The organism is Sinorhizobium fredii (assembly GCF_002944405.1).
Taxonomy (GTDB): Bacteria; Pseudomonadota; Alphaproteobacteria; order Rhizobiales; family Rhizobiaceae; genus Sinorhizobium; species Sinorhizobium fredii_C.
This window is the reverse complement of the sequence record NZ_CP024310.1, coordinates 1,539,145-1,596,815: the sequence shown is the minus strand read 5'-3', so window position 1 is coordinate 1,596,815 and position 57,671 is coordinate 1,539,145. Positions and strand designations below refer to the sequence as shown.

The following is a 57,671-nucleotide window of genomic DNA, read 5'->3' as shown; positions in this document are numbered from 1 at the left end:
GCTCTCCATCGTCGTGAAGGCTTCCGGCTGCGGCACCTGGCCGGCCCAGGCGAGCTCTTCCGGCGGCTCGCTTGCCGCTTCGGCCAGGCCGACATCGCCGGACGGAACCGGGCCGGGCACCGAAACCACAGGCGCGGCAGGCGGAGCGACCGAACTCGTCACTTCCCGCGACGGCCGTGGCGACAAGACCGCTTCCGGACCGGAACTGGAAGCGCAGCCCGAAAGAACAAGGCAGGTGAGGACAATTGCTGGCGCAGCCGACAAACGCATTGGAGACCCGTACGCAGAACATTGTCGACGGCGGGAGCATGGTGCCGTCGCGACTGATCGGAAGTGCTAACGGGAAATTACCAACAAAGATTGAATCCGAACTTAACGGGGCGGTTCAAAGCGCGCCTCTATATTCGGCAGTGAACATCCAACGCTCGATACATGACGTTCACTCCCGCTTCGGGTGGAGAGCCGAAATTCATTGGGATGGCACTGAATGACCGCTGAATGCCACAATGCGGAAGTCGGCGCGGGCACGATCGTGACAACAGAGACGGTGACCCGCGGCCGTTCAGGGTAGCATGCAACAAACGGCGAAAATCGCGATCACCTTTGCGATAGACAACATCGCCCGATCTTATTCGCTGGCTCCGCGTGCGTGTTGGTCACTGGGTGCGGGTAAATCTTGCACCTCGTCCCGATCAGCAACTCGTTCAACCATGTTGGAGGAACGCGATCCTCACCCTCTCGTCGCCGATTCGATGAAAGGACCTGTTGAGTGTAATGCCCATTGGGCTAGTGACAAACTGGGCCAACGCTCGATCCGGCTGGCGATCTGGGGTGCTCCTGTCATCTTCTGCGAGAGCTACTTCGAAGAAGTATGACAGCGGGGCATCGAGAGCATGGGCAATTGCCTGAAGTCGACCTGCGCCGACCTTGCTGCGGCCGTTTTCGTATTCTGTATCTGTTGATATGTCACGCTAACGGCCATCGCGAGCGCGCTCTGTGTCATGCCCGTCAAGAGACGCCGCGCTCGGATTCTTCGGCCAACTTGAAGATCAATCGGGTCTGGTTTTCTGTTCTCCAGTGGACGGCTGAGCAATCAGTTCTCCCTGAAGGTGAATTGGATGCGCTTGCGCACGTCGCCTCAACGAAGCTGGCTTCAGCTCGCCGGGAAACGGAGTTAGGAGTGTAGCCACTCAACGGCGGTCTCTCTTAGAGCAAAAGAATTGGTGGCGCGTCAGACCTTTGACCGCCTCAGCATGCTGCCGGCACCAGACTAAAATCCCTTTGAGGTCAGGTAGGGCAGGGGGAGTTGTGCGATGCTGCGTGGCAGTTGCTCGGTCGGGGCTGCTGCAACGGAAGGACTGGTCGTCCGCCCTACTGAAGACAGGCAGGCGAGGGCGGCAGTGCACGTGGAGCAGATCCAGGTCAACAAGCGCCTTGCATCCGGCGCCAACAGGAGGAGTGCTCGCGACACGAAGCAGAGAGCGAGGCGAGAATTGCGGTCGATACTGGCGCGGCTGTACTTGGACTGATCGCGATCTCGGGCGGCTGGGCGCACGATGAAGCCGCCCGTGCTGCTGATCAGCGGGCGCTTTGCTTGTGTGAATACTCGAGGACCAGCAGAAACGAAACCTGACGATCGCCATTCGGCGCCAACGGCGGAGGCTGCGGTTCCTCGCAGCTCTCGCTTTTCCGTAATTCTTCTGGTGGTAGACATCGCAGCGGCGGAGTGGGCTTCGCCTTGGCGGTTACCGTCGCTTCAGGTCACCTGCAGATTAATTAAGCCAAGAATAATCCGATCATAGTCGCCGCGAAAATAGCGATCACCGCAGTAAGCGCGATTGACAACATGGTCCGCTGGTCAGAACTCATTCCAGTTGCTCCGTGGTCGATGATAGCAAAAGAGCAGTGCGAATCAGTTCGCTGTCATTGCTCCTCTGGCAAAGGGATGATGACTTTTGACTTGCTCTTTGTCGGCTTTTCGCCGGGCACATGCGACATGGTCTTCGTTCTGCTCTGCAATTCGTCATCTTTGACCGTGGTCTTGGTCTGCGACTTGCTGAATGTGCCTTGGTCCATGGCTTGTGCCTTTGCCTTTCCTTGCAATTGGTTTGGGTTCTCCTTTACCGTCGTCCGGCTTTTCGCCTTTCCGTCCGCCGAAGCGGCGCTTCCACCTACGCCGATGGATGAGGTGGTGCCGTTATCGGTATTGCATGTGCCGGCCGTGCCGACCGTACTTGCCGAAGTTCCGCCGGCTGCAGCGCTCCCGCCAGATCCTACGGTCGCAGCCGTGTTGCATTCTTGAGCATGGACCGGCATTGCTGTGGTGACCCCAACAACGACGTAAATTCTAAACAGAGTTCTCCCAAGCATGGCAGCGCCTCTCACTTCTTCGGCTTGATGATTGCGCAGGTCCCGTCCGACCTGCGCGTTACGGTCGTCCCATCCGGGCGAGTAACGCTTGCAGTGGCATAGCTCTCTCCAGTGGACGATCCTGCTGTCACCGACGACCCGGCGCTGCTGGCTGATCCACCACTTGCCGTGCTTCCGCCGACCGTCGTGGATGAAGATACGCTGCCCGATCCGGCAGTAACCGAAGTCGAAACGCCACCGTCTGATGATTTCTGCTCGATAACCGTGCAGGTCGAACCATTGTCCAGCTTGATTTCTTCCGCCATCACGGCACCTGGTGCGATGATGGCCATTACGCCCATTGCTGCGAGTAGGTTGATTGCTGATGAACCGGAGGTCATTGGCCTCCTCCTGTCACAAAAGGCGCTGGCTCGGAAAACTATCCAAGCCAGCAGATTTAAAGTTAGCAGGACGGCCGCTTACCCTTCGAACCATCCTTCTTGGCGAGACCGGGAGGACAATCCTTGTTGCTCTCATTGTCCTGGGCGGAATCCCTGGCACTGTTGTCGTCGCCCGTTACGCTACCTGTCGTTTCGCCCGACGTTGAGCCACCGGTACCCGTCGTCGAATTCGCCCCGCCCGTTCCGGCGGCGGAACCGCCAGTTCCGACCGAGCTGCTGGTGGACCCGCCACCTGCCGAGGAACCGCCAGTACCAAGCGTGGAAGCCGAGCCGGCGTTACCTGAACCTGCCGCGGATCCGGCCGTACCGACAGAACTGCTTGATGTGCCGCCACCCGCCGAAGAACCACCCGTCCCGAGCGTTGATGCGGAGCCGGATTGGCAATTGGTGGTGTTCGGGTCGCAATTGCCGCCCGCAGAGCTACCGCCCGTTCCGACGGTGCTGCTCGAGGTGCCACCGCCCGCGCTGGTGCCGCCCGTTCCGACCGTACTACTCGACTGTGCGTAGGCGCCCAGAGTGGTGCCTGCAAGAAGGCCCGCTGCGAGGGCTGCCCTTATGAAATACCGCATTCGGAGTTCCTTTCCTCACGTTGAGAGACTCGAGGCTGCAACCTGCCCTTCAAACTCGAACGATCACAACCTGTTCCGGCATAGGACTTCGGACCCTGCAGGCACCCCGCCAGAGGTCCGGTCGCCCATCAGTCTTTGGTCTGAAGGAGTGATGGGGAAGCGTGCTGTATTAGCGGCGCGATCGCCCGCAGACGGTCTCGCGGCCCCGGTCGGGATCTTGATCTTTCCGTTCATCCCGGTGGGATAGAAGCCGCCCTTGGAACCTCGCGGCCGCTGCTGGCGGCAAGGAGGAGGGGTGGGCTTGTCTATGTCGGCGGCTGCGCAACCGGCTGGACATGCGCGGAGTCGGCCAAGCTGCGCGAATTGCTCGAGGCAATCCGGACGGATTCGCCGGCGGTGAACCTGAAGAAGAAGAGGGCCGTCTTTGTCGAGCCTGTGCTGGTCGCCAACAGCGTTCATTGCGGCCGTCGCAAAACCGTCTATTCTGCGACGTTGCAAAAGTCAGGCAAACAAGGGTCGCTGCAATCGGGAACTTCGCGACCAAAGAGAACCACAGTATGGAAACGATTATCGAGATTGGGACCATAAAAGATATCGAGTCGTGGGCGGAGCTTCGCGTTGCGCTGTGGCCGCATCACTCGCTCGAAGATCATCGAGCTGAGTTGAGCCGGGCGTTTCTTTCAGAAAGTGGAGAAGCCGTCGCGTTCATCGCTCGAAATGCTGAGAATGAAGCTGTCGGGTTTGCCGAGGCCACTTTGCGACATGATTATGTGAATGGATGCAGCAGCTCGCCCGTTCTATTCCTCGAAGGAATTTATGTTCGGCCCGTTGACAGGCGAAAGGGTATCGCACGATTGCTTTGCAATGCCGTTGCCGATTGGGGAAAGCCGTTTGGGTGTGTCGAGTTTGGCTCTGACGCGCTGCTTGAGAATTCAGCCAGCCATGCGCTCCATGCCGCTTTAGGATTTGAGGAGACAGAGCGCGTCGTGTTCTTCCGAAAGCCACTTTAGGCCGGTGTTGCCCTTCCACAAGGATGGTTCGCCGCACAGATCCTAAATTTCGCGACAAAATCGCGGAGCTGATTTTTCAGTAAAATTCTGCCGCAAGAATACCCTTGCAAACGTTGGAATCTCGCGACGGACTTTTGCGACAGGTTCGATGACCGGAACGTGCCGACTGCCTCCATGTCCCTGAACCGCCATCATAAACTCACGGTTGACTCCTAATTTCAGCTATGGGCTCCAAAGCTCGCTCGCCTCTGGGGAACACGTAGTCTCTCATCTGCTGCTGACGCAACCGTCCGCATTCACAGCCGCTTGGCCATCCAAAGGTGCGGCTGGCCCTCGTCCTCGTAATCGACATCGCTGATCTGCGTATAGCCCTGCTTGGCGTATAGATCGTGCGCGTATTCCTGGGCATGCAACTTCACCAGTTTAGCGCCGGCCTCGCGCGCGGCCTCGTCGCTCGCGGCAATGATCACACTCGCCAAACCCCGGCGGCGAAACGCCGGCATCACGGCTACGCGGCCCAGCAGGTACGTCTCCCCTGCCGTCACGCCCTCATCGAACGTGCATGGGGGCGACTGAGGGCTCTCGGGCGCGAGTGCGCGCTGAACTAGCTCGGGAAACAGGCGTGAGCACCCGGCCAGCTCGCCATGGATATAAAGCGTCACGTGCACGCAGGAAGGGTGGTCGTCGATGCCGTCGAACTCATTCTCATAGCCCTGCTCTTCTATGAAGACAGTGCGCCGCACCGCAAAGGCGTCGTCACGCGCGTTGGTCTTGATCTGCGGAGACATGGAGGCCCTTCATCCGTCGGTTCGCTTGCGCGCCATCATATCGGCAGGCAAACCATGTCACCCATATTTCCTGATTGTATCGTTTCGGCGCGCCCTAGTCAGTTCGTGGTTCGTCCGCTGTTGGCGCATCTGGGCCGCTGAACGCGACACCTGGAAGATGCCTAGGGCTCGTCCTCGTCCCCTGGCGTAAGGGTCGATTTTACGTGTTGCCTTTGGATGTCCTACAGTCTGTGATGCCGAACGAGCTCGTTCGGCCGCATAAGGTCTTGGTCGCTTCAACGACATTCCTATGGCATTGTGTATAGGCTATGGTTCCCGGCATGGTGGAGCCGCTGTATGCCTTCGGTGACTTCGTGCTTGATCCCGGCCGCTCTCTGCTGCAGCGGAACGGCAAGGCCGTCGTTGTTGGTCACCGCGGCCTTGCGCTCCTTCAGGCGCTGCTGGAGGCCCGAGGAAAGGTCCTGTCGAAGGCCGACCTGATAGAGCGATGCTGGCCGAATACGGTCGTCGAAGAAAGCAATCTTACCGTTCAGATCGCGGCCTTGCGCAAGGTGCTCGGCACGGCTCCTGATGGCCGGGAATGGATCGCGACCATACCGCGCACTGGCTATCGCTTTGCGATCGCATCCGCGGGCGAAGGAGGCATGGCAGTGATGCCGGTAAGGCCAACACTCGCGGTTCTACCCTTCACCAATCTCGAGGGTAGTCCTGACCAGGGTTACTTCGCAGACGGCGTGGTGAACGACCTCATTACGGCGTTGAGCCGCTTCAAGAGCTTCGCAGTGGTCGCCCGACATTGCTCGTTCGGATACAATGGAAGTCTCCCGGACGTGCGCTTGGTCGCGAAAGAACTCGGGGTGGGCTATTTGCTCGAAGGCAGCGTAAGACGGTCGGGAGATCGATTGAGGATTGCGACGCAACTCGTCGACGGCGGCAGTGGGATACACCTCTGGGCGCAGAGTTTCGACGGCCTGGTCGGCGACCTTTTTGATTTCCAGGACCGGATCACCGAAAGCGTCGCGACGTTGATCGAACCGCATATCCAGACGGCAGAGATCGAGCGGTCGCGTCTGGCTCGGTCGGGAAGCATCGCGACCTACGACATCTATTTGCGAGCTCTGGCAAAGATCTCGACAGAGTGCGAAACCGACAACGCCGAGGCGTACGCGCTCCTCATGAAAGGCCTGGAGGCGGAGCCTGACAATGCCCTTTTGCTCGCGCATGCGGCCTGGGCCCTCGAACATCGTCACACGATGGGCTGGGCACCGCTCGGCAGGGACGACGTGGGAGATTGTGCGGCGCTCGCGCGCCGCGGCCTCGAACATGCAGCGGGAGACGCGATGGTGATGGCGCATTGCGGTGTCGCGTTGCTCCAGACAGCAAAGGACTACGACTGGGCTGTGGCGGTTCTGCAATCCGCGGCAGAAGCCAACCCAAAAAATCTGATGGTCCTGGTCAGGGCCGGCCTTGCGCATCTTCATTGTGGGAGCCTTGATGAGGCGCTCGCCCACTTCCATCGGGCCAACCGTTTGAGTCCCGGCGATCGGGGCGCCCATTTTTCGCTTTGCGGGATCGCGGACGTGCACCTGATCCGCGGCGAATACGCCGAAGCTAAATCCTGGGCTGCTCGCGCACTCGCAAGCAATCCCAACTTTGACCCGACCCTATGGGTGCTGATCGCTGCCAATGCCCATCTCGGCCGCATAGAGGAAGCGCATAGCTATCTGCGTGCGCTCAAGCGCATTACTCCGGCAGTTACAATCGCCCGCATCGAGGCCGGACAGCCTGCCAAGGACCCGACGAGGATGGCTGCCTTGCTCGAAGGGCTGCGGAAGGCGGGCCTCGAGGAAGGCTGACGATTTAGAAGATTTCGGAATTTTTCGAAGGGAGATTTAGGACAGAAAGAGCCTTGTTGATCGAGCCTGCTCTCACACCGCACAGAGGACGGAGCAGATGCTTACCACTTTCACGATCCTTTCCCGAGACCAAGGCAACATCCATATCCCGTCTCGCGACCAGCATCGCGAGCAAGCTGAACCGTTAAATGAAGGCGTCGTGGAACCGACCAACGGCCGATGGAAGCTTCGGAATATCGCCAGGACTATCGTGAGCCTTCCCAGCCGACTTCTACTCGGCGGCTCCTCACGTGCGTGTCCCTAAAAGTCTCGGCCCAGAACGCGTGACAGGCTTGGCCGAAAATCGTGGCGACAGAGGTCACCTCTCGAGCTCTTCTGATGCTCCTGCGCACCACCGTGCAGTTGGTAGGCGCTCAGGTCATCGGGTGTCGCCGGATCTGGTGATCGCTTGAGAAACCCGGCGACATTCTTGATCGCCCGAATATGGGCTTGCTGGGCTTTGTCGCCCAGTCCACGGATGCGTATGTCTTCGATCATCCGCTCGCGTAGCGGGGAGGTCCTATCCTCCGTCATGCAACCTCCTGTCTGAAGATTGAGAACACCCCAATCGTCAGCCAGGACCGCAAAACCCGCAAACGCACGGCGTTCAGTTCATTGCTGCACCCTCACCACAGGCGCCAGTGCCGCGCGAGCGGCTTCGTCCTTAGCTCGAATTTGGACTTCCGCGTAGCAAGATGGCGGCGCTTCTCTTTGAAGCGCCGCCATTAAGTACTACAGCTCGACCTGCTCAGAGATGGCCATGTGCGCCGCCTTCGTCCGTCTCATCGAGTGCGTGCCGTAGCGCTTCGGATCAAGTCCGATGCTCAACACCCAACTTTCGACGACCCTGCTATATTGCCGCGTCGACAGATGCGGCAGTGCGCAGGCCCAAATCTCGGTAAAGAAACTCACTCCCGAAGGGCCACCGACTTCATTGATTTTCCCGCGGTGACCGAAGACGTCGGCGGTGGCTGGTCAACCAACGCGCTTTGTGTCTGACATCCGTTGCCTTTTCGGAGTATCGTCTTCCAATTGAGGGATCCGCATGCCGGAATCAACCGTCTCAGTTTTCCGGTTCGGCAGCTTTACGCTGGACCTGGCCCAAGGCACGCTGCGGCGGGGCGCCGACCCTGTCTTCCTGCGGCCCAAAGCCTATACGATCCTTGCCCATCTTGCGGAAAATTCAGGACGCGTGGTTCCGAAATCCGAGCTAATGGACGCAGCCTGGCCGGGGATCTATGTTACGGAGGATTCGCTGACCCAGTCGATCAGGGAAATCCGCAAGACGCTCGGGGAAAGCATGATCCGGACAGTGTCGAAACGCGGCTACATGCTCGCGGTCGGCACGGAGGAGATGCCGGACCTGTCACGCCAGCCGATCGTCGCCGTACTACGCTTTCGAAATGACAGCGGAAATCCGACGGACGACGCGCTCGTCGATGGTTTTGCGGAGGACATCATATACGGTCTCGCACGCTTCGGTACCTTCACGGTGCTGGCGCGCAATTCGAGTTTTTCCTTTGCTTCCTACGTCGCTCCGGAATGGCAGCAGATCCGCGCGCGCATTGGCGCTGATTATGTGGTCGAGGGCTCGGTCAATCGACATGGCGACCGCATCGCCGCCGCTGTCAGTCTCGCCGATGCGTCCAACGGAACCCAGCTCTGGGGCGAACGCTACGTGACCGAAGGGACCGGCCTCTTTATTGCCGAAAGCGATATCGTCGAAGCGATCGTCGGCCGCTTGGTGGCGCGCGTCGACAATGCCGGGCTGCAGCAGGCCATTCGGAAGCCCGTCACGAGCCTTGCCGCCTATGAACTGGTGCTTCGTGGCTTTGCCTTGCTGCGCGATCCGGCTCAGAGCGATTTCCAGGGGGCGGAAACCCTTTTCCTCGCAGCCTTGGAAAAGGACCCGAATTACGGCCTCGGCCTTGCCTACCTGGCGCTGTCGCGGATCGTCATCGCCGAGTTCGGGCGCGCCAGCCCGGTAGTGCTGGCAGAGGCGCATGATCTCGTCGAGCGCGCCGTGGCGCTCGCGCCGGATCAGTCCCCCTGCCGACGCGTGCAATCCCTGGTGAGACTCTACATGCGGGAACACGAGGCGGCGGAGCGCCACCTCAGGATCGGCTTGACGCTCAATCCCTACGACGCCGACTCGATCGAGCAGATGGGCTATGTGCTGACAATGCGAGGACGTCACGTCGACGCGCTTGGTTGGCTCGACCGGGCGATCCGCATCGATCCGCTGCAGCCGCACTGGTGCCAGTACGACCGCTCGCTCGCGCTCTATCTGATCGGCGAGTATCGGGCGGCAGCGGAGGCGCTCGAAATGGCGACGCGGCCGGCGCCGTGGATATCGACGCGGCTGGCGGCCTGCTATGCCCAGCTCGGCCGGATCGAGGACGCAAGGCGTCAGCTTGCCAGCGCCAGGGAACGCGACCCTTCTTTCTCCCCGCTCGACTACACCAGGAGCGGCATACCCTTCGAGCATCGCGGCGATGCCGAGCATCTGACAGACGGGGTTCTGCTGGCTCTCGGCAGCACCTGAAGCCAGCATAGTCCCGGTAGGTCCGTCGAGCGCCACCGCCGCGTGAGCCAAATCAATCGATCACGACCACCACATAACCTCTCCGGTAGGGTTGATAAAAGGCGCTGCCGCACCGCCAGACAGGGGTGCCGTTGACATATGTGAGGGCGCAGCCGGTGGGGAGTGCCGCAACGGTGACGGCCGTGCGGCGGATCACGCGGCGCGTGGTGCGGCGGGTGACGCCGGCAACGCTTACCGGCGTCAAGGGGCGCCCAATGCGGGCCTGGGCGCTGCCGACGAAGGAAAAGGCGGGCGGGAGCCCCGTCAGATCGGTCAACGCGACCGTAAGGGCGATCGCGATCCCAAACGCGCGGGAGGCGTGAAATTTTGCTCCAGTCATTGAAGGTTCCTTATCCGGGTTGGTCGGGTTGCTTCCGGAAAATGAATTCGCAGGGTTGAGCGCGGATGAGCGAGCGGCCACCTCCCAGCGAACGGCATTGAACGCGGCGAGATGGGCGAGGACGAAGAAGCCGTGCAGGCCGGCAGTCATGTAGCCTGCTGCAAGCGTTCCGGTCAGAATGAAAAACTGCCAGAACAGGAGATTGGCGGTGCCGAGCAGCAGGTGCACCGCTGCCCCGACGACGTGCAAACTGCTCCCCGCTCGCCACAGCATCACCCCTAGTATGAAGGCAAGACCATGGGCGTCGATGAAACCTATTGCGGCACCGGGCACCCCGTTCAGGAGCAGCGCTTCCGGCCCTCTTGCAAGAAAGGAGCCCGCAATGTCGACCATCATGCCGCCGGTCGAAGCAATGAGCAGGAAGGCTGCGTCAAAGCGTAGGAGAAAATTTCTGTAGGCAAGCATGTTGATGTTCCTTCGGAGTGCGTTTCACTCAATAGGCCGAGATCGGCATGGGCTGGGCCGGCGGCTTGATGGCCAGTTCATGCAATTTTTGCGAGCTTGGCTCTGGCGCCTTGATCCGGAACCAAGCGACATAAAGCGTCGGCAGGAAGACTAGCGTGAGCAGCGTCGCCACCACCAAGCCGCCCATGACCGCGTAGGCCATCGGACCCCAGAACACCGTCGGCGCAATTGGGATCATGCCGAGAATCGCCGCGGCGGCAGTCAGCAGGATGGGCCGCAGGCGGTGTTCCGTGGCGCTGATCACCGCCGACCAAGGCTCCTCACCGTCGGCGATGTGCTGGTCGATCTGGGCGATCAGGATCACGGAGTTGCGGATCACCATGCCGATCAAGCTCATTACGCCAAGGATCGCGACGAACCCCATCGGAGCCCCGGAGAGAAGCAGCGCCGCGGCAACGCCGATGAGGGCGAGTGGTGCCGTCATGAACACGAGGATGAGGCGCTGGAAGCTCTTGAGCTGAACTATCAGCACCGTAGTCATCAGCAGCAGCATCATCGGGAAGACCACGTAGATGCTGGTCTGCGCCCTGGCGCTGTCCTCCATGACGCCGCCGAGCGCAATGTGGTAGCCGTGCGGCAACCGCCCTTCGAAGGCCTTGATATCGGAGTCGAGTGCCTTGACGATGGCAGTCGGGTCACTGCCGGGCGTGACGTCGGCCTGGACCGTGACCGTGGGCACGCGGCCGCGGCGCCAGATCAGTGGCGGCTCCGTCGCATAGGCGAGGGTGGCCACATGGGCGAGCGGGATGCGCCGCCCACCGGAGGCGGTGACGGTCAGGTTGCGGAGCGTGTCGAGCTTCGCCCGTTCCTCCGGCACGGCTCGCGCGACAATATCGATCAGGTGGGCGCTGTCGCGCATTTGCGTGATCGTTGATCCGCTCAGCACCGTGTTGATCGCTTCCGAGAGCTGCTGCGAGCTGATGCCGAGAGCCCGCGCGCGATCCTGGTCGACCCTGACCTTGATCACCTTGGCCGGCTCGTTCCAGTCGTAGTTGATGTTGCGGACATGCGGGTTGGCGCCGATCACCTGGGCAAACTCGTGCGCGTAGCTGCGCGTCGCGTTCATGTCGGGCCCGGATACGCGGAACTTCAGCGGCCAGCCGACGGGCGGGCCCATTTCGAGCGGCGTCACGCGAGACATGACATCGTCGAAATCTTCCGAAAGCGCCGCCTCCAGCCGAGCGATCACGCCCTGGCGGACTCCGGGCCCCTTAGTCACGACCACGGCCTGGGCGAAGAAGTCGTTCGCAAGTTGGGCGTCGAGAGGCAGATAGAACCGCACCGCGCCCTGACCGACATAGAACGTCCAATGTTCGATGTCTGGATCCTTTTTCAGGATCTCTTCCACACGGCCGACGACCTGGCGCGTCGCATCGATGGAGGCGGTGCGGGGCAGGGTAAGGTCGACCATGACTTCGGGCCTGTCGGACTTTGGGAAGAATTCCTGCGGCACGAAGTTCATCGCCACCACTGCAAGTCCGAAGAGGCCGGCAGTGGCACCGAGCACGGTCCACTTCGCCCGCATGGACTGCTCCAGCACGCGACGGAACCAGCGGAGCATGGGTGAGCTTTCGTGCGCGCCATGTGTCGCGATGCGCTCCGGCAGGATGGCGACGCCGGTAAGCGGCGTAAAGAGCACGGCGACAACCCATGAGACAATCAGCGCGATGCCCACCACGGCGAAGAGCGAGAAGCAGTACTCGCCGGCGCCGCTCTTGGCGAAACCCACCGGAACGAAGCCGGCAATCGTCACCAGAGTGCCTGTCAGCATCGGAAATGCCGTGGATGAATAGGCGTAAGTGGCAGCGGAGACCCGATCGTACCCCTCCTCCATCTTGGAGATCATCATCTCGACAGCGATCATCGCGTCGTCGACGAGAAGACCCAATGCGATGATCAGGGCGCCGAGCGAAATGCGCTGCAGCGAAATGCCAAAGTAACCCATCAGCACGAAGGTGATCGCCAACACCAGGGGAATGGCCACCGCCACGACGATGCCCGGTCGCCAGCCAAGGGCGAGGAAGGAAACCGCAAGCACGATCGCCACCGCCTCGGCGAGGCTCTTGGTGAACTCGCCGACAGATTCCTCGACGATGCGCGACTGGTCGGCGGTCAGCGAAAGTTCGACACCGATCGGCAGGTCGCGCCTCAATTCCTCGACCTTTTCCTTCAGGTGTTCGCCGAGCGCGAGCGCGTCGCCACCTGATGTCATCGAGATGGCGATGCCGATCGCCGGCTGTCCGTTGAAGCGGAATAGCGGCTGCGGCGGGTCGGAATAGGTGCGCTTGACTTCGGCGACGTCTCCGAGACGGAAGTACTTGCCGTCGGTATAGAGATTGATCGCCTTCAGGCTTTCTTCGGAGGTGAACTCGCCGGAGACGCGGATAGCGATGCGTTCGGGTCCGGCGTCGACGGTTCCGCTAGGCTGAAGTGCATTCTGCGCCTGCAGAGCCTGCGAGATAGTGCCTACGTCGAGTCCGAGCGCCGCCACCTTCTCCGTCGAGAACTCCAGATAGATCTTCTCGTCCTGCTGGCCGATCAGATCGACCTTGGCGACGTCCGGAACCTGCAGAAAATCGGCCCTGAGGCTGAGCGCCAGGTCTTTCTGCTCACGATGCGACAAGCCGTCCGCGGTCAGTGCATAAATTAGTGAATAAGTGTCGCCGAACTCGTCATTGTAGTTGGGACCCATCGCGCCGGAGGGCAACGTGGACTTTATGTCGTCCATCTTCTTGCGGACTTGGTACCAGAGAGGCTGCACCTCGGCCGCCGGTACCGTGTCCTTGAGGTTGACGAAGACGACGGATTCGCCAGGCTTGGTGTAGCTCTTCACGTAGTCGAGGTTCGGGAGTTCCTCCAGCTTCTTCTCAATGCGATCGGTGATTTGGTTGACGGTGTCGACGGCGGTGGCACCCGGCCACAGCGTCTTCACCACCATCGTCTTGATGGTAAAGGCCGGGTCTTCTTCCCGCCCCAGGGTCGAATAGGCCCAGAGACCGGCAAGCGCGGCCACCACCATCATGTAGACGACGATGCTTTTGTGGCGCAGTGCCCAGTCGGAAAGGTTGCAACTCGTCATGATATTCCTCCCACGATAAACCACCGGCGCTAGATCGCAGCGAGCGAGCACAAGCGCTCGATCGTCGACGGTTCGACGTGCCTCGGTTTGATTGCATAGGTCTCGATGAAGCGCTCGAAGGCAGTTGCGTCCTGCTTCGCGACGATCGCGATATGGCCGTCCGGCCGCACGAGATAGGCCGTGTTCCTGACTATTCCGACCCGGCATGCCGCGGTGCTCCAGTCGAAACGGTGAAGCGGGATGCCGGCGAGCGAAATCGCTGCGCCGAACGCCGGCTCGACCTCACCATAGACATGGACCTGCCAGTCGAGGGTGGTGAGACATGCATGGTTATCGCCTTGTCCAAATGGCACCCATGGCAGCCGGTCGCCGCCCTGGACAGCACCGGAGCGGCCGGAGCTGAGGGCGCTGTTTCGATAGGTGATGCCGGTCTGAGAGATGAGCGCGAAGAAGGCGCGGGAGCCGATCTTCGTGCGGGTGATCGCCGAGATCACCTTTGCCATTGCGTAGCGCCGCCACAGCCCGAGGAGCCAGGAGCGACCCGATACGAGCTTGAAGGCCTGGTCTGTGCTCTTGATCAGCACGCGGGCGAAGGCGAGGCGCTCGGTCTCGTAGGTGTCGAGCAGTGAAGCGGCGGCGCGACCTTGCAGCACGGCTGCGAGTTTCCATGCGAGGTTGACGGCGTCGCCAATGCCGGTGTTCATCCCTTGGCCGCCGGCAGGGCTATGGATATGTCCAGCATCTCCGAGCAGAAAGGCACGGCCGACGCGGAACCGCTCCGCGACGCGATGGTGCACGCGATAGGTCGAGAACCAGTTGAGCGCCTTGATTGCAATGCCGGTGTGGCACTCGATTTCCGGACGAATGGCTTCAAAGGTGATGACAGGGTCTCTTTGATGCGCCTCCGGAACCACGCCGATCAACCTGATGCTGCCAGTCTGCCGCACCGGCATGACCAGGGCGAAGCCGTAGCTGCCAAGGCAGACGTCCATGCCGTTCCGCGTCACTTCCCCTTCGCCGTCGACATCGGCGACATAGAAGGACTGGTCGTAGGTGCCGCCGGGAAAGCCGATTCCGAGGGCATGGCGAACGGTGCTGCGCGCGCCGTCGCAGCCGCAGATGTAGCGGGTCTTGAAGGTCCTCTCGACGCCCTCGCGAATAGTCGTGACGGTCACGCCGTCATTCTTTTCCTCGAACGCCACAAATTCGGTCTGCCGTTCGATGTGGACACCGGCCTCCTCGAGGTGAGCCATAAGCACGCGCTCATGGATGTCCTGCGGCAGCGCGAAGGCATAGGAATAGCGGCTGACGCCTTCGCCGAACCTGCTCAAGGGGATGATGGCGCTTACTTTCCGCGGCGTGCGGGCGGTCAATTGCTCGAGGCGGATGCCGGCCTCAAGCACGTCATCGACGACGCCGATCTGCCGGTGGAATTCGAGCGTCCGAGCCTGCACGGCAAGGGCGCGCGACGTTTCGCCGGGCCCGGCCGACTTGTCGATGACGCGGATGTCGACGCCCAGGCGAGCGAGCCAGAGGGCAAGGGTCAGGCCCGTCGGGCCGGCGCCGACGATCAGGACTTCAGTATCGAGAGCGTTCATTTGCCGTCTCCTTCGATGCGGACTTTCTGCCGGTCACGCAGCCGGCTAACGCCGGCCGTAACGACAATGTCTCCCTTGGTCAGACCGTCGCTCACAACGACACGGTCGGGCTCGTAATGGGCAACGACTATCGGCTTCAGCGCGACCGTGTCGTCTGCGCCCACAACCCAAACCGCGGGCTCGCCACGCAGATCGAACAGGGCACTTCCGGGAATGGTGACAACCGGATCGCCGGGCCGCTCCACCCGGCCGGCCACGCTGGCGCCGAAGCGCATTGCCTCGGGCGCATTTTGCAGCGCCACTTTGACCTGATAGGTGCGCGTCGCCGCATCCGCCATCGGCGCGACCTCGCGCACGAAACCGAGGACGGCAACGGAAGGATCACTGAGGAGCGAGATTGTGATCCGAGCGCCTGCCCTCTCGGCCGGGTGGGCCGCGAACATCGCCTCGGCGATCGAGAAAACGGCGTCCTTGTTGGCCGGATTGGCAATACGCGCGACCATCTGCCCGACATTGACGACCTGGCCTTCCTCAGCGCCCACGGCGGTGATGATGCCGTCGAAATCGGCCCGGAGTTCGGTATAGGCGAGCTGATCCTTGGCCATGTCGAAGGCGGCAGTCATCGCCTCGAGCTTGGCGACGGTCGAACGCAAGTTCTTTAAGGCAGCATCGTGATTGGCGCGCGTCGTATATCCGTGCTCCAGCAATCTTCTGATGCGAACCTCGCTCGCCCGCGCCTCGAAGACGGCGGCCTCGGCCGCCTGCTGATCGGCTTTGGCGCTTCTCAGGCGATTGCGATATTCCTGATCATCGAGCCGTGCGAGCACATCGCCTTTCCTGACTTTCGCCCCGACTTCGACAGTTCGCGACACGAGCTTGCCGGAGAGCCGGAAAGCAAAATCGCTCTCGCGCTGCGGACGGATTTCCCCGACGGCGCTGTTGCGGACGGGCATCGCCCTGGGCTCTACCGTCAGCGTCCTGACGATCCGGACCTCGCGCCCGTCCGAATTGCCCGTCGTGACGACGTTGCCGTCGCTGCTGTTTGCGTTAGACCAACCAACGAAACCGGCCGAGGCAAGGCAAAGCGCAAGGGTAGAGAGGACCAATGAACGGCGGCTTTTGATGCGGCTATTCGGCATATAACCCCCAAGAGAGGCTGTCGCCGGTCATTGCTGTCCGGCGTTACACCCCAAACGATCTGGAAAACTGAGGCGCGCTGCGCACCTCGCGTCATCAGTTATCGCCGGAGGGTAGGACCGAAATCCCGATCGGAATCTGAAAAAAATCTGATGTCTTCATGAATGGCATCAGGAGGGACGGGAATGCCAATAAGCGCGCTGGCAGTGGAGGCAGCGGTTTCGGCAGTTGAACGCATTTAGGTCCGCCACAAGGTGCAGAACGGACGATTGCCAAAAGATAGTTGATCGACCGCAACGGGTCGATCGGTCCGGTTCAGGGTCACGTCGCAGTCGGGTGGACAGCGGAAGTCGGACGACGGGAGCTGAATGGGCATGATGCGCCAAGTTCTGGCCTTGAAGCCGCCCCTGCACGTGACACGGGGAGGCTTTGGGCGTCCGACGGCTGATTAGGGTAAGGTGACCGCGGCCAACAAATAGCCTTGGCTGTGGAGGTACTCGAAGAACTCGGAAACCGGCACGAGCGCCACAATGAAGAGTGCGTCGCGCACGGTCACTCGTAGCGCTCTGGGCGAAAAGCTCCGTTCCGGGCCCCATTGGAAACCTGAAAAGTCCGGCCAAAACAGCGGCGTGCCACGGGCGTAGTCGTCGAATTCCTTACCAAAGACGCGCGACAGATATGCCGCCTCTCGGTTCGCGGTATACAAGAAAATGAAATACGCCAGAATGGTAAAAAATGCCGCTACCATAATTGAACCGAACACCAGACCAACTCCGAAGATCGCCATCAGAGAAAAGAAGTAAAGGGGGTTGCGGGTGATCGAGTAAGGGCCTTGGGTCACGAGCTCGGCGTTCTTTCTTCCGCCCACGTAGAGGATCGACCAGATCCGGCCGATCACCCCAACGATGACTAACAAGGTACCGGCCTGCTCAAGAATACTTTCGAGCAGGCTATAGCCTGGGCGAACGGGGCGACTGATGAGATTGAGGATCACGAAGGCCGTCGCGAGCGCCCAGAGCAGCAGAATTCTCACCTTCTGTCTGAATGGCCGTTCCGGCCGTGTTGCAGAGTGGGTCATTGATCTACTTCCGTGTAAGATTTGAATTTTTTGAGAGGAATTGAGCAGGTAAACGGTCCTTCCTCTAGTCTTCCTTGGAAGATCCGCTTGAGAAGCAGCAGGAAGTCGTCGACGAGGGTGAAGATGATGGGGATGACGATGAGGCTGAGTACCGTGGAGGTCATGAGGCCGCCGATGACGACGATCGCCATCGGTTGACGGAAACTCGCATCGCCCCCGCTAAGGCTCACGGCCACCGGAAACATGCCGCCGCTCATGGCGATCGTCGTCATCACGATTGGGCGGGCTCGCTTATGGCAGGCATCGACGAGGGCGTCGAACCGAGACATGCCGCCGCGCCGCCCCATAATCGCGTATTCGACGAGCAGGATCGAATTCTTCGTCACGACGCCCATCAGCATGAGTAGGCCGATCACCACCGGCATCGAAAAGCTCGTGCCGGTCAGCACCAGAGGCAGCAAGGCACCCCCAGCGACAGCGGAAGCGCCGTCAGGATCGTCAACGGCTGGAAGAAGTCATGGAACAGCAGAACCAGCACGGCATAGATGCAGAACACGCCGATCGACATTGCGATAGCGAAGTTGTCGAAGAGTTCGGAGCTTCGCTGCAGTTCCCCCTGTTCGACAAGCTTGACACCGTCCGGAAGGTTCTGCAGGGCGGGCAATGCCTGCGCCTCGCGAAAGACCTCACCGAGGATGCGGCCGTTGAGTTCGACCGACAGCGTGACGTTTCGCAAGCGGTCGATGCGGCTGATCTGCGACGGGCTCCCGTCGACGCGGATGTCGGCGACCGAGCCGAGATCGACGCTGCCCCTGACGCCGGCCACATGCAGATTGGCGATGTCGTCGAGTGCCGTCCGGTTTCTGGGATCGAATCGGACGCGGATCGGAAGCTGGCGCTGTGGCAAGTTGAGCTTGGCGAGCGCGGAAGAATAATCTCCGTTCGTTGCCACGCGGACCGCCTCTGAAATCGCTTCTGCCGTGACGCCGAGGGCGGCGGCGCTGTCGAGATCCGGGACGATCTGGATTTCCGGGGCCTGGAGGGAGGCACTGGAGGACACCGCGCCGATGCCCTGGAGGGTGCGCAGTTGCTCTTCGAGCGTTGTGGCCGCCCGGTCGAGTGCATTGGAATCGTCGCTCGCGAGCGTGATGTCCAGCGTCGTGCCATTGCCGCCCGTGCCCACCTCGATCCTGGCGCCTGGAACAACGGCAAGCGCCTGCCGGATGTCGTTTTCGATCTCGGCCTGCTTGCGGCTGCGTTGGCCGATCTTCTTTAGGTCGACGACGAGTGCGGCGGTCGCCGTGTCGATTGTCGCCGAGGAAGCGATAAGGTCGCCTGACGAGGCGCTACCGACCGCGGAGAACACGCGTGTGACGTCCGGCAGATCGGAAACGATATCCGCCGCTCGCCGTGTGGTCGCGTCCGTTTGTTGGATCGTACTGCCGGGTTGCAGTGTCAGGGTGACTTGCGTCTGCGCGTCGTCCGACGGAGGCAGGAAACCGGTGCTGAGCATGGGAATCATCGAGAGGGAGAGCCCGAGAAACAAGCAAACGCCGAGAATGGTCAGCTTGCGATGATGCAGGCAGGTTTTGACGACGGTCATGTAGGCACGCATGATCCGGCCATCCTTTGCCTCGACGGGGTGCGCCTTCATGATGTATGCGGCCATCATCGGCGTGAGCAGGCGCGCGACGACCAGTGAGGCGAGAACCGCCACGGCTGCCGTCACGCCGAACTGGCGGAAGATCAGGCCTGGAATGCCGCTCATGAAGGCGGTCGGCAGGAAGACCGCGACGAGCGTCAAGGTCGTGGCGATGACGGCAAGGCCGATTTCATCGGCAGCTTCGAGCGCAGCCTCCTTCGGCGGCTTTCCCATTTGCAGATGGCGCGCGATGTTCTCGATCTCGACGATGGCATCGTCGATGAGGATGCCGACCACGAGCGAGAGCGCCAGCAGCGTGACCGTATTGAGGCTGAAATCCGCCAGATACATTACAAGGAAGGTCGGAATGACCGATAGCGGCAGCGCCACCGCCGAGAGAAAAGTCGCCCGCCAGTCGCGCAGGAAGAGCCAGACCACCACGACCGCGAGAATCGCGCCCTCGTAGAGCATGTGCATCGAGCCAGCATAATTTTCGACAATCGGCCCGACCGTGCTATAAGCCTCGACGATCTCGACATCGGGATTGGAGGCAGCAAAATCCTGCATGGCCGCGTCGATGGCGGCCGCAACCCCCGTGTCCGAAAAGCCGTTCGATCGTTTGACCTCGACAGCGATCACGGGTTCGCCATCGAGATAGGCTATCGACGACCGGTCGGCAAAACTGTCCGTCACTGCGCCGATCTCGTCCAGCCTCACCAACACGCCGCTCGGAAGCGGGATCGCGAGCGCCTTCAGTTCCTCGATCGAGGAAACCGCGCCGAGCGTGCGTATCCCCTGCTTGCCGCCGCCGATCTCGGCCCGGCCGCTCGATGTGTCCGACTGCACGGACTTGAGCTGTGTGGAAACTGTCGCCGCGCTGAGGCGGAGCGCGCTCATGATCGGGGGGTCGAGGTCGATGTGCACTTCACGGTCGATGCCGCCGATCCGGCTGACCTCGCCGACGCCGGGTACGGAAAGCAGGGCTTTCGTCATGTCGTTGTCGACGAACCAGGAGAGTTCCGTCTCGTTGAGGCGCGTGGAGCGCACAGCATAGGTGAGGAGAGCGGAGCCCTGCACCGTCGCCTTGGTCACGCCCGGTGCCTGCATCTCGGAAGGCAGGTCGCCGCTCGCGCTGTCGACGGCATCGCGCACCTCGCTCAATGCTTCCTCGCTGCTCTTTCCGAGCTGAAACGAGACATTGATGGTGACGCTCCCGTCCGAGACCTTCGTCGTGATGTGGTCGAGGAGGCTCAGTGAGGCGAGCCTGTCTTCGATCTTGCGCGCGACGTCCGTTTCGAGCTGGGCCGGTGCGGCACCTTCAAGCGTGGCACTGACCTGAATCGTCGGCAGGTCCATGTCGGGAAAATTCTGCACCGCGAGCCGGTCAAAGGCGAGCAGGCCGCCGACGGTCAGCAGGATGAACAGCAGGATGGCGGGAACCGGATTGCGGATCGACGAGGCGGAAAAGTTCATCGGGCTTCTCCCTCTTCGAGCTGAACGAGCGCGTCACCGACCACGCGGACGAAGGCCTTGTCTGAAAGGAAAGCGCCGCCCGCCATCACGACCTCGGCCGAGCGGTCGAGGCCCGAGAGGATCTCCACTTCGCTACCATTGCGGCGGCCGGTTTCCACACGAACGCGGGAAGCGCGCTTATCTGCGTCCACGGTGAAGACGTAAGAGATGCCGTCACGCAGGATCAGCGCCGTCTCGGGCACGGTTAGCGCCGCCGTGGTGTCAAGTTCGATCTGACCGGTGACGTAAAGGCCGATGGGAGGGCGCGCCTCCTGCGGCAGCGCCACATAGAGGAGTGCCCGTCCGGTATCGGTGCTGACGGTCGGGCCGACGAGCCGAACTGTCCCTTTGACGCGTCGGTCACCGGGACCGACGAACGTAGCGGCCAGGCCTTCCTTGATGCGCGGCAAATAGCGTGCAGACACTTCCGGCTGCCATTCGACGCGCTGTTGGCGGATCATGCGGAACAGTTCCGTGCCGGAGGAGACGACCGCGCCAAGCTGGGCCGAGCGGGATGTGATCAGCCCATCGTCCGCGGCCAGGATGGTTGTCTTGGCAAGCTTGATCTTTTGGCTTTCCAGCGAGGCCTCGGCGGATTCGACACCGGCGATCGCCGTCTGCTCGGCGATCAGGTATTCGTTGATCTTCTCATCCGAAAGCGCGCCGCTTCCCTCCACCTTGCGTGCCCGGCCGGCATTCGCCCTCGCCTTGGCGAGGTCGGCCCTGGCGCTTGCCAGCGCCGCCTCCTGGTAATGCAGTTCAGCGCGCACCGATTCGTCGGCAAGTCGGCCGAGGGGCTGACCTCGAGAGACGACCGATCCGACATCGACAAGGACATCGGTCACACGCAGGCCATCGATCTCCGCAGCGATGACCGCCTCGTGCCATGGTTTCAGCCAGCCGCTGGCCGGTATCGTCTCAGGCCACTGGCGTTCTGCAGGCTTTGCTACGGCGACGGTAAGCGCTGCTGCCTCGTTCTGTTGCGCGAGCACAGGCGCCGCGGCCGAAACGAGCTTCACACCGAGGAAAAGGGCAACAACAAGGGGTTTCGCTCGCATCAGAGCTGATTTCCTTTTGATTTTTTCTGGAGAGTTCCGGAGGCCGCGGCGCTCGTATTCCAGCCGCCGCCGAGTGCTTTGTAGAGTGCGATCCAGTAGCGTACCGAGTCGCGGCGGATCTCGATGAGCGAGAGTTCTGCCGACTGCGCCGACCGCCGGGCGGTCTCACGGTCGAGAAGGCTCGCGCCGCCCGCTTTCCAGTTTGAATCCACGGCGTTGAAATAGGCGCGGTAGTTGCGCGCCGCGACCGTCGCGTCGCCGATGCGCCGTCGCGTGCTGTTGATCCGCACGAGCGCGGCTTCGACTTCGGCGACTGCATCCAGCACGCCTGATTTGTAGGCGGCCACTGCCAGATCGTAGGCGGCTACCGCGCTTGCCACCGCCGCGCGGCGCGAACCGCCGTTGAAGAGCGGGATTGAAAGGGCCGGGCCGAAGGACCAGGGCGCCGAAGTTCCCGTCAGCGAAGAACTGCCGATCGTCACGGAGCCGCCGAGGCTGAGGCTCGGATAGAGGTCTGCTTTTGCCGCTCCGACCTCGGCGAGTGAAGCGGCGACCTCGAGTTCCAGCGCGTTGATGTCAGGGCGTTGCCGCAGGGCATCGGCTGGCACGGCCGTGACGCTGAAGGTCTTCGGCGTCGGAATGTCCGACCAGCCTTTCGCCAGAAGATTGCGCACACGAGGCTCGTCGCCGCTGGTAAGGCGGGTGAGTAACTTGATAAGAAGTTCGCACTCGGCGCGCTGCGCAGTGAGTGTCGAGGCTGAGGCCGCAGCGCTCGCCCGGGCCAGTGCAAGGTCGCTGCTCGACGTGAAGCCAGAGGCCGCCGCCGTCTCGGTTGCCCGGATCGTCTCGCGCTGCGAGGCTACTTCGGCAGTATAGGTACGCTCTAGCTGCCGACAGGCACGGTATTGCACATAATAGTCCGCCACCTCGGCGGCGAGCGATACGCGCGCGCCGTGCCAATCGGCGATCCTTTCGTCAACCCTCAACCGTGCTGCCTCGCTTTTCTGCCGCACTTTGCCGAACAGGTCGAGCTCCCAGGCGGCGTCGAGGCTGCCGCTCGTCATCGTGGAGGCCGCAGCTTCGCTGGCACCGTTGCCGCCAGCGCCCGAGCGCGCGAGCGAAGCCGAGCCGCTGAGCCCCGGAAAGAGGTTCGATTGTGTGGACGCCAGCGTGGCACGGGCGCTCTCGATCTCAGCTGCTACGGCTTCCAGGCCGGGGCTTTTGGCTTGTGCCATTGCGACGAGCGTTGTCAGCGACGGATCGCTGAAGGTCGACCACCAGGACACAAGATCACTGGTCCGGCCGCCATGCGGGAAAGTCGCATGCCAGACATTTGCGATCTCAACGTCGGGTTTCCTGAGATCGGCTACGACCGTGCAGCCTGAGACGACTAGGCAGGCCGCAATGCTGCCGATGTCGACGATTCTACGATGGGCCGCCTTCATTTACTGCACTCACAATCCCTTACTTTCTGCACGGGATGTAGCGGATCGAATGTGAGGCGGGGTCGAAGATCGATTAAGATAGATTAAGTTTGATGTCGGGCGGTACCGGGCAGAAAGGCACTCCGGGCTCCAGAGTTACTCGTGCAATCGTATTATCCGCCGTTGCTCCTGCGGATGCGGCTTAACAACTCTTAACAAGAGGAAACCCAAGCCAACGACAGAATCGATTAGTTCCGCCAGAGATATCTCGAAGAAATCTGGCTGTGAACTATGAAGGTTTGCTACTGCGGTCACCAAGTCGGGCGAACAGGCTTCGAAGCGGAAGCGGCATTCACGGCGGCTGGTGGACGGCTGGCGGACGCTTTGATGTCTCGTCGGAATTGCAGGTAGAGGCTACAGATATGCCTCGACTGCTGGCTATCCTCCTGTTGGCGTTTCTTGCTGGTTGTATGGCGCCGGGCCGTATTCCTTACGGGCCAAAAGCCGCATCGGCAGCCAGTGTCGAGGGGTTTGGCGATATCCGCATTTACGCGGATTCGCGTGGAAGTTTGCCCCAGGGACGTGCTTGGCTTCCTATCCTGAGACACAAGGAAATCAACTACCTCGTATTGTCGGGCGGAGGGGCCGGGGGCGCGTTCAGTGTCGGAGCGCTGAAGGCCTGGTCGGACAAGGGACAACGGCCCGAATTCGACATGGTCAGCGGCGTCAGCACGGGTGCGTTGATTGCACCTTATGCCTTTCTCGGGCCGGCCTACGACAAGGCGCTGGTCGATCTTTATACAAGCGGCGTCGCCCAGGAGTTGGTCGACGTGAGATTTCTGCCCAGGGGGCTGCTGGGCGCAAGTCTCCTCAACCAGGAACCGCTTCGGAAAATGGTCGAACGGTATCTGACGCACGACACACTGGCGAGAATCGCCGTGGAGCATCGCAAAGGACGGCGCTTGCTCGTTTTGACCTCGAACCTCGATTCCCAAAGAGCGGTGATCTGGAACATGGGTGCCATCGCCGACAGCAACCGGCCCGACGCGTTGCAACTCTTCCGGGACATCATCATCGCATCGGCCAGCATCCCGGGCCTCTATCCCGCTGTGCTCATCAAGGCCCAAGCCGGTGGGCGAATGTTTGAGGAGATGCACTCCGACGGAGGCGCAGCCTCCCAGATCCTGACCATCCCGGAGGGGTGGATTGCCAATGCAGAAGAGGACGAATGGCCCAAAGGGCCTAAGTTCAACATGTACATTCTCGTCAACAACGCCCTCATGCCGGAATTCGCCATGACCACAAACAATACGTTGATCGTCATGGCGAGGGCGAGTTCACTCCTCATCAAGGCACAGACACGCAGCGCGCTGCTGGCTACCTACGCCTATGCCCAAAAGACCGGCATTCGGTTTCGGATGGCTTCGATCGATGCGCAGGTTTCCTACGACATGACCGACCCATTCAATACGAATTACATGCGCTCGGTCTACAACTTGGGGTACGCAAGAATGGCAAGCGACAGCCTGTGGAAAGACAGGCCCTCGTTCACCGACACGCCGGCAGCCACACAGATGGCGCAGTGGCGATAGCCGCACCCGTCTTCCCTCACTTAGCAGGGGGCGCTTCCCCGCATTGCCCTGATAAGTATTCAACCGTGTTATGGAAAGGAAAGAGAATATCGATCTCGTTGTTCACGCGACCATCACCCGCATCGTGCCGGCCAATGCCACGGTCGCCGGTCTGTCGACTGCGGCTCGCAGCCTCGTTCGTGGTTCCGGTGCTCGTCCGGAGACTGCCGCACGGCTAGCGGTCTTTCTGTGGAGGCCGAAGGCAGGGACGCCAGGCACGCTGGTCGCCGAACGCGACGATCTGGGTCGCGCTGTGCCGGCCACAGAAATTCCGCCGATCCCGATGCAGGGAGACCAGCGGAATTGCTGTTGTCTGCTGGTCTCCTAGAACTTGTAACCGACGACCAACATCGCTGACGGCTGCACATCGTCCTGAACGATCGGGCTGTCCTTCGCGTCGCCGGTCAGGAAGCCGACACCTGCTTGGCCTCGGATCAGCCAGTTTTCCGTCGCCATGTAGGTCACGGAGGCTTCGAGGTCGACGCGCTTGAGACCCGCGCCTGCATCGTATTGCCGCAAGCCTGACCGTGCGGACTGGGCAGCCGTTACCCCAAAGTAGCTCTCCATATGGTTGTCGTCGGCGAATGTCGCGGAAGCGCCCGCGGAAAGGATAAAGCGATCATGGTGATGGGAGACATTCGCTCCGACTTCACCGAGCAGACCGTCGCTGCCGCCAATCGTTTTGTCGACAGACGCATAAAGTTCCATGGGCCCCAGTTCATACGAGATCTGCGTTCCAACGACAGCGCCGGCGTCGATGTCACCGAGGCCCTTAAGGTGAGGGGAATCGTCTTCATCGCGCCCCCCTCCCATGTCGTAGCCGCCCTTCACCGTGAACTTGAAACCGTTGGACTTGAACACGTCGACGGCCACCCCGCCAGGATCGACGGTGACGCGATCACCGAAGGTTGCGGAGATCATAGGAATGGGGACGAGTTCAAACTCGTCGGATCCTTCGAATTTTGGCGCATAGATGGCTCCGGCGCCGACCATAACGTCCCAGTCCGAAAGCTTCTGGCGTATCCCACCGAAGCGTCCGTTGTCGAAGCTCCCTGACGGTGGAATGGCGGCCGCCTCGCTCTCGTAAAGGTCGGCAGCGCGTGCCTGCAACAGGGGGCAAGCAAACACCGCGAAACCCGCAGCTATGGCGACACGCGGCCGGATTAAAAAGGACTTGGTCAATGACATTCGAACTCGCTCCTGGGGGCTGATCGAGAGAGTGTTCAACGCGGAATGCGTCATACCTCTCGCGGCCGCACTATCCCGGACGACGTCGTTAACTTGGGTTTTCTGATGTTAAGAAATGTTGGCGTGGCGATGCCGCTGGCCCCGCGGGTCCTGCCTAACAGAGCGAAACGCAGATAATGAGTGCAGAACGACACTCATTCGCAACAGTCCGCACAGCTTCCGCGTGAGTGTGCAGACCAGTTGTCTGCACCCGAACAATTCAAGGCCAGCCATCCGTTCAGACAAGCTCGGTCCAATACTCGTCATGGTGTGGCCAGCCGGTGATTTCGGTATCGATGATCGTCGCGCGGCCGACGGAGTGGTGGCGCCTCGCTACGGTCCAGCTTTAGCTTAACATATCAAAATATCTTCACCCGTGACTTTGGGTGTGTTTTGGCGACAATGAAACATCGTGCCTCAACCCAGCTTTCGATCACACCCTTGAAGAGCAACCACATGACAGCTCAACATCTCATCGCGCCAGAGACAGTGCCTCGCATTCTTCTTGTCGAGGACGACGACGAGATCGCTGCGATGGTCATCGAAATGTTGACGGAGAATGGTTTCGAAGCTGCTGCGGTTGGCTCAGCCGCTAACATGGATGCAATCCTGAAGAAGCAGTCCTTCGATCTGGTTGTGCTCGATGGCATGCTGCCGGGAGAAGACGGGTTCAGCATATGCCGGCGGCTGCGGGCCTCGTCGACCATTCCGATCGTGATGCTCACAGCACTTGGCGATGAAATTAATCGCATTGTAGGCATCGAGCTTGGAGCTGACGACTACATTACCAAGCCGTTTCATCCGCGGGAATTGATGGCGCGAATAAAAGGGCTGTTGCGGCGCGCCTCATACGGAGCGATCTCCCCCCCGCAGCAGACAGCCATGCAGTTCGCCGGTTGGCAGATCGATCCGATCCTGCGGCAACTCGTGAATCCGGAGGGCGTGCACGTTTCGATGACGACGGCCGAGTTCGATATTCTCCTCGCATTCTGCCAGAATCCCGGTCGCGTCATGACGCGTGAGCAGCTTCTCCGGCTGACCCATGCCGGTGCTGCAGGTCCGGTCGAACGCAGTATAGATGTTCACATCAGCCGAGTTCGCCAGAAAATCGAATTCAATGTTCGGGAGCCGACCCTGATCAAGACGGTCCGGCTCGGCGGCTACGTGTTCACGCCCAAAGTCGAGGCGTACTGATGTTTGCACGCTTTCAAGCTGGGTCGATCCGCCGACAGATTGCGGCCCTGGCTGTCGGCCCCGTCATCTGCCTCGTCATGCTGGGTGTAATTTCCGAATTGCTCTTGCGTGACGATCTGGAGAGTGTTTCGTATGCCAGAACGACGGCCTTGAAGATCGAGACGGTCGTCGATCAGGTTCGAGCGTCCACGTCCGCAGAGCAACGAGCGGCGATTCTAGACGCCACGTCCGGGACAGGGCTTCGGGTCGAACAGGTTTCGGCAGCGGAGCTTTTGAAGCAGGCAGATACGGACATCTCCTTTGAGGATGTCCGCCATCTTGTGCAGAACAATCTGCCAGCCAGCTTCGCAACGGCTTTCCGGGCGAAGACTTCCGCTGGAAAACTACACGATGTGCTGGTCGTCGGGGTCGGTGATGACCGGGCTCTGGCGTTCCTCCCTGCGCCACCGCCTCCGGATGCATGGATCAGCGATCAGCAAGTCAGCATCGTCCTGCAACTGATGGGTCTTGTCCTGCCCGTGGTTCTTCTGTCGCTCTATGCGGCACGGGTGATTGCGGCTCCCCTTCTTAAATTTGCGCAGGCCGCAGAAACCTTGAAGCCCGATGACGGGCCCGACAGGCCTTTCAACGAAGGCGGAGTGGCCGAAATCCGAACCCTAGCGAAATCATTGAATGACATGCGCAGCCGCGTTCGCAGCATGATCGATGACCGCACGCGCATGCTGCGCGCAATAAGCCACGACCTCCGTACACCACTGACGCGACTGCGGCTGCGGGCGGAGCGCTCGACGCAGCCGGAGCTGAAAGCAGCGTTGCTGAACGATATCTCAGCTCTCAGCGACATGGTCAACGATACGCTCAGCTATCTCAGCAAGGAGATGGCGGCCGAGAAACCGGTCAATGCCGACCTGCCCAGTCTGTTGACGACTGTTTGTTCCGATTTCTCCGACGTCGGCTTCAATGTGCGATATGTGGGACCGGAGCGCTTTGCCTATCGCTGCAAGCCGAGATCACTGGCACGTGCGATCACCAACCTCGTCGAAAACAGCACCAAGTTCGCTCACGAAATATCGGTGGAGCTTTCGATCCTTGGAAATGGGAGCCTGAGAATATGCGTCATCGATGACGGCCCGGGCCTTCCCGTCAGTTTGCGTACCCGGGTGCTCGAACCTTTCTTCAAGGCCGATACGGCGCGAACATCGACCGACCGCGGGGGGTTCGGTCTCGGGCTCTCGATCGTCGACGACATCGTGCGGGCACATGGCGGCACGATCGAACTCCTGAACAGAGCGCCGCAAGGTCTCGCGGCACAGATGGATTTTCCTACCGAAGGGCATGCGGCGAGCGGCGCCGCGCCTAAGCGAACGACTGGCCACGTTGGCTGCGCTGTGTGATCCCACAAGCCCCTATACCCGATCGCGTCAACGAGGCGCGCGAGAGCGACCGGGTGCTTCCGGAGCGGTTCGGGGTGGCAAATCATCGAGCCCGCTAAGTCGCCAGGTCCCGTCCTTTGGGACGAGTGGGCGAGGCCCGCAACAAAATCACACAAAACCAAACACACTCTTGCACAGGCAAAGGCTAAATTCTTCGTCTCCGTATGAGGAACTCGCCATCTTTGGAAGCCATTCGTCCCAACAAAATCCTTGTGTTTCTGCCCAAGGCGGCGGCCAATATGATCGCCACGAAACTGGCGGAGCGTGGGCATGAGTCGATCGCAGTGTCGACGGTGCCGGAAGTCTTTGAAGCACTCCGTTCTGATAATTGCTCCTTGGCCGTAACGACGCGACCGGAGATTGATCTTCTGCGCAGCATGCGTCCGATACCTGTAGTCAATCTTGAGATTTTCTTCCACGCAGCGCCTTCCGGCGACGGGCCATTGACAATGTCCAAAAGGTTCGACGGAAGCGCATTTATGAAACGGATCGAGTTCCTTGCTCAGCCTACGGGTAGAAGAGTTGTGCCCGGACTGGTTGCCTATGATCAAGGCAGGGTCGCTGTTGCGGACCTCGGTGAAGGCTAAGGCGAGATCATGGCCGAGGCGCACACCGAGATGGCGGCCGCTAGCGGGGACGCCGAACAAGCCAGAGCGGTTGAGCCGGCTGCCCGCCGACTGGCGACGAAAGCATCGGCTCCGCGCCGAAGATCAAAATAAATAACCGGTTGGCCACGTCGCCGGCAGCATCCAAATTGCTGGCGGGGAACGGGAGGACTTGCGCGGCTTTACTAGCCCGCCATGACTAGCCCCTCTGTGCAGGCTCTGTCGCCGTTTTGATTGGAACCATCCGCCACCATGAGGGGTCTAATATAAGTCCAATGCGGAGTATACGAAGCCTGGCTCGAGGGAGCCACGCGCGGTGCCGTTCCGACGACGAGCTTTACGCTTTCTGTCCAGAAGCGAAGCTGAGACTTTCCAACCAGGACGCTTGTCCGCGCCTCGCTGCTGGCCTTGACGGACCTGGATCTCAACGAAGGCAACGCGCTCTGCACGATCTACGAGGAAGACATCGGTCGCCTTTTAGTCGGTACTCGCCGCAACGGACCGGTAACATCGGTTGTGCGAGCGGATTTGGTTCCGCTTCGTTTTCTACCTTTCTTCGCGGGTCGCCACTGCTTCCAAGGCAATCGCGACGATGCTGTCGGCGAAGCCCGTGTCGAGTGAACGATGCCCGACAAGCAGCCGGTAGAAGACGGGTCCGTAATTCATGTCGAGCAGTACCTCGAGGTCGTGCTGCAACATAATCTCTCCTCGCGCGGCACCTGGGGCAACAAGGCGCGACCGGCCTCGCGGCTCGAGAGGATGACCTGGTTGCGGAAGGTTTTGGTGAATTCGCTTTGGAGTCGGCGGGCACGAGCGTCGTGGCGATTTGGCGCCCCTCTGGTGGTCTTAAAGGCCTGGTTCAGCGATCGCATCTGCCCCGCGAGCGCCGCTCGCAGGCTTGTCCCGACTCCTGAGAAGATGCCCGGATCTCCGGACATCAAGGCGGCCATAGCGAGTTCGGAGGCGTTCGCCAATGGCTGTAGATCGTTGGCTTGCCTAACGCGGCCCGCTGCTAAAAGTCGATCCGCATCACACGTCCGGGCGTCGAGCAGCTATGCTATTTTTCAGAGCGAACATAGGATCACAATCACTTGGTCCTTCGCCATCGGGTATCGTCGACTAATGGCCCAGGCCCTCGTACATCGCAATAACCGGGATGGGTCGGCTCTTTCCTCAGTCGAATGAGCGGAGAGCCAAGCCGACAGGCGTGCAGCCGAAAATGCGTACACCAACCATAGCGCAGCTAAAAACGGATCACGGCGCCGAATATCGGGCCATGCTCGATCACGTCGAATTCAAATCCGTCGCTGCTCCATCTTCGATAGGCACATCCCCCGGGTTGAGCGAGCGTCTGTGGCTTGAGCGCGACTGCCAAAGGTGTTGAGCCGTGCCAATGCTCATTGTTCTCCTGGCGGGTGACGCGCCCGCGCGCGATGCATACATGTCGAGGAGAGCTGTGGCGACTTCTGGGGTGACGCCCGCCTCGGTCAAAGCCGCAAGGCGGCACGCGGTGACTGCGCCTCAAAAAAGATTGGCCAACCGGTCCTCAGCTGACCCATAGAGCAGCTGCCCGGCGCCGACTGCGGACAGAAGAAAGCACTCGGCGAGGGACTAAGCTCACAAGGGATTGACGCAAAGCCCGTTACAGAAGATTGCATAACGTCTCAACGGGAACTCACGACCTCTTCGTAGTGATCAGGTGCAAGGCGGAATTGCCCCCTGTGACCGCCGCTGCTGATAGCTTGCGATCGAATGTCGCCAGCTTGCCCCCACGCGCCTTGGCGAGGGCAAGTAGGTAGGTGTCAGTTACCTGCCCCGAAGTCAGGATCTTCGCGGGAGCGATATCACCTGACCCGACAAGGCTCACATCATCCGGCCAAAAGCTATGACCGGGGAGCGACCGCAATTTTCCGACTACCTCCATCACGAGTGACGGCGAACCGGGAGAATTGGGATATTTGGGGTTTCCGACGATCCGGATGACACCATTTTCGGTAGTGGGGCAAGTGGCCCACGCGGTCTGTCCATTGGACGCGAACCACTCGTGCGCGTCATCATGCGCTACGTGACCCGGATCGATTAGGGCGATCACCACATTGACGTCGAGCAGGAAAGTCACGGCAGTTCGTCACGCAAGGCGTTGACGATTTCGAGCGTCACCGGTGGCGCATTCGGCCGGGGTGACAGGAGAGGAATTCCATTGCGCTCGCCGCCACCGCGCGGCCGGCGCAGAGAACGCCGCGCCAGCTCGGAAATGACCTCGCCGACGCTTCGACGCTGCTGGGCTGCCATCGCCTTCGCTGCGATCAAAACATCATCGTCGATCGCCAGGGTCGTTCTCATATCCGCTCCACTTACGCATCAATCATCACGCATCATATAGAGCAACAGGGCGGGCTTCTCAAGGTTGATGGCGAACGAAGATGCAGTCATCGCTCCAATCTGTCCGCCGGCGCAGAGGGTTGAAATCACAATCTCAATTCATCCACGGTCGCCGGTCCGAATCCGTTCTCGGCGAAGGATAGAAGTCGACATCCCGCTTTTGGCATGTTGCCGGCTTTCGATTGTCTCAGTCGGGTGGGGAGCCGAAATTCGAGCGAACGAGCGAATCGGCCGCTAAGCGGGGACCTTTCAGCCATTCGTGTCGGCCGTACTAGGACGAATTTTAACTGCCGCCCTGTTGCTTGCGTCGAAGCTCTTCCCGGCAAGCTGATGGCGGTAGTGATCGTCCAGGCATGAAGCTGGTACTCCTGACGGGATGGTACAACTCGGCAAAAAAGACCGCCGACCGGCTTGCGCGTCGCCTGATGATGCTCATCCAGTCGGTCGGATGGAGCTCGCAGTTTACCTGGCGCGGTCATGGTGCTGTGGGGGAGGAGCGCCGATCTAGGCCATTCTCGCGGCGGGGCGTGGCCGACGCGCGGGCACATCCATGCAGTCGTCATCACCGCCGTATGGCAACGACTAGGCAAGGATTTGCTGCGCCAGCACCACGAAGCACACGCCCAAGGGGGCGGCCACCACCAACCCTTAGGGACAAGAGTTGCTCGACATCCTACTCAAAGGCTCAACGAAACATGAACTTCCGAGTCTGAACGCTTGAGAGGAAAGAGGATTCCAATTGACTGTTCGGGAGTTAACGTGTCGCGTCCCCTCGACCTGGCTCCCTCGCATGTGCCGCCAACTGCTTCAATTGCTAAACTTACCCGCACGGCAATGCTGTTGGATGAAGTCCGACAGGAAGGTTGAAGCGTGAACGCACCTCCGATGCACAGCGATCGCCTGAGGCACCTTCGAGAATGTCCCATCAACAATGCGGAAACCTGGATTCTCTTCGCAGAAGCGTGACAGAGACTCGGTCAAGCCCGCAGCCGCATTGCACCGGAAGGATACAAGCATGTCCAGGGCGGAGGCGGGATTTTCGGCATGGAGGACAATTGCATTTCTAACCTGTCGCTCAAGCTGCTTTGTATACGCAGCGGTTCTGGCGGCGGCAATGCGTACTCCTTTGACGTCGACATGCTCGACGCTGCCTAGCGGGCTACTGTCTGACACCAGAAAACTGGCGGTCACCGTGGTATAGGGGGGCGAGAAGGAGAACCTGTCGGCACGTGACGGATCGGAAGCAATGAATGCAACGTCCCACTCATTGTCTTCGGCAGCCGCAAGAATGTCAGCTGCCGATCCGTATCGGACCAGCGACAAACTGCAGTCGAGTTCTGCCGCAAGTGCGATCGCGATCTGCGCGCTCGGCCCTGTTAAAACGCCTGTCACTGGATCGAGTTGGACAAGTGCGGCATTCGACATGTTGACCGCCGCTCTGATGACTCCTGTCGGTGCGATTTCAGTAAGGATTTCATCACGTTGCGACATCGTGGGACGCTCCCTGAGATGCAAATCGTGCGGCGAGTGCTTCCGATCCCCTTGCTAGAACAGCGACATCGACACCAACGGCAGTAAATAGTGTTCCGAGCGAGATGCACCGTGCCGCGAACTTTTCATCCGGGGTAAGAATGCCTGCAGGCTTGCCCAACGCTTTCAGGCGTTCAATCGCGTCGACAATTGCATCGACCACCTCCGGGTGGCTCGGTTGGCCCCTGTGTCCGAAACTCGCTGCCAGGTCTGCCGGTCCTACGAATACGCCGTCCACTCCCTCTACCGACGCAATCGACTCGAGGTTGCCAAGCGCTTCCCGCGTCTCAACTTGCAGCAACAGGCAAATTTCCCGTTCCGCATTTTGCGCATAGTTCGCAACTCGGCCGAAACGAGTGGCGCGCGTCAAGGCAGAAACACCACGGATACCATCCGGAGGATATCGCACGGCCGCGACTGCGGCTTTCGCCTCTTCCGCGTTCTGAACGTAGGGAATGAGCAGTGTCTGAACGCCAATATCCAGGAAACGCTTGATGAGAACGGGGTCGTTGATGGCCGGGCGGACGACTGGGGAAACGTCGTATGGTGCGACCGCTTGCAATTGCGGCAGCACGGTCAGAACGTCAGCCGGAGAATGTTCCGTGTCGAACAGGAGCCAATCGAAACCTGAAGGCGCGACGATTTCTGCGGCGTAGCTTCCCGGCAAGCCACACCACAGGCCGATCTGACTTTGACCAGCAAGGAGCTTCCGCTTGAACCGATTGACAGGATGTTCCATCTAGCACCTCACACGAATGACACGCCGATGGAGCCAACAGGGCCATAGTCGGCCTGAATGACATCACCTTTTGCGATATCGACAGGACGCGTGAAGGAGCCGGCCAGGACTATTTGTCCCTTCTTCAGGCCACCGCCCACAGCATGAAGTTTGTTGACCAGCCAAGCGATGCCAGCTGCCGGATGTCCCATGATCGCCGCCGACACGCCCGACTCCTCGATGATGCCGTTCTTGGAAAGAGTCGCTCCGACCCAGCGGATATCAATGTCCATCGGTCGAATTATACGACCGCCAACGACGATGGCGCCGAAAGCCGCGTTGTCCGCAATGGTGTCGGTGATCGCTCGGGGGACTTCGGTCCGGTAGTCGATAATCTCGAGTGCCGGGACAACGAACTCGGTCGCACGCAGGACGTCATAGATCCTGGTGCCGGGCCCGACGAGATCCTCACCCATAACAAAGGCCAGCTCGACCTCCAGGCGCGGCTTGATAAACAAGTCAGCCTTGATCTGCGCTCCGTCATTATAAAGCGCATCGTCAAGAATGCAGCCGTAGTCCGGCTCCGTCATTTTCGAGGCCATCTGCATGGCGCGTGACGTCAGGCCGATCTTATGCCCGACGATCCGTGCGCCCTTGGCCACCCTCGCCTCCGCCCACAAAGCCTGAATCCGGTAGGCGTCCTCGAGTTCGAGGTTCGGGTAGGTCTCGCTAGGCTGTATGATCGGCTTGCGCTCGATTTCAGCTTTGAGCAGCGCGTCTGCCGCGGCCAGGCGTTCTTCTTCGGTGATCATATCGTTTGCTCTGCTGATTGTGATTTATTTGATCGGGGGACGCGGCAAAACGGCTTCGCCGGGCTCCATGACATAGGTGTAGTCGAGCGAGAACCACGGACCAGGAATATCCGTTTCGGTCGGATGAGGCTCCTCATGACGAGTGAAGTCGCCGGTCAGCGCTGCCGTGACACCGAACTGAACATCGGAGTCGATGTTCGGGTCGCTGGGGTCGAAGACTTGGGAAATCAGCGTCTTGTATCCGTGCTTGAAGATCAGTGCGTGCAGGTGCGCTGGTCGGTATGGATGGCGTCCCTGAGCTTTGAGCAGGCGTCCGACCACGCCATCGACCGGTATCGGATAGCCAACCATCTTGACGGTCCTGAACCAGAACCGGCCTTGCTCGTCGGTCATGAATTTGCCGCGCAAGTTCATCTCGGCCTGGTCCGGGTCCTGGTTTTCATAAAGACCGACGGGAGATGCATGCCACACATCCACTTCGGCGCCGGCAATTGGCTTACCGTCGCGGTCAACGACCTTGGCATGCACGAACAAGGGAGTGCCCGGCGTTTCGGATCGGATAATCGTCCCGCCATTTTCGACTCGCGGAGAGTTGAGGCGCCAGAATGGGCCGAGCAGCGACTGGGAGGTCTCAGTCTGTCCTCTGTCGCCATTGTTCAGCAGACAGACAAGTGAAGACACGCCAAGAGAACCCGCCATCAGCACAAACTCGTTGTGGTGATCAGTATGCAGCTTCCCGATCTCATTCAGCATGGCTGTAGCCTCCCGAAACTCGACCTCCGTCAGTCGAACCTCGCGCACGAAGGCATGAAGATGCTTGACGATCGCCACAAGGATTTCTCGCAGGCGGGGGTCTTCAGTGCGATGCATCACAGCAAGGACGGCTGGCGTCAGATCGCTCTCAGTTTTGATCACCATGTGGGCTACCTCCCGATTTCCCCGACTATCCGAATAATCGATTATCTGTCAAGCGCTCCGTACATTATCGCGGCGCCAATAAGCCGAGAGAAGAAGCGCAGCGGCACGCGATGCGTTGATATTATTACGTATTATCTGCATCAGGGAAGATAGGCTTGGCTTTTTTGCAGATTTCAGTGCACTCAGATTGACACGAATAATCGTTTATTATATCGATCATCGACAATTAGTTCAGGAGCTTTGGGAGGAACAATGATACCGGATGACGACGGCGCATTTGCTCCGACGGCAGAAGATGCTCCATCGTCTTCTGGCTTTCTCGATGACGGCAAAAACACAATTGGGAGCCAGCTTGCATCCCGTCTGCGTGAAGCGATCATCTCCGGCGAGCTTCAGGCCGGCAGCAAGATCAATCTCGACAAGGCGCGCAAGACGTTCAACGTAAGCCTCAGTCCGCTGCGTGAAGGGTTGGCGCGGCTGATATCGGACGGTCTAGTGGAGTTCGAGGACAATCGCGGCTACCGCGTTTCATCAATTTCCTTGGCCAATCTGGAAGAGATCACCACCCTGCGCGAAGAGTTTGAAGTCTTTGCGCTTCGCGAGTCCATGCGGCTCGGCGATGTGGAGTGGGAAGGCAACGTCATGCGCGCGCTGCATCGCCTTAACCGCACCGAGCGTGACGCGGCTCGGCCAGAGACACTGGAGCGCTGGGAAGAGCTCCACCGCGAATTTCATCTGACACTCATATCTGGCTGCGGGAAGCCGATCCTGCTCCATTTCTGCAAATTGCTTCTTAATCTCAACGACCGTTATCGCCGGGTGTTTCTGACCCGCACGTCGGGTGACCGCAACGTCAGCCAGGAGCACAGCGAGATCGCTCAGGGAGCCGTCGCGCGGGATCTGGACTATTCGTGCGATATGTTGCGTCAACATATTCACCGCACGGGAACCAATCTGCGCAATCACCTCGCGACAAAGGGGATCTTGTGATGACCGTCGCGAAGCCAAGACCGGGCCTTGAACTGGGCGTGGCGCATTTTTCATCCATCGCGCTGCCGCCCAAAGAATTCGCCGTGATAGCTGCTCGGGCGGGTTTTGCGTCGATAGGTCTGCGTCTGCACCCCGCCTTTCCCGGAGCCCCTTTCTACGAGTTGCCGGTGGGCAGCCAAAGTGCCCAGGAGTTCAAGGCAATTGCCGATGGCGAAGGCATCAAGGTGTTTGATATCGAGTTCTTCGTGATCGATGAGAGCTTCGTTGCGGCCTCCCATGAGGCGACCGTGGCAGCCGCTGCGAACATAGGAGCGCGCCGGCTGAGTGTTTGCGGCGATGATCGAGACGGCGACCGTCTTGCCACAAACCTTTCTGAGTTTTGCGCCCTCGCGGCGCGATATGGAATGTCAGTCGACATCGAAAACATGGGCTGGCGGACGGTAAGAACCTTTGGCGACAGTGTTGCGGTCGTGAATTCCTGTGGAGCAGAGAACGCCGGTGCCCTCGTTGATGGGATTCACTTCTTCCGAAACGGCGCTTCGATCGACGAGCTTCGCGGAAATGCAGGGAAGGTAAAACACGTCCAGCTTTGCGACGTCCGCGGGCCTGCTCCCAAAACAACGGACGCAATGATCGCCGAGGCGAGAAGCGGTAGGCTCGCTCCTGGAGAAGGCGAATTGCCATTGAAGGACCTCTGGGCGGCAACCGAATACGGCGCTGCTATCTCGGTTGAAGTGCCACTCGTCGGGCCGGTGGACCCGGAGGCACATCTAAAACATCTGCATGACAGCGCACTGGGAATTTTGAAACCGGATCATTGATCCGGCGCCGACGCGGCGTAAGCCGGTCGGAGGGAGGAAGTCTTACATGACTTATACGTTTGATTTCGGTGCGGTCCTCGACCGCGCCCCGGAATTGCTATGGGCCTCGCTTGGAACGCTTGGCCTTGCGTTGGCTGGGATGGTCCTCGCACTCGTCATAGGACTCCTGGGCGTTGTTGCAAGGTCTTCCAAGAGCAAGATGACACGCACTCCCGTGATCCTCTTCGTCGAGGTCGTGCGTAATACGCCATTCCTGGTGCAGATCTTCTTCATATATTTTGCCCTTCCTCTCATGGGCATACGCCTCAATCCGACCGTCACTGCGATCATTGCCCTCGGCATCAATGGCGGGGCGTACGCAATCGAGATCATCCGAGGCGGGGTCGAGAGCGTGTCGCGCGGCCAGATCGAGGCAGGTTTCGCACTTGGTCTGCACAAGGCGGACGTTTTCCGGCTCATCGTGCTCAAGCCGGCGCTGCGGGCGATTTATCCCTCGCTCACAAGCCAGTTCATCATGCTGACACTGACAACGTCTGTCTGCACGTCAATCGCCGCCTACGAACTGACCTCGGCCGCTCAGCGCATTGAATCTGACACCTTCCGCAGCTTCGAAGTCTATTTCACGGTGACCGCAATCTACCTGGTTATTTCGACGCTGATGATGGGCCTCTTTGCCCTCATTTCTCGCCACTACTTCAACTACCCGACGCGATAGGAGGCAGCCATGGGTCCCATCGGCGAAAATGAATTCTTCTTTTTGATGCAGGGTTTGAAGTGGACCGTGTTGCTCGCGATCGTGGGCTTCATCGGTGGGGGTATATTCGGAATCCTGATAGCGCTGCTGCGCACCTCGAAGAAGAAGGTCTTCCGGACGATCACCGCAGGGTATATCGGCATCTTCCAGGGCACGCCCCTTCTGATGCAGCTCTTCGTTGTCTATTACGGCGTTGCTCTGTTGGGCATCGAGGTCAACGCGTGGATCGCGGTCGCAATCGCCTTCACGCTCCATGCCAGTGCTTTCCTGGGAGAGATCTGGCGCGGCTCCATCGAGGCTGTGCCGAAGGGCCAGACGGAAGCCGCCAACGCCCTCGGTCTGCATTATGTCTCGCGGATGAAAGACGTCATCCTGCCGCAGGCCCTGAAAATCTCGATGCCGGCCACGATCGGCTTCCTTGTCCAGCTCATCAAGGGCACGTCGCTAGCAGCAATCGTCGGCTTCATTGAACTGACTCGCGCCGGCCAGATCATTTCAAACCAGACCTATCGTCCGCTGCTCGTCTTCGGGATCGTCGCCGCAATCTACTTCATCATTTGCTGGCCCCTCTCCCATGCCGGAAGTGGCCTCGAAAAACGGATGGCGAAAGCCGCCCGCTAACCGCTTCGCTGGAAGCAAAACCCTGGAGGAGGAGCATACTTATGCATACCAATCGTCGGAATTTTCTCGGACTTGCACTGGCAACTGTTGCCTTCACAACCGTCGGCGCTGCCGCCGCCTCTGCGGCAACTGTAGAAGAAATCAAGGCAAAGGGCACGCTGGTCGTCGGCATCCAGGGCGACAACGCGCCTTGGGGTTTCGTCAATACGAGCGGCCAGCAGGACGGCTTCGACGCTGACGTCGCCAACCTTTTTGCAAAGGAGTTGGGCGTTAAGGTTCAATTCCAGCCGCTCGCCGTTGCCAACCGCATTCCCGCGCTAACGACCGGCAAAGTCGACATCCTGTTCGCAACGATGGCAATGACGGAAGAGCGAGCGAAATCAATTCAATACAGCAAGCCCTACGCCGCCAACACGATTTCGCTTTATGCCGCGAAATCCGACACGGTTACGAAGCCTGAAGACGTTGCGGGATGGGAGATCGGCGTTCCGAAGTCCAGTTCGCAGGATAAGGCAGTAACGGACGCCGTCGGATCCACCGCAACGGTTCGCCGGTTTGATGATGACGCCGCAACCATCCAGGCTTTGATCTCCGGACAGGTAAAGGCGGTTGGCGGCAACCAGTTCTATGGTCAGCGGCTGGATGCGGCGAGTGCCGGCACCTTTGAGCGCAAGATTAACTTTCTGACGACCTACAACGGAGTCGGGACCCGTCTCGGCGAGAAGGACTGGAACGAAGCCGTCAACGCCTTCATCGAGAAGATCAAGGCCAATGGTGAGCTTGCCGCCATCACCAAGAAGTGGATGGCGATCGATCTGCCGCAGTTCCCTGAATCCATTCCGAACATCCCGTTCACCGTCAATTAAAGCCCAAATGGAGGGTTCCGTGCTCAATTCCGCAAACGATCAACCGACGCTGATTTCCCTTGAGGATGTGCAGAAGTGGTACGGCGCTTTCCATGCCTTGAAATCCATCAGTCTGTCGGTCCGCAAAGGCGAAAAAATCGTCCTCTGTGGGCCGTCAGGCTCCGGAAAATCGACGTTAATCCGCTGCATCAATGCCCTCGAAACGATCGAGGACGGCAAGATTGTCGTCGAGGGTCAGGTACTGGACGGAAGCACCAAATCCGTCGATGCGATACGGCGCGAAGTGGGAATGGTCTTCCAGAGCTTCAATCTCTTCCCGCACATGACCGTACTTCAGAACTGTACACTCGCCCCGATGCGTGTTCGAGGCACAAGCCACGCTGACGCAGAGCGACTGGCTCGAAAATATCTCGAACGCGTTCGAATCCTTGACCAGGCTGAAAAGTATCCTGCGCAGCTATCCGGCGGGCAACAACAACGCGTTGCCATCGCTCGCGCGCTCTGCATGGAGCCGAAGGTCATGCTCTTCGACGAACCGACCTCTGCCCTCGATCCCGAAATGGTGAAGGAGGTGCTCGACACCATGATCGGCCTCGCCCGTGACGGCATGACGATGATCTGTGTCACTCATGAAATGGGCTTTGCCCGTCAGGTCGCTGACCGCGTCATCTTCATGGCCTCCGGAGAAATCGTCGAAGAGGCCGAACCGGAGGTCTTCTTCAAGTCTCCCAAGCACGAACGCACAAAAACCTTCCTCGGCGAAATCCTTGCCCACCACTGACGTCCGAAGGCGATACCAATGCGCGACAAGAAATTCCTCGTGGGACTGATCGGGGCCGACATTCAAATGTCGAAGTCCCCGGCTCTCCACGAAACGGAAGCTCGACATCAGGGCCTCGATTACCGCTACGAGCTTCTCGACCTGGCCGAGCGAGGCCTTCCTGCCTCGGCGCTGCCGGACCTCCTAGACGAGGAGGAGCGGCGCGGTTTTGCCGGGAGCAACATTACACATCCGTGCAAGCAGTCGGTGATCGCCCACCTCAATCGCCTTTCCGAGGATGCAGAGATGCTCGGTGCGGTCAACACCGTGGTGTTTCGTGACGGCGAGAGGATCGGCCACAACACTGATTGGTACGGTTTCTACGAGAATTTCCGGCGCGGCCTTCCGGACGTCGCGAAGTCGCATGCCGTCCTGCTTGGCGCCGGCGGCGCCGGTGTCGCCGTGGCGCATGCCGCAATGAAGCTCGGTATTGAGAGACTATCGATCTTCGACCAGGATCCGACACGGGCAGAAAACTTGGCTGGGCAGTTGAATGATCGGTTCTCAAGGGGTTGTGCGCGCGCCACGACGGATGTCGGCAGCGCCCTGGGCTCCGCGGACGGCCTTATCCACGCGACGCCCACGGGTATGAAGAGCCATCCTGGCTTGCCGATCGACCCAAAATGGCTTCTGCCACGGCATTGGGTCGCCGACATCGTCTATATGCCGCTCGTCACAGAGCTCCTTGCTCTCTCCGAAAGAAAAGGCTGCCGGACCCTTCGTGGCGGCGGCATGACCGTCTACCAGGCAGCAGCGGCTTTCGAATTGTTCACCGGGATAGCACCCGACGCAGAGCGCATGTCCCGTCACTTCATGGACTTGTGCCGCCTGTCGGCTTAATGGAGAGATCCCAATGCCGCATATCATCATCGATTATAGTCGGGGCGCAGGCGAGCACGTAGCCATGGACCGGCTCACGCTGACCGTGCATCGCTGCGTTCGCGACGGCGGCCTAGTGAAACCTTCCGCCGTGCGCACGCTTGCGCGGGAGGCGACACACTCCTGCGTGGGCGATGAGCATGTCGATAGTCATTTCATCCAAATCATCGTGCGGATGGCACCGGGTCGTACTGCAGAGACCAAGCAGAAGCTCCTCACTGCCGTTCTCGACGCCGCGCGGACGATCGCCGCGCCTGCTCTCGAAGCGGGAAGGCTCGGCTTGCGCGCAGATCTCTACGAGTCGGACCCTGATTTTGCTGTTCAAGCAATCACGTTCGTCTGACCAGGACGACGTGCTCGAGAAGGACACTATGCTATGAGCCTGATCTACGTTCTCAATGGACCAAACCTCAACCTGCTTGGCAAACGCCAGCCGCACATCTACGGGCATGAAACGCTCGCAGACGTAGAGGCGGACTGCCGCAAACTGGCAGCCGAACTCGGTCATGAAATCCGCTTTCATCAGAGCAACCGGGAATACGAGATCATCGATTGGATTCATGAGGCGCGCGAGGACGGTGCGGGCATCGTCATCAATCCGGCAGCCTTTACCCATACCTCACTCGCCATCCTCGACGCTCTGAACACATTTGAAGGACCTGTGATCGAGATCCACATCTCCAATGTGCACAAGCGCGAAAGCTTCCGACACCATTCGTTCGTTTCGCACCGCGCGGACGGCGTGATCTGCGGCCTTGGAACAGAAGGATACCAGCTTGGCATCCGGCGCGCCGCGACAATGATCAAGGCGGCGAGCAAGAGCTGAGTTGACCATGACCCAACGGGTTAAGCTGGCCGTACTTGGCGCAGGCCTCATCGGTAAGCGCCATATTCAACACGTCCTGGCCGAGCCCTTGGCGCAACTCATTGCGGTGGTCGATCCCACGCCGGTTGGCGAGACTATTGCCAAGGAAGCCGGCGTGAAGTGGTTTACGAGCTTCGCGGACATGATTGCCGCAGACCGACCTGACGGGATAATCGTGGCTACGCCCAACCAGGCTCACGTCCAGAACGGGTTGGAAGCCGTTGAAGCCGGCGTTCCCGCACTCATCGAGAAACCTATCGCCGACGACATTATATCCGGGGAAAAGCTGATCGCAGCGGCTGAGGAAAAAGGTGTTCCTCTATTGACCGGCCATCATCGCCGACACAATCCGGTGACGCAGAAGGCAAAGGAAATCATCGAAAGCGGGAAGCTCGGCCGCGTTCTTGTTGTCAATGCGATGTTTTGGCTATTCAAGCCCGACGAGTACTTCGACATCTCGTGGCGTCGTGAGCGCGGTGCGGGGCCGGTTTTCCTCAATCTCATCCACGACGTCGATAATCTGCGCTACCTTTTCGGCGATGTGGCTGCGGTTCAGGCACGCGAGTCCAACGCGGTGCGCGGCAACGCAGTTGAGGAAACGGCTGTGATCCTGATCGAGTTCAAGAATGGAGTTTTGGGAACTGCGACAGTCTCGGACGCGGTGGTCGCACCGTGGAGCTGGGAGATGACAACCGGAGAGAATCCGGCTTACCCCAAAACCGAGCAATCCTGTTACATGATCGGAGGAACGCACGGGTCGTTGGCTGTTCCGTCGCTCGAGGTCTGGCGCAATCCTGGTAAACGGAGTTGGTGGCAGCCATTTGACCAAACGCGTATCGAGGTAGACGACGAGGACCCGCTCGTTCTGCAGATCAGGCAATTCTGCAAGGTGATCCGCGGAGACGAACCGCCGCTTGTCAGCGGGCGTGAGGGGCTCGAAACCTTGAGGGTAGTCGATGCGGTAAAACGCGCTGCGGCAACGGGTGAACGTATCGAGTTGAACTGACGCCTGAGTAATGTGACCTCCTGCTCGCCCTTCGCGTCTCCTTGCATCCGATGCGATGAGAGCGCCGGCTCAACACCGACGTTAGGCATCGCGCTTCTGGCGGAGGGAATCGTCGCCGCCGCTCTGTCTTCGCCCGCCATCGAATGGCAACGACGCAACGCTTCATCGAATTTCGGGGTGACTGCTTGAAGCCGACTTAGGGCAGAAATCAAAGTCCGGCTTGACGTGCCTTTTTTGTCTTTCGGTACTTGGGCCGGATTAGCGCAACGGGTCGACCATCCCCGTTCCCCCTCGTCGCAGTAGGGTCCTGGTCGCGTCGGATCAGTGCGGGGCGGGGACCCGCCGCGGCTTTAGGCTTTGCCGTCATGCCGTCGCAGTAGCAGCAGAAATGGCGGAGTTCGACCAGGCGATCGACCTCGATCCCAATCTGTTCTAAGCATATTACTTCTATGCCCGCGCTTGCTTTACCCAAGGGAAACTGGACGAAGCGGCCAGGCATTTCCAACGCGCCGCAGAGATCAAACCTGACGACTACCAGTCCTTGCTCGTGCTGGTAAACGTTCTCCGATCGCTCAAGCAGGAGAAGGAAATGAAAGTGGCGGCGCGGGAAGGTGTCGCGCGCGCCGAGCGTGAATTCATGCTGCGCCCGGAAAACTCGAGAGCCGCGTATCTAGGCGCGGTGGGTCTCGCGGCGCTTGGCGAGCTTGATCGTGCCAAAGAATGGGCAGCCCGCGCTTGGCCATCGATCGGGACGACTGTCTGGCCAAATACAACGTCGCTTGCTTTTATTCCCTTGAGGGTGAAGCTGATCGAGCGGTCGACCTGCTGCTTGAGCTCCTCCCGAGCGCCATCCATGAAACAATGAGGTGGGTTGAATACGACTCGGATCTCGTTGGATTCGTAGCATCCACGCTTCCCGCAGGTGCTCGAACTACTCGGGTAAGAGAGACGAAGCTCGCGACGGGGCGGGCGGCGGGCAGCGGGCGCTTATGCACTGCAACTAGGACGCTTTTCAGAGCGCCCCTCATGGTTGCCTCGCTCTGTGTCCTTGCACAAGGCAGCCTGTCCAAGTCGTAGTGCGGTGACGGACGCCTGACGATGCGTTGCGGTGATGGAGGAAACTTGGTTGCACAAACATGTTGATTTAAGCATTCAGATGGATGACGTGTTTCGCCGGCAATGTGGCCGGCAGCATGATAAGCGGATTGTTTGAACGAGGGCCCCTCCTGAAAAAGTTGCCTCCATGAGAAACGCAAACCCGGTTGTCCGGCCTCTCCCGATGAGGTTGAGGCTTGAAGCCGCGATGGTGCTCAGACAGTATAATAAGGCGCATTGCCGTGCCGACCGACTTCGGCAGCAGAAGCACGAACTCGACAGGCGAGGACGAGCCATACTGCAGCAATGGGTTGATCTTAAGGCGCAGAAGGTGCCGGCCGTAGAGCTGGACGCACTACTATCCCAATCTCGGATAATAGCCGAACAACGCTGCACGCTCATACAGCAATTGATCGAGGCTGAATGCGCCCTTGTGGCCGCCTTTGAACGTGCACAAGTGGTCCTGCGGAAACTGGGTTTCGGCCGAGAAACATACGCCGGGTGAATCGCACGCTCTGCAGCGTCGTCATCTTCGGTCGGCAAGCCCTTGGCCGTTGTGCGAAGGGCAAGGGGCCTCGATGGCGGCGCCTCTGATGCAAGGGCGCCTCTGCCAGACGCCACGTGCTGGGCGCCCGTCCGATTTCTGCGTCTTGCGGATAAGATCCTCGCAACATGTACAGCCGAAAGCATGGTCCGTAACGGATTTTGAAGCTTCTGTCATGCTTGTTCTATATGGGAGCCGACTCTGCTGGTCGTTGCGTACTCAACCAAAGACTCCTCGGTCAAGATCGATCGCTATGATTGACCCGGCTAACGTCGAATTGCTCTTCGGTCGCTCATCGCAACCTTATCGCGTTACAATTGAGGACTGCACCGCAAATATCCGACTCAACGATAGAAGATACAGACGTGCAGCAAAGCGAAACGATCGTTCACGCAAGCGGGGACTCTGAGATCCTCAACGTCATTCCGGCGTCGGCTGGGCCGCGACTGGCAACGGCCAGAGGCGGGGCGATCCATGCTATCCGGCCTCCCGGATCGCAGACGCTGGTAGCCGAGAATCACTTTGCCGCCGTGATGCTCGCGCCGGCGCAACGGATCCGAGCCGCTCTTGGCAGCGACCGGATGCAGGAATACGACGCTCCCGTGGGTGCTATCGTCATCCAGCCGCCGCATGTTGAGGTGAGGGCGGAATGGACGAGCACGCGAGAAGAGCTGATTGTTGCCTTCAGGTCGGAAAGCCTTCTTGATCTCGCCATGCGTGAACTGGAGCTTGGCGAGGTAGCACTTCAGCCGCCGGCATTCGGGACCGTCGACTTGAAAGCTCTGCGGTTTGCCGAACTGTTGAAAATGGAACTGATACAGCAGGAGCCGCCAAGCGAAATCTATGTGGACTCGCTCGTCACCCTCTTCGGCATTCATCTGCTGAGAGGCTACTCGGCGGCGCGCAAGCAACCTGCGGACGTGAAGGGCGGTCTTTCCGCTGCAGGCGCTCGCAGAATCCGGGAATTCCTGCATGAGAACTTCACCCGTAAAATGACAGTGGCGGAGCTTGCTGCGATAGCCGGGCTGTCGCCATACTATTTCATTCGAGCCTTCACCAAGACATTCGGGCAGCCGCCGCACCAATATGTGCTGGCGCTACGGCTGTCGTTTGCGGAAAAATTGCTGGGCGACAACAATTTGACGATCGCCGAAGTCGCCTATCTCAGCGGCTTCTCGAGCCAAAGCCACCTTACTGCCGTTATGCGGAAACACCGGGACATTACCCCGACGGAAATACGGATGAGACTCTAGCTCCTGCTACGACCAAAACATTACTGATAAAGCAACTTCTAAAGAAAATCCCCCATAAAATCAGTGTGATAAAAAGGTGACGAGTTTTCATTGAAGGCGTCTTTCCAGCAATCTTCTGATATGCGGAGCAATTTCCTGAAATACCGCCGGCCCGGCGTGTGACACGCATGAAGCGCCGAACTGTCGATGTTTGAGCGGCTGGATGCAACGACAGACGGTGCTGCGTGAGGGGTGCCACATGGCAGCAGAGGTTATTTCGCGAGGCTTGCGTCCGGGTGGGGCTGGATGACGATGGAGAACTGGAGTGCCGGGGGATGGGGAACGATACCGCGAGGCTGGACGCGGGTCTTCAGCCGCAGGGCGGCATTCGACGTCCTGGCTAGGAGGCTTCGGGGATGAGCGGCGAAGCGGCCCCCAACATGTGGCAAACACTTGCCGAAGCCGTTGACCAATCGGTGCGGCGAGCACTGCAGACGCTCGAAGAGCGTTACGGAAGCGCGCTATCCGAAGCCAAACGGGACCTGCTGCTTGCCCATTACGTCTACGGTCTTGCAGCAGTGCTCCTTGCGGGCGAGGCTGGTGCCCGACAACTCGAGGCGATCCAATCCCATCTCAAAGAAGTAATCCCGGCTGAGCGAGCCGCGAGGGCTCTGCAAGCGGTGCCGGAGGAGGGCGATGCTTGGCTGACGAGTACGCTGGATAGCATCGAAGCAATCGGTGGCAAGCATGGTCATGCGCTTCTAGCGCATGGTGCCGCTGCCAGCCACCTCAAACCATTCTTGAACAGAAACACATCGGTGGCGGGGCCGGCGGAGCCTGCCGCGATCGAGAGCAGAGCGGTAGAGGAGATACTCACCCGATGATAGCCATGCGAGGAACTGCTGCCCGGCGCGATCTCACCTGCTTTGCAGGAAATTGGATTCTTGGTGCGGAAAAGAGCGACCGTTCGCTTCGCCGTCGCCTCATGGCCGTCCTGCGCATGGCACATCTCGCGCTTGGCGTGAAGCGTAATCGGATCGGCCTTGGTGCGCTCGGGTTTGGAAACGCATCTTGTGCCGCAGGATCGTCAGGAACGCCCGTTGCTCCGGCGGGCAAGTGCGCGGGTGTGGCGCTGCTAATCCTATCGGCGCTTCACGCCGTTCCCGCGCATGCACAATATGCCGCTGGCGGCGGTTCGGCGACGGCTCCCAACTCCATCGCCATCGGCAACGCGTCGGCATCCGGATCAGGCTCGATTGCCGAGGGCGTCAACGCCAATGCCAGCGCCACCAACGCCATCGGGATCGGCGTCGGGGCGATCGCATCGGAGGTCAACTCGATCTATCTCGGCGCGCGCACGGTGCCCGGCACGGGCGCCACGGGCGGCGGAGCTATCGCAATCGGCACGGACGTAGAAGCAAGCGACTCATGGGCCATCGCGATCGGGCTTCAGAGCGCAGCCTCAGGGCCGGGCGCTGTAGCACTGGGCCGCCTCAGCATAGCGTCAGACAGTGCCGCCACCGCCGTTGGCAACCGCGCCCAGGCGACGGGGAACAGCGCGACCGCACTCGGTGCGCAGGCCTTGGCCATTGGTGCAAGCACCGTTGCTGTGGGCCAGGGTGCCGGCGCCGGATCTACCACGGGCAATGCCAGCTCCGTTGCGGTTGGCATTGCTGCCGGCACGCTCGTTCAAGGCGCGCAGAATACAGCCATGGGCGGTGGCATCGCCAGCGTGATGCGAGGCGCCGGTTCCGGCGTGACGGGCGCGCGCAACGTCGCCATGGGAACCGGCGATGGCACCGTTGCCTACGATGCTAGCCTGTCGGCCTCCGCAGGCAGCCTGGTTACGGGCAGCGACAATGTCGCGATCGGAACCAATGCCGGCATTGGCGTCGCCGCCAACGGGACGACATCGATCGGCCACAATGCCAAAGCCAGCCAGACCAACGGCACTGCCATTGGCTTTGGAGCAACCGCCACCGGAGTGAACGCCATCTATCTGGGCGGGCGCACCGGCGCCGGAACGGGTGCTCTCGCTCAGAGCGCGATCGCCATCGGCACGGACGTGACGGCAAACGTGGCCGACGCCACCGCGATCGGACGCCAAAGCGTGGCGGCTGGCCAGTTCGCTGCTGCGATCGGGACGAGTTCCAGTGCCACCGGGACAAGCTCGGCAGCGTTCGGAGCGAATGCCGCCGCGTCGGCCAACTTCGCACTGGCGCTGGGCAATGCGGCCACAGCCAGCGGAATCAGCTCGATCGCGGCCGGTTCTGGTGCGCAATCCGCGGGCCTCACCGCCACGGCTATCGGCAACAACGCCAATGCCTCGGCGGCGAACGCCGTCGCGATGGGCACCAGCGCCGTCGCCGATAGCGAAGATGCCGTGGCTATCGGCAATGGCTCGACCGCCACCGGCGGCAAGGCAGTCTCCATCGGCTCGGGCAACGTCGCCAACGGCAACGGCGCGGTGGCGATCGGCGACCCCAACACCGCCACCGGCGACGGCGCCGTGGCGCAGGGCATGGACAACAGCGCCACCGGCAACGGCTCGGTGGCCATGGGCAATACCAACATGGTCGGCGGCGGCGGACAGGCGGTAAGTACGCCGGGCGTCGCGGCGCAGGGTGCGGTCGGCATCGGTTATCAGAACACCGTGACCGGCCAGGGCGCCGTGGCCATCGGCGACCGCAACATCGCCAATGGCGCAAGCGCCATCGCCATGGGCAGCCAGGCCAATGCCGCTGCCGCCAACGCGATCGCGCTTGGCGCCGGTGCAACCGCCACAAATGCCGGAGCCGTGGCTCTCGGTTCCGGCAGCGTCACGGCCGCTGCGGTCGCCACGCCGAACACCTCCATCAATGGAACAACCTACAACTTCGCCGGCACGGCCCCGGCCTCGACAGTCAGCGTCGGCGCTGCCGGCGCCGAGCGCACCATCACCAATGTGGCGGCGGGCCGGATCTCCTCGACTTCGACCGACGCGGTCAACGGTTCGCAGCTCTTCGCGACGAACCAGGCGATCACGACAGTCGGGACCGATCTCGACACGTTTGGGACCAGCGTGTCGACGGCGATCGGCGGCACCTCTGCCTACAATCCGACCACCAACCAGGTGACGGCGGGACTTGCGATTGGCGGCACGACCTACAACAGCGTGCAGTCCGCCCTGTCAGCGCTGAACAGCACGGCCTCGGCCGGCTGGAACCTGCAGGCCAACGGGGGTGCCGCAACGAATGTCGCTCCGGGCGGGACGGTGCAGTTCCTCAACGGGCAGAACATCTCCGTCACGCGCAGCGGCACGGATATCACGATCGCCACGACGCCGGCCCTCACCGCCGACAGCCTGACGCTGTCGAGCGGGCAAGTGTTCGACGCCGCGGGCCTCTTCATGAACGGCACCGGCATCAGCGGGCTTCTGGACGGGACGGTCTCCTCGACCTCGACCGAAGCGATCAATGGCTCGCAGCTCTACGGCACGTCGCTGAGCATCGCCAACATTCTCGGCGGCGGCGCCATCGTCAACCCGGACGGCACCGTCAGCAGCCCGACCTACACGATCGCGGGAAGCACCTACACGACGGTGGGCGGCGCCTTGACGGCCATCGACAACAGCCTGACCGGCTTCGATGACGCCATCAACGGCGGCGGGATCAAATATTTCCACGCCAATTCGACGCTTGCAGATTCAAGCGCCGTGGGAACCGATTCGGTCGCCATCGGCCCGCAGAGCGTTGCCACAGGCAACAACAGCTTCGCGGCGGGTCCAAACGCCCTGGCAAGCGCCGGCGCCTCGCTCGCCATCGGCCAGAACTCCCAGTCGACGGTGCTCGGCGCCGTGGCGCTCGGCTCGGGCTCAGTCGCCGACCGGGCGATTGCGCCGGCGTCCGGCAGCATCATCTCCGGCACCGACATCATTCCGTACAACACAACGGACAAGACCCTGCTCGGCGCGGTCTCGGTGGGCAACTCGACGTCCTATCGGCAGATCACCAACGTCGCCGACGGCACGGAGGACCAGGATGCAGTCACCATACGCCAGCTCAAGGGGGCCCTGGCCTCGTTCGCGGTGTCGGGCACCCAATACTTCCACGCCAATTCGACGGCCTCGGATTCACTTGCGGTCGGCCTAGATTCCGTTGCGATCGGGCCGCGCACGACCGTCAACGGCGACAACGGCATCGGCATGGGCAACGGCGCCGTGGTCCAGATGACGGCGCCGGGCGGCATCGCCATCGGCCAAAACTCGACTGTCAACTTGGCCGACGGCGTCGCGCTCGGCACAAATTCGACTGCGAACGGCATCCAGGCGATGGCGCTCGGCGCCGGCGCTACCGCCAATGAACCGGGCAGCGTCGCACTCGGCGCAGGCTCGACAACCGCGGCCGCAGTGGCAACCACCGGCACCACTATCAACGGCGTCGCCTACACCTTCGCGGGCACGAGCCCGACGAGCACGGTGAGCGTTGGCGGCGTCGGCAGCGAACGCACAATCACCAATGTGGCTGCAGGACGAATCAGCGCCACATCCACCGACGCCATCAACGGCAGCCAGCTTTATGCGACCAATCAGGCGGTCGAATCCCTGCAGTCGGGAATTGGCGATCTTGAGGAGACCGCGGTCAAATATGACCAAAACCCGGACGGCACGAGAGCGAACTCGTTGACACTGGTGGGCGGCGATCCGAGCGCGCCTGTCATCATCCGCAATGTCGGGGCCGGCGTGGCCGACACGGATGCGGTGAACGTGGGGCAGATGAAAACCATCTTGACCGAATCGAAGTCCTATTCGGACGAACGGGCGACCTGGGCGGTCGGCCAGGCACGCGACTATACCGACGAGGTGGCGGAAACGACTCTTAGCTCGGCCAACGCCTACACGGACTCCAGGCTCAGCCAGCTCAATACCGACATAGGCGACATCCGGAGCGAGGCTCGGCAGGCGGCGGCGATCGGTCTGGCGGCGGCTTCGCTGCGCTATGACGATAGGCCCGGTAAGCTCAGCGTCGCGGCAGGCGGCGGCTATTGGCGCAACGAGGGAGCTTTTGCATTCGGAGCCGGCTACACCAGCGAGGACGGGCGTGTTCGCGCCAATCTTTCCGGCACGACCGCGGGCGGTGCGTGGGGCGTCGGGGCAGGCCTCAGCGTAACCCTGAATTGAGGATCACGAGGAGATGGCAAACGACAATCCCATGGAAGTTCCGTCGCATGGACGTTGATTGCCTTCCACTGCGCGGTCGCGACGGGTGTTCGTCGCGGTCTCCAAACCCTGCGGATCCCGTCATGAAGTTCTTTTTCGTCAATGTTCCGTTCACCTGCTGAGCCCATGCGCATGCGACACCAAGCTGGTGCAGGGCGGCTCGTCCTCCTCGCAGCGGGTTGCCTGCTCCTGGCTGCCGGCTCGCCCGTCGCTGGCCAGGAAACTGCACCCTACCGGATAAAACCGTCGGAGGTGGTGCCGCCGCAAGGCGTTCCCTTGGGCAGCTATCGCCGGATCATCCAACCTTTCGAGAATTGGGATCTCGTCTGCGATGAGAACCTCAAGGCCAAGCACAAGGTGTGCAACATCAGCCAATCCTTCATTGACCACAATCAGGCAGTTATTTTCAGCTGGTCTCTGGCCGCCGATGAGAAAGGCAAGCCCTTCATGATCCTGCGAGCGCCCGCTGAGCTCGGTAAGGGGAGCAAGATTTCGCTCGGGATCGCAGGACGGGAAAAGCCCGTCGACGTACAACTGAGCGCCTGCGACAGCAAGGTTTGCGTCGGCTACGTGCCCGTCGGCCCGATTCTTCGGCAGCAAATCGGCAAAGAGGCCACCATCAACGTTTCCTATATCCCACCTTCAGGACCGGCGGTCAGCCTCGATGCCCCTTTCAAGGGGGTTAACTCTGCACTGTCAGCCATCAACTAACGAGAGACGACATGACCCGCCAATCCATCCAGGACAGAATTTTGACCGGCACTCAGACGCTTGCACCCCCCGAGCCGCCGGCAAGTCCACCATCGGCACGTCGGTCGGTGTGGCGGGTGTTGCGAAACGCCGCGCTGGCCGGCATGTTCGCCGTCGTGGTCGCTGCGGCTGTGGTTCTCTCGTTCTATTTCTATCCGCCCCTCGGAAGATTTATCGCGGAGACCGCCTCGGCTCAGTCGCAAGCGCCGGCCGAAAGCAAGGCGGCAGAAAATAAACCCGCAGAGAATAAGCCGGCGGCAGGAAGCACGGCAGCCTCTGAAACGCCGTTTGAAAAGCATGCGAACCAGGCAGGCGTCCGCACTTGCGCCAAGGTCTTCGCCGCGCTCGGGCAGGCCCTGACCTTGGGCACGATATATACCGAGCAAACGCAATGGAACACGTCGTCCCCCGATACCCATCCAGTGCAGGCCATTGCCGGGATGACCTATGACCTTCCCGATTACAAGGCACAGGCGGCGGGTGTCGTGTTCGCTTCGCCCATCGGTGAGGGTTGCGAGGGAAGCTTCGTACGGGTGGCGCCATTCCAGAGGACATGCCAGGAAATCGTGCAGACCCTCCCGAAGGGCAGCGTCCTGGCGGACAACCTTTCGAACACGATGCTTTTCAATCTCGGCAACGATGGCGGTCAGGCTCTTCTGGTTCCCACCGGAAATGCCTGCGTGGTCGTTTCCGTCGCGAGAATGGCGGGGTGACGGTCGGCGCTTGGGAATTAATGCCTGATCAACTCAGCTCGGGAGCACAAACATGCCGTTCAGCCGTCGCTTTTGGCCCATACTGATTGCCGCCATCATTGGCATTTCGTCCAGCAATGCTGCCGATCTGGTGACGCAGCAGCCTGAGCCCGGGCACGAGGAGAAGGGCATCTGGGGCGCGATCGCATTCTCGCCCGTGGATGGCCGGCATGGCTTCTTCTGGGGCGCCGACAAGAGGACCGAAGCGGAAGATGCCGCGCTCGAACATTGCAAGAATGCGGACGGCGCGGCTTGTAAGGTGGTCGAAGTGTTTCGCAACCACCGCCATTGGGATGACGACGACGGCACGGGTTTTCCGTATGAGCATTGTGCAGCTCTGTCGCTAGGTGAGACCTCCCGTGCTGGAACCCCGTCCTGGGGTTCCGCTTCGGCGACGACCCGTCGCGAAGCGGAACGAAAGGCCTTGAGCCTCTGTGGCGGTCAGGAGAACCAGTGCGGAATCCGCGAATGGGTCTGCACGTAACTCTGGACGTCAATGCAGCGAGGGAACGAGCCACGGGACGTTTTCCCCTCTGTCGCTTTGCCGCTTAACGCGACAAGGCAGCAACCCGCTTACCTAAGGGCAAGAGGCGGCGCGTATGAGGGCAACCAACACTCGATGGTCTAGCCCCAACTGCATTTGTGTGGTGGAGTTATACGCGGGAGTGCAAAAGCAGCGAGAGCCGGTTATAGGCGGCTGCGCCCCGTTCAGCGCTAGCCGAATGTCGATCGTGCGACACCCAAGAAAGCTAATGCTCACGAGCCATTGAAGCAGTGCCTCGGGTTATTGCGTGCACGCATCCGGGCCAGCAACGGCTGCGATCTGTCGCCGCCCGAACCGAGCTCACTCTCTTGCCCTGTGGCCTTCCTCTTCTATCTCCCCACAAATGGTGATTGAAACCGCTTGCGGGTCCTTCTATGGCGATCCAGTTGTCTATCGGAAACCCATAAATTAGGAGTCCCGAATGGACGGAGAGGGGGACGGGCTTGTATCTGGGACAGGCATCAACGCCGGGAACAGAACAAGCTCGAGTTGGGGGTCCAATGACAGGGTTTGTGTTTGCAGGTCCTCCTGCGGAGGAAGGCGCCGTCGATCTATTAACCGCATGCGGGCGCCAGCTGCAGCCTGTTATCCAGGCGATTGTCCAATCTGCGGTGGCAGCCGGATGGTGTGAGGAAGACGTACTGCTTTCTTTGGTGGATGTTACGTGGGACATGTATGAACAACGGCGCGGCGATGATGAACCGGCTTCATAAATCCGCCCGCCCCGAGCAGCTGGTAACTTAGCAAAGCCGCTTGGGTTTGACGAAGGACAACCCCATCTCGGTCGTCAGGGTCCTGAACGGGTCGATTTTTCCCGTTCAGATCCGTCTTGGAAGGGTCGGCTCCGCAGTTCGGTCGCCTAGTCATTCCGGTCTGTTCGCACCGATGAGCCGCCTTTGGCGCGACGGTTGCGTCCGACCCATCGAACGCCTTCCTGCGAGCGCACATCAGGCCGCAGGAACTGAAAACGTGCCGAAACTAGCTCGTCCTTGCGAAAACGTAGGCGGGGCCTCTTCTCTCGGCAAAACCCACCCCGGGATAGGTCCAGTGATAGCCCAGCATCTTAACCTTGTCGGTAGCGGCGCGATCGAGCAGTTTTTTGCGGTTCTCGATCGCCAGATCCGGCTGGGCATCGAAGCCGAACTTCCACTCCGGATGCTCGAACGAGATGATTTCGTTGCTCATTGCATCGGCAGCTATGATGAGCCCCTCGCCACCCGCGACCTCGAGTGAGATATGGCCGGGCGTGTGGCCCGGCGTGTCGAGCACTGACAGACCGGGCACGATCTCATCGCTGCCCTTTACCATTGTTACGCGACCCTTGACCGCGCCGAGGTCACGCTGAGCGCCTTTCACGAAATCTGCCATCTCGGCCGGCATTTTTGATAGGAGCCCGGGGTCGGTCCAAAAGTTCCATTCGGCGCTGCCGACGAAATAGGTAGCGTTCGGAAGGAACAACTTGTTGCCTTCCGTAAGCGTTCCCCAAATGTGGTCAGGATGCGCATGTGTAAACACCACCTTGGTCACCGCGCCCGGCTCGATGCCCGCCGCTTTCAGGTTTTCAGCAAGCTTGCCTGCCGTTGGTTGGAACTTGTTGCCTGAACCGTTGTCGATAAGGATGAGATCGCTGCCCTTTCTCAGCAACGGGATGTTGGCAGCCGGCTCGGCTTTGCCGGACGACCAGCCGAGGCGCTTGGCAATATCTGCAAGCTGTTCCGGAGAGGCATCGGTAGCCATGATGTTGAGTGGCAGCCTCAGAGAACCGTCGCTCAGCACGATCACTTCGAAATCGCCTTGCATGAAGCGGTAGGGGGCGGCGGAAAGCGCGAGCGCCTTCCACGGCATCAGCGATATCGACGCCAGGGCTGCGCTACCGATGAGGAAGCGACGACGGTCGAGCAGATGCAACAGTTCTTCACGATCGATGATGGCCATGGGCTTGTCTCCAGAAACGGATGGCGCCGAAGTTCTGAGCAACTACGCTACGCTCAATCTCGAACTTCCAAAATCACAATGTGTGTCCGCTGGGTGGAAGCGGCGCGGGCTCACCCAGTGAGGTGTGCCGAAAAGTTCTGACGCGTGTTATGCTAGGATCCAAGGTTTTGTAATGCGCGCGGTGCTGACGTCATTAGCTTTGATTCTCACGGTGACGACGGCCACCGCGGGAAGCCCGTTGTTCGACGCGGTAGCAAGCGGAAACGCAGCAGCGGTCGAGCGGGCTCTTGCCGCAGGGGCCGATGTCGACAGCCGGTCGCGCGACGGGGGCAACGGCTCTTATCAACGCCGCACTCGCAGACCAGCCCCGGATAGTGGAATTGCTGATCGATAAGGGAGCCGACGTCATGGCGCGCAATTCGGGCGGCTTTACACCGCTTCATGCCGCGGCCTATTCTGGTAGTTTGCCGATCACCAGGCTGCTGATCTTCCGCGGCGCGACGCTCGACGACGCGGCAAATAAAGCGGGCGCAACGCCGCTGATGGTAGCCGGCGAGGAAAACCACGTCACACTCGCCGAGTTTCGAGGCGATCGCCTCCTCGTAGCGGCGGTCCACGACCTGGATGATGGCAAGAACGGCATACGGCGATGACAGATCAGGGTCGAGCGACAAGGCGCGGCTCGCCTTGTCGTAGGCCCTTTTGCGCGCCAGCGCGCTTTGGAGAACGTCGTCGAAGGTGCTTCGCCAGACGTAAGCCGTGGCTCGGGCGTCGGCGGCGAACGCCTCTGCAAAGCCGGGGTCAAGCGTCTCCGCGCCTCCAACATCCGGGAAGGAGTTCCGGTCCTCGCCGCCTGCTCGGCCCGCAGATAGTAGTCGTATGCTTCTAGGTTCGCGGTCGGCGGCCGGACAATCCGCTCGGTCTCGTACTGCGTCAACTCGAGACCGAGCGCCTTGGCGATCTGGCGGCTTATCTCGTCCTGAATGGCAAACAAATCCGCCGCGCGGCGGACAAATCGATTAGCCCACAGAAGGTCGCCGCTTGCCGCCTCGATCAATCGCGCATTGAGGCGGATTTGCTCGCCGGTCCGCTGCACGCTGCCTTCGACGATATAGCGCACCCCGAGATTGCGTCCGATCTCGGCCAAATCGATGGGCTTGCCCTTGTAGGCAAACACCGCATTGCGGGGCGATGACGTCGAGGTTAGAGAGCCGGGCGAGATCGGTGATCAGGTTATCCGTAATGCCCTCGCTGAAATAGTCCTGGGCCTGGTCGCCGCTCAAATTGGCGAACGGAAGCACCGCGAGTGATGGATGCTGCGGTGCGAACTGCCGCTGCCACCCGAAGACAATCGCGGTGACCGCGACGAGCAGCGTTGCGACCAGCGACAGCATGATCGCCCTTCGCCCGGGTCGGCTGGCAGCCGCAAGGACATTGGACCGCATCTATGATACTCGCGAACTCAACCAGCGCACCATCGCCCAGCAGCTTGATGATGCGGCCGTGGAAGCTATTGATCGTGGGATCGATTAACTCTCGGCGGCAGGTCTTCAACCGCTCAAGGGTGCCGACCTCATCCTCTCCCATGAGGCGGCTATAGCCGACCACATCGGCAGAAAGGATCGCCGTGAGCCGCCTCTCCATTTCTCTGCCCACCCTCCCGATGGCCAGCTTTATCCTACTACTTCCAGGGCGCGCAGACAGCGCAGGCGCTGACACGCACGAGTGCCGAAACAGCGTCCTCAGCGATCGCCTTTTGGGAGCGTCGAAGCGCTGCACTGACTTTCAAGCGAGACGTTTCGATCATTCCCGTTCCCCATCGTCGCAGTAGGGTGGAAACAGTGGACCAGCGGGTCGTAAGTCTGAATTGTTCTCAGCACAATTATCCCGCATTCTAACCGTTAGGCGCCCCCTCTGCCGCAAGTCGGCCGCGTTACTGCTGACGAGTCGCTCGACCAGGCGAGCAGCCTCCTCTGCAATAGCGGGAATGGTGCCTGATTTTCGCGTCGATCCGAAATCGAGGCCGGCAAAAAACAGCCCCGGATTGGTGGCGACTCCATCCTCGTGTACGGGCTGACCGGCTGCGTCGAGAGCGAGGGAGCCGGACCCATGAGAAATCGCCGGTGAAGCCCGTGCACCAGACCACCGATCTGATGCCGTTGGCGGTACAGTCGATGGACCGGATCGGAGGATCGGGCAGACGCGGTTCAACCGTCTCGGCGGGATCGTCCTTGGCTGGGGGCGCATCGAGCCCGGCACGCTTGATGTATTCGTCGATCAGCCGCTTCGCGTTCGCGGAAACTTCGTCAGCAAACCGCATGTTGGTTTCGAGCTCGTCGCCGAAGATGAGGCTGCCCATTCTCCACGCCCCTGAAACGGCCAAGCAACACCACCCCTTGCGCGCCAAGCGATTGCAGGCTGATCGTGTGGGTCGCACCGACCAGCGCGCGGGCTGGAAGCTTGCCGGAGGGGAGGACGAGTTCCTTGCGGGGGACATCGAG

General features: G+C 60.5%; 48 protein-coding genes and 6 pseudogenes (1 of these 54 running past the window's edge). 28 read left to right on the top strand and 26 right to left on the bottom strand.

What is annotated here, in order from left to right; translation table 11 throughout:
- The 4 genes from NXT3_RS31055 to NXT3_RS32205 form a co-directional block, all read right to left on the bottom strand.
- Positions 1-270, bottom strand: partial view of a glycoside hydrolase family 25 protein gene (locus NXT3_RS31055; RefSeq protein WP_104841334.1) — the 5' end (the start) only. 783 nt of this gene lie to the left of the window's left edge; only the first 270 of its 1,053 coding nucleotides appear in the window; it begins with the start codon at positions 268-270; its stop codon lies off the left edge, out of view.
- A 1,653-nt stretch (positions 271-1,923) separates the two neighbouring features.
- On the bottom strand, positions 1,924-2,370 hold the full coding sequence (locus NXT3_RS31040; protein ID WP_097527397.1) for a hypothetical protein: 447 nt from the start codon (positions 2,368-2,370) through the stop codon (positions 1,924-1,926).
- Positions 2,371-2,381: 11 nt separating this feature from the next.
- Positions 2,382-2,750, bottom strand: a complete 369-nt coding sequence (locus NXT3_RS32210) for a hypothetical protein (protein WP_179864834.1) — start codon at positions 2,748-2,750, stop codon at positions 2,382-2,384.
- A gap of 62 nt (positions 2,751-2,812) precedes the next feature.
- Positions 2,813-3,379, bottom strand: coding sequence for a hypothetical protein (locus NXT3_RS32205; protein WP_037421107.1), 567 nt, complete (start codon positions 3,377-3,379; stop codon positions 2,813-2,815).
- A gap of 168 nt (positions 3,380-3,547) precedes the next feature.
- Here NXT3_RS32205 and NXT3_RS33050 point away from each other — a divergent pair, with 168 nt between their 5' ends.
- Together NXT3_RS33050 and aac(6') are read left to right on the top strand one after the other, a co-directional pair.
- Positions 3,548-3,967 carry an ATP dependent DNA ligase gene (locus NXT3_RS33050; RefSeq protein WP_104841333.1) on the top strand — a complete coding sequence of 140 codons (420 nt, stop codon included), beginning with the start codon at positions 3,548-3,550 and terminating at the stop codon, positions 3,965-3,967.
- Positions 3,937-4,389, top strand: a complete 453-nt coding sequence (gene aac(6'), locus NXT3_RS31020) for an aminoglycoside 6'-N-acetyltransferase (RefSeq protein ID WP_097527399.1) — start codon at positions 3,937-3,939, stop codon at positions 4,387-4,389. Before NXT3_RS33050 ends, aac(6') begins: the two co-directional genes overlap by 31 nt.
- 296 nt (positions 4,390-4,685) lie before the next feature.
- Here aac(6') and NXT3_RS31015 read toward each other — a convergent pair whose 3' ends face one another.
- Complete coding sequence (locus NXT3_RS31015) at positions 4,686-5,177, bottom strand: GNAT family N-acetyltransferase (protein WP_097539875.1); 492 nt, start codon at positions 5,175-5,177, stop codon at positions 4,686-4,688.
- A 320-nt stretch (positions 5,178-5,497) separates the two neighbouring features.
- On the opposite strand from NXT3_RS31015, the gene NXT3_RS31010 reads away from it, so the two are divergent.
- Positions 5,498-7,033 carry a winged helix-turn-helix domain-containing protein gene (locus NXT3_RS31010; RefSeq protein WP_097527462.1) on the top strand — a complete coding sequence of 512 codons (1,536 nt, stop codon included), beginning with the start codon at positions 5,498-5,500 and terminating at the stop codon, positions 7,031-7,033.
- A 300-nt stretch (positions 7,034-7,333) separates the two neighbouring features.
- On the opposite strand, the gene NXT3_RS31880 is transcribed toward NXT3_RS31010, so the two are convergent.
- Entirely contained in the window at positions 7,334-7,606 is a 273-nt protein-coding gene (locus NXT3_RS31880; protein ID WP_141471741.1) for a phage integrase N-terminal SAM-like domain-containing protein, read from the bottom strand.
- 225 nt (positions 7,607-7,831) lie between these two features.
- Positions 7,832-7,954: pseudogene (locus NXT3_RS32865) on the bottom strand (tyrosine recombinase xerD); the annotation flags it as partial.
- A gap of 163 nt (positions 7,955-8,117) precedes the next feature.
- Between NXT3_RS32865 and NXT3_RS30995 the strand changes: the two are divergent.
- A complete protein-coding gene (locus NXT3_RS30995; protein ID WP_037415821.1) occupies positions 8,118-9,617 on the top strand; it encodes a winged helix-turn-helix domain-containing tetratricopeptide repeat protein in 1,500 nt (499 codons plus the stop codon).
- A 52-nt stretch (positions 9,618-9,669) separates the two neighbouring features.
- On the opposite strand, the gene NXT3_RS33435 is transcribed toward NXT3_RS30995, so the two are convergent.
- From NXT3_RS33435 to NXT3_RS30955, 8 genes and pseudogenes are all read right to left on the bottom strand, one after another.
- The gene (locus tag NXT3_RS33435; protein WP_104841332.1) at positions 9,670-10,461 is read right to left on the bottom strand and encodes a hypothetical protein; all 792 of its coding nucleotides are present in this window, start codon (positions 10,459-10,461) and stop codon (positions 9,670-9,672) included.
- Between the two features lie 28 nt (positions 10,462-10,489).
- A complete protein-coding gene (locus NXT3_RS30985) occupies positions 10,490-13,600 on the bottom strand; it encodes an efflux RND transporter permease subunit (protein ID WP_104841331.1) in 3,111 nt (1,036 codons plus the stop codon).
- A gap of 29 nt (positions 13,601-13,629) precedes the next feature.
- Positions 13,630-15,198, bottom strand: coding sequence for an FAD-dependent oxidoreductase (locus NXT3_RS30980; RefSeq protein WP_104841330.1), 1,569 nt, complete (start codon positions 15,196-15,198; stop codon positions 13,630-13,632).
- Positions 15,195-16,337: an efflux RND transporter periplasmic adaptor subunit gene (locus tag NXT3_RS30975; RefSeq protein ID WP_104841329.1), complete on the bottom strand. Its 1,143-nt coding sequence runs from the start codon at positions 16,335-16,337 to the stop codon at positions 15,195-15,197. The genes NXT3_RS30980 and NXT3_RS30975 overlap by 4 nt, the downstream gene beginning before the upstream one ends.
- A gap of 446 nt (positions 16,338-16,783) precedes the next feature.
- Complete coding sequence (locus tag NXT3_RS30970) at positions 16,784-17,413, bottom strand: methyltransferase family protein (RefSeq protein ID WP_104841328.1); 630 nt, start codon at positions 17,411-17,413, stop codon at positions 16,784-16,786.
- A pseudogene (locus NXT3_RS30965) lies at positions 17,410-20,528 on the bottom strand (efflux RND transporter permease subunit). Before NXT3_RS30965 ends, NXT3_RS30970 begins: the two are co-directional and overlap by 4 nt.
- Positions 20,525-21,625 (bottom strand): efflux RND transporter periplasmic adaptor subunit, encoded by a 1,101-nt coding sequence (locus NXT3_RS30960; protein ID WP_097527408.1) that lies wholly within the window; start codon positions 21,623-21,625, stop codon positions 20,525-20,527. The pseudogene NXT3_RS30965 and the gene NXT3_RS30960 overlap by 4 nt, the downstream one beginning before the upstream one ends.
- Positions 21,625-23,070, bottom strand: coding sequence for an efflux transporter outer membrane subunit (locus NXT3_RS30955; protein WP_104841327.1), 1,446 nt, complete (start codon positions 23,068-23,070; stop codon positions 21,625-21,627). Before NXT3_RS30955 ends, NXT3_RS30960 begins: the two co-directional genes overlap by 1 nt.
- Before the next feature lie 263 nt (positions 23,071-23,333).
- On the opposite strand from NXT3_RS30955, the gene NXT3_RS30950 reads away from it, so the two are divergent.
- Positions 23,334-24,641, top strand: a complete 1,308-nt coding sequence (locus NXT3_RS30950; RefSeq protein WP_234828220.1) for a patatin-like phospholipase family protein — start codon at positions 23,334-23,336, stop codon at positions 24,639-24,641.
- Between the two features lie 70 nt (positions 24,642-24,711).
- Positions 24,712-25,008, top strand: coding sequence for a hypothetical protein (locus NXT3_RS32200; protein WP_199773431.1), 297 nt, complete (start codon positions 24,712-24,714; stop codon positions 25,006-25,008).
- On the opposite strand, the gene NXT3_RS30940 is transcribed toward NXT3_RS32200, so the two are convergent.
- Positions 25,005-25,868, bottom strand: a complete 864-nt coding sequence (locus NXT3_RS30940; RefSeq protein WP_423828019.1) for a MipA/OmpV family protein — start codon at positions 25,866-25,868, stop codon at positions 25,005-25,007. The genes NXT3_RS32200 and NXT3_RS30940 overlap by 4 nt on opposite strands.
- 495 nt (positions 25,869-26,363) lie before the next feature.
- Here NXT3_RS30940 and NXT3_RS30935 point away from each other — a divergent pair, with 495 nt between their 5' ends.
- The 3 genes from NXT3_RS30935 to NXT3_RS30925 all read left to right on the top strand — a co-directional run bounded on the left by NXT3_RS30935 (position 26,364) and on the right by NXT3_RS30925 (position 29,121).
- The gene (locus tag NXT3_RS30935; RefSeq protein WP_050988190.1) at positions 26,364-27,101 is read left to right on the top strand and encodes a response regulator; all 738 of its coding nucleotides are present in this window, start codon (positions 26,364-26,366) and stop codon (positions 27,099-27,101) included.
- Positions 27,101-28,495, top strand: a complete 1,395-nt coding sequence (locus NXT3_RS30930; protein ID WP_097527411.1) for an ATP-binding protein — start codon at positions 27,101-27,103, stop codon at positions 28,493-28,495. Before NXT3_RS30935 ends, NXT3_RS30930 begins: the two co-directional genes overlap by 1 nt.
- Positions 28,496-28,716: 221 nt before the next feature.
- Positions 28,717-29,121: a hypothetical protein gene (locus tag NXT3_RS30925; protein WP_234819585.1), complete on the top strand. Its 405-nt coding sequence runs from the start codon at positions 28,717-28,719 to the stop codon at positions 29,119-29,121.
- A 564-nt stretch (positions 29,122-29,685) separates the two neighbouring features.
- On the opposite strand, the pseudogene NXT3_RS33430 reads toward NXT3_RS30925, so the two are convergent.
- The 7 genes and pseudogenes from NXT3_RS33430 to NXT3_RS30890 form a co-directional block, all read right to left on the bottom strand.
- Positions 29,686-30,148 (bottom strand): annotated as a pseudogene (locus NXT3_RS33430) (TetR-like C-terminal domain-containing protein); the annotation flags it as partial.
- 666 nt (positions 30,149-30,814) lie between these two features.
- Positions 30,815-31,258: a TA system VapC family ribonuclease toxin gene (locus tag NXT3_RS30915; protein ID WP_097527412.1), complete on the bottom strand. Its 444-nt coding sequence runs from the start codon at positions 31,256-31,258 to the stop codon at positions 30,815-30,817.
- Positions 31,255-31,482, bottom strand: coding sequence for a hypothetical protein (locus NXT3_RS30910; protein ID WP_037415848.1), 228 nt, complete (start codon positions 31,480-31,482; stop codon positions 31,255-31,257). The genes NXT3_RS30915 and NXT3_RS30910 overlap by 4 nt, the downstream gene beginning before the upstream one ends.
- Before the next feature lie 846 nt (positions 31,483-32,328).
- Positions 32,329-33,012 carry a transporter substrate-binding domain-containing protein gene (locus NXT3_RS30905; RefSeq protein WP_104841326.1) on the bottom strand — a complete coding sequence of 228 codons (684 nt, stop codon included), beginning with the start codon at positions 33,010-33,012 and terminating at the stop codon, positions 32,329-32,331.
- Complete coding sequence (hpaI, locus tag NXT3_RS30900; RefSeq protein WP_097539886.1) at positions 32,999-33,790, bottom strand: 4-hydroxy-2-oxoheptanedioate aldolase; 792 nt, start codon at positions 33,788-33,790, stop codon at positions 32,999-33,001. Before hpaI ends, NXT3_RS30905 begins: the two co-directional genes overlap by 14 nt.
- An 8-nt stretch (positions 33,791-33,798) precedes the next feature.
- Complete coding sequence (gene hpaH, locus NXT3_RS30895; protein ID WP_097527415.1) at positions 33,799-34,581, bottom strand: 2-oxo-hept-4-ene-1,7-dioate hydratase; 783 nt, start codon at positions 34,579-34,581, stop codon at positions 33,799-33,801.
- Between the two features lie 24 nt (positions 34,582-34,605).
- Positions 34,606-35,499, bottom strand: a complete 894-nt coding sequence (locus NXT3_RS30890; RefSeq protein ID WP_104841325.1) for an intradiol ring-cleavage dioxygenase — start codon at positions 35,497-35,499, stop codon at positions 34,606-34,608.
- Between the two features lie 252 nt (positions 35,500-35,751).
- Between NXT3_RS30890 and NXT3_RS30885 the strand changes: the two genes are divergently transcribed.
- From NXT3_RS30885 to NXT3_RS30800, 18 genes and pseudogenes are all read left to right on the top strand, one after another.
- Complete coding sequence (locus NXT3_RS30885) at positions 35,752-36,489, top strand: GntR family transcriptional regulator (protein WP_097527417.1); 738 nt, start codon at positions 35,752-35,754, stop codon at positions 36,487-36,489.
- Positions 36,489-37,310: a sugar phosphate isomerase/epimerase family protein gene (locus NXT3_RS30880; protein ID WP_104841324.1), complete on the top strand. Its 822-nt coding sequence runs from the start codon at positions 36,489-36,491 to the stop codon at positions 37,308-37,310. Before NXT3_RS30885 ends, NXT3_RS30880 begins: the two co-directional genes overlap by 1 nt.
- Before the next feature lie 46 nt (positions 37,311-37,356).
- Positions 37,357-38,025, top strand: coding sequence for an amino acid ABC transporter permease (locus NXT3_RS30875; RefSeq protein WP_097527419.1), 669 nt, complete (start codon positions 37,357-37,359; stop codon positions 38,023-38,025).
- A gap of 9 nt (positions 38,026-38,034) precedes the next feature.
- On the top strand, positions 38,035-38,685 hold the full coding sequence (locus NXT3_RS30870; protein ID WP_037390103.1) for an amino acid ABC transporter permease: 651 nt from the start codon (positions 38,035-38,037) through the stop codon (positions 38,683-38,685).
- A gap of 41 nt (positions 38,686-38,726) precedes the next feature.
- Positions 38,727-39,551 (top strand): transporter substrate-binding domain-containing protein, encoded by an 825-nt coding sequence (locus NXT3_RS30865; RefSeq protein ID WP_097539892.1) that lies wholly within the window; start codon positions 38,727-38,729, stop codon positions 39,549-39,551.
- Between the two features lie 7 nt (positions 39,552-39,558).
- Entirely contained in the window at positions 39,559-40,332 is a 774-nt protein-coding gene (locus NXT3_RS30860; RefSeq protein WP_050988191.1) for an amino acid ABC transporter ATP-binding protein, read from the top strand.
- A gap of 18 nt (positions 40,333-40,350) precedes the next feature.
- Positions 40,351-41,211 (top strand): shikimate dehydrogenase, encoded by an 861-nt coding sequence (locus NXT3_RS30855; protein ID WP_199773430.1) that lies wholly within the window; start codon positions 40,351-40,353, stop codon positions 41,209-41,211.
- Between the two features lie 13 nt (positions 41,212-41,224).
- Entirely contained in the window at positions 41,225-41,593 is a 369-nt protein-coding gene (locus NXT3_RS30850) for a 5-carboxymethyl-2-hydroxymuconate Delta-isomerase (protein WP_104841322.1), read from the top strand.
- 33 nt (positions 41,594-41,626) lie between these two features.
- A complete protein-coding gene (gene aroQ / locus NXT3_RS30845; protein WP_026617243.1) occupies positions 41,627-42,076 on the top strand; it encodes a type II 3-dehydroquinate dehydratase in 450 nt (149 codons plus the stop codon).
- A gap of 7 nt (positions 42,077-42,083) precedes the next feature.
- Entirely contained in the window at positions 42,084-43,121 is a 1,038-nt protein-coding gene (locus tag NXT3_RS30840) for a Gfo/Idh/MocA family protein (RefSeq protein ID WP_104841448.1), read from the top strand.
- A gap of 448 nt (positions 43,122-43,569) precedes the next feature.
- Positions 43,570-43,665, top strand: a pseudogene (locus NXT3_RS33045) (tetratricopeptide repeat protein); the annotation flags it as partial.
- Between the two features lie 45 nt (positions 43,666-43,710).
- The gene (locus NXT3_RS32845; protein ID WP_234819586.1) at positions 43,711-43,986 is read left to right on the top strand and encodes a hypothetical protein; all 276 of its coding nucleotides are present in this window, start codon (positions 43,711-43,713) and stop codon (positions 43,984-43,986) included.
- A gap of 1,139 nt (positions 43,987-45,125) precedes the next feature.
- Complete coding sequence (locus NXT3_RS30825; RefSeq protein WP_234819587.1) at positions 45,126-46,013, top strand: helix-turn-helix transcriptional regulator; 888 nt, start codon at positions 45,126-45,128, stop codon at positions 46,011-46,013.
- Between the two features lie 395 nt (positions 46,014-46,408).
- Complete coding sequence (locus tag NXT3_RS30820; RefSeq protein ID WP_104841320.1) at positions 46,409-46,876, top strand: hypothetical protein; 468 nt, start codon at positions 46,409-46,411, stop codon at positions 46,874-46,876.
- Positions 46,873-51,150 carry a YadA-like family protein gene (locus tag NXT3_RS30815; protein ID WP_234828217.1) on the top strand — a complete coding sequence of 1,426 codons (4,278 nt, stop codon included), beginning with the start codon at positions 46,873-46,875 and terminating at the stop codon, positions 51,148-51,150. The genes NXT3_RS30820 and NXT3_RS30815 overlap by 4 nt, the downstream gene beginning before the upstream one ends.
- 171 nt (positions 51,151-51,321) lie before the next feature.
- Positions 51,322-51,900, top strand: a complete 579-nt coding sequence (locus NXT3_RS30810) for an invasion associated locus B family protein (protein ID WP_234828216.1) — start codon at positions 51,322-51,324, stop codon at positions 51,898-51,900.
- A gap of 11 nt (positions 51,901-51,911) precedes the next feature.
- Positions 51,912-52,652 carry a hypothetical protein gene (locus NXT3_RS30805; RefSeq protein WP_144353234.1) on the top strand — a complete coding sequence of 247 codons (741 nt, stop codon included), beginning with the start codon at positions 51,912-51,914 and terminating at the stop codon, positions 52,650-52,652.
- A 52-nt stretch (positions 52,653-52,704) separates the two neighbouring features.
- Positions 52,705-53,175, top strand: coding sequence for a DUF4189 domain-containing protein (locus NXT3_RS30800; RefSeq protein WP_097527429.1), 471 nt, complete (start codon positions 52,705-52,707; stop codon positions 53,173-53,175).
- Positions 53,176-54,213: 1,038 nt separating this feature from the next.
- Here NXT3_RS30800 and NXT3_RS30790 read toward each other — a convergent pair.
- Complete coding sequence (locus NXT3_RS30790; protein WP_097527431.1) at positions 54,214-55,170, bottom strand: MBL fold metallo-hydrolase; 957 nt, start codon at positions 55,168-55,170, stop codon at positions 54,214-54,216.
- A 172-nt stretch (positions 55,171-55,342) separates the two neighbouring features.
- On the opposite strand from NXT3_RS30790, the pseudogene NXT3_RS30785 reads away from it, so the two are divergent.
- A pseudogene (locus tag NXT3_RS30785) lies at positions 55,343-55,754 on the top strand (ankyrin repeat domain-containing protein); the annotation flags it as partial.
- Here NXT3_RS30785 and NXT3_RS30780 read toward each other — a convergent pair.
- Positions 55,755-56,814: pseudogene (locus tag NXT3_RS30780) on the bottom strand (hypothetical protein); the annotation flags it as partial. It abuts the pseudogene before it with no gap.
- 289 nt (positions 56,815-57,103) lie between these two features.
- Complete coding sequence (locus NXT3_RS33215; RefSeq protein ID WP_337441766.1) at positions 57,104-57,529, bottom strand: hypothetical protein; 426 nt, start codon at positions 57,527-57,529, stop codon at positions 57,104-57,106.
- Positions 57,530-57,671 lie beyond the last annotated feature (142 nt).

Coding starts and splice junctions, on each gene's coding strand:
- NXT3_RS31040 (WP_097527397.1), bottom strand. CDS start 2,370: ATGCTTGGGAGAACTCTGTTTAGAATTTACGTCGTTGTTGGGGTCACC.
- NXT3_RS32210 (WP_179864834.1), bottom strand. CDS start 2,750: ATGACCTCCGGTTCATCAGCAATCAACCTACTCGCAGCAATGGGCGTA.
- NXT3_RS32205 (WP_037421107.1), bottom strand. CDS start 3,379: ATGCGGTATTTCATAAGGGCAGCCCTCGCAGCGGGCCTTCTTGCAGGC.
- NXT3_RS31015 (WP_097539875.1), bottom strand. CDS start 5,177: ATGTCTCCGCAGATCAAGACCAACGCGCGTGACGACGCCTTTGCGGTG.
- NXT3_RS31010 (WP_097527462.1), top strand. CDS start 5,498: ATGGTGGAGCCGCTGTATGCCTTCGGTGACTTCGTGCTTGATCCCGGC.
- NXT3_RS31880 (WP_141471741.1), bottom strand. CDS start 7,606: ATGACGGAGGATAGGACCTCCCCGCTACGCGAGCGGATGATCGAAGAC.
- NXT3_RS30995 (WP_037415821.1), top strand. CDS start 8,118: ATGCCGGAATCAACCGTCTCAGTTTTCCGGTTCGGCAGCTTTACGCTG.
- NXT3_RS33435 (WP_104841332.1), bottom strand. CDS start 10,461: ATGCTTGCCTACAGAAATTTTCTCCTACGCTTTGACGCAGCCTTCCTG.
- NXT3_RS30985 (WP_104841331.1), bottom strand. CDS start 13,600: ATGACGAGTTGCAACCTTTCCGACTGGGCACTGCGCCACAAAAGCATC.
- NXT3_RS30980 (WP_104841330.1), bottom strand. CDS start 15,198: ATGAACGCTCTCGATACTGAAGTCCTGATCGTCGGCGCCGGCCCGACG.
- NXT3_RS30975 (WP_104841329.1), bottom strand. CDS start 16,337: ATGCCGAATAGCCGCATCAAAAGCCGCCGTTCATTGGTCCTCTCTACC.
- NXT3_RS30970 (WP_104841328.1), bottom strand. CDS start 17,413: ATGACCCACTCTGCAACACGGCCGGAACGGCCATTCAGACAGAAGGTG.
- NXT3_RS30960 (WP_097527408.1), bottom strand. CDS start 21,625: ATGCGAGCGAAACCCCTTGTTGTTGCCCTTTTCCTCGGTGTGAAGCTC.
- NXT3_RS30955 (WP_104841327.1), bottom strand. CDS start 23,070: ATGAAGGCGGCCCATCGTAGAATCGTCGACATCGGCAGCATTGCGGCC.
- NXT3_RS32200 (WP_199773431.1), top strand. CDS start 24,712: ATGGAAAGGAAAGAGAATATCGATCTCGTTGTTCACGCGACCATCACC.
- NXT3_RS30940 (WP_423828019.1), bottom strand. CDS start 25,868: ATGTCATTGACCAAGTCCTTTTTAATCCGGCCGCGTGTCGCCATAGCT.
- NXT3_RS30935 (WP_050988190.1), top strand. CDS start 26,364: ATGACAGCTCAACATCTCATCGCGCCAGAGACAGTGCCTCGCATTCTT.
- NXT3_RS30930 (WP_097527411.1), top strand. CDS start 27,101: ATGTTTGCACGCTTTCAAGCTGGGTCGATCCGCCGACAGATTGCGGCC.
- NXT3_RS30910 (WP_037415848.1), bottom strand. CDS start 31,482: ATGAGAACGACCCTGGCGATCGACGATGATGTTTTGATCGCAGCGAAG.
- NXT3_RS30905 (WP_104841326.1), bottom strand. CDS start 33,012: ATGTCGCAACGTGATGAAATCCTTACTGAAATCGCACCGACAGGAGTC.
- hpaI (WP_097539886.1), bottom strand. CDS start 33,790: ATGGAACATCCTGTCAATCGGTTCAAGCGGAAGCTCCTTGCTGGTCAA.
- hpaH (WP_097527415.1), bottom strand. CDS start 34,581: ATGATCACCGAAGAAGAACGCCTGGCCGCGGCAGACGCGCTGCTCAAA.
- NXT3_RS30890 (WP_104841325.1), bottom strand. CDS start 35,499: ATGGTGATCAAAACTGAGAGCGATCTGACGCCAGCCGTCCTTGCTGTG.
- NXT3_RS30885 (WP_097527417.1), top strand. CDS start 35,752: ATGATACCGGATGACGACGGCGCATTTGCTCCGACGGCAGAAGATGCT.
- NXT3_RS30880 (WP_104841324.1), top strand. CDS start 36,489: ATGACCGTCGCGAAGCCAAGACCGGGCCTTGAACTGGGCGTGGCGCAT.
- NXT3_RS30875 (WP_097527419.1), top strand. CDS start 37,357: ATGACTTATACGTTTGATTTCGGTGCGGTCCTCGACCGCGCCCCGGAA.
- NXT3_RS30870 (WP_037390103.1), top strand. CDS start 38,035: ATGGGTCCCATCGGCGAAAATGAATTCTTCTTTTTGATGCAGGGTTTG.
- NXT3_RS30865 (WP_097539892.1), top strand. CDS start 38,727: ATGCATACCAATCGTCGGAATTTTCTCGGACTTGCACTGGCAACTGTT.
- NXT3_RS30860 (WP_050988191.1), top strand. CDS start 39,559: ATGGAGGGTTCCGTGCTCAATTCCGCAAACGATCAACCGACGCTGATT.
- NXT3_RS30855 (WP_199773430.1), top strand. CDS start 40,351: ATGCGCGACAAGAAATTCCTCGTGGGACTGATCGGGGCCGACATTCAA.
- NXT3_RS30850 (WP_104841322.1), top strand. CDS start 41,225: ATGCCGCATATCATCATCGATTATAGTCGGGGCGCAGGCGAGCACGTA.
- aroQ (WP_026617243.1), top strand. CDS start 41,627: ATGAGCCTGATCTACGTTCTCAATGGACCAAACCTCAACCTGCTTGGC.
- NXT3_RS30840 (WP_104841448.1), top strand. CDS start 42,084: ATGACCCAACGGGTTAAGCTGGCCGTACTTGGCGCAGGCCTCATCGGT.
- NXT3_RS32845 (WP_234819586.1), top strand. CDS start 43,711: ATGAAAGTGGCGGCGCGGGAAGGTGTCGCGCGCGCCGAGCGTGAATTC.
- NXT3_RS30820 (WP_104841320.1), top strand. CDS start 46,409: ATGAGCGGCGAAGCGGCCCCCAACATGTGGCAAACACTTGCCGAAGCC.
- NXT3_RS30815 (WP_234828217.1), top strand. CDS start 46,873: ATGATAGCCATGCGAGGAACTGCTGCCCGGCGCGATCTCACCTGCTTT.
- NXT3_RS30810 (WP_234828216.1), top strand. CDS start 51,322: ATGCGACACCAAGCTGGTGCAGGGCGGCTCGTCCTCCTCGCAGCGGGT.
- NXT3_RS30805 (WP_144353234.1), top strand. CDS start 51,912: ATGACCCGCCAATCCATCCAGGACAGAATTTTGACCGGCACTCAGACG.
- NXT3_RS30800 (WP_097527429.1), top strand. CDS start 52,705: ATGCCGTTCAGCCGTCGCTTTTGGCCCATACTGATTGCCGCCATCATT.
- NXT3_RS30790 (WP_097527431.1), bottom strand. CDS start 55,170: ATGGCCATCATCGATCGTGAAGAACTGTTGCATCTGCTCGACCGTCGT.
- NXT3_RS33215 (WP_337441766.1), bottom strand. CDS start 57,529: ATGGGCAGCCTCATCTTCGGCGACGAGCTCGAAACCAACATGCGGTTT.